This is a genomic window from Aliarcobacter vitoriensis (assembly GCF_003316695.1).
Classification (GTDB): Bacteria; Campylobacterota; Campylobacteria; order Campylobacterales; family Arcobacteraceae; genus Aliarcobacter; species Aliarcobacter vitoriensis.
Genome location: NZ_PDKB01000010.1, coordinates 1 through 57,671, shown reverse-complemented (window position 1 = coordinate 57,671; position 57,671 = coordinate 1). Strand labels below are relative to the sequence as shown.

The window sequence follows — 57,671 nt, the reverse complement described above, 5'->3', positions numbered from 1 at the left end:
AGGTGTTTAATATAATATAAATATTGCTATAATCTAGCTTTATTTAAAAAATAATAAGGATTAATGATGAAATTTTCTGGTGGCAATGTACTTATAACTGGTGCAGGTAGAGGAATTGGAGAGCAAATTGCAAAAACTTTAGCATCTTATGGTCTAAAAGTGTGGATTAATTATAGAAGTAAAATTGAGGAAGCACAAAAAGTTCAAGAAGAGATTGAAAAAAATGGTGGACAAGCTGCAATAATAAAAGCTGATGTTACAAATGAAGAAGAGTTTATAAATATGATAAAAACTATTATTGATAGTGATGGAGAATTAGCATATTTAGTAAATAATGCTGGAATTACAAAAGATAAATTAGCTTTAAGAATGAGTGTTGAAGATTTTACATCTGTAATTGATGCAAATTTAACTTCTGCATTTATTGGTTGTAGAGAAGCTTTAAAAACTATGAGTAAAAAAAGATTTGGTTCAGTAGTAAATATATCTTCAATAGTTGGAGAAATGGGAAATCCTGGTCAAACTAATTATAGTGCATCAAAAGGTGGATTAAATGCAATGACAAAATCATTTGCAAAAGAAGCAGCAAGTAGAAATATCAGATACAATTGTGTAACTCCTGGATTTATCCAAACAGATATGACTGATTTATTAAAAGCTGAAGTAAAAGCTGATTATGAAAAAAATATACCTCTTTCAAGATTTGGAAATCCAAGTGAAATAGCTGATGCAGTAGCATTTTTATTGAGTGATCATTCATCTTATATTACTGGTGAAATTTTAAAAGTAAATGGTGGATTATATGTTTAAAATATAGTTTTTAAACATATATTTTTAAATTTTAAATGAGTTTTAAAAACTTTTTTGTATAATTAGAGGACAATTTTATTAAAGGAATTAAAAATGGCATTATTAGATGATGTAAAAGCAGTTGTTGTAGAGCAATTAGATTGTGATCCAGCAGAAGTTAAAGAAGATTCAAAATTTATTGAAGATTTAGGAGCAGATTCACTAGATGTTGTTGAGCTTGTAATGGCACTAGAAGAAAAATTTGAAATCGAAATCCCAGATGAAGAAGCTGAGAAAATTTTAACTGTTGGTGATGCAATAGCATACATCGAAAATAACAAGTAATTTTATACTTTGATTAAATGAAAGATTTTTCTTTCATTTAAAATTTTTTCTATTGAGTTTTTATTGTAAAAATTGAATAAATAAAATAAGAATACTAATATATTGGAGCATAACTATATGAAAAGAGTTGTTATTACAGGTCTAGGTACTATAAATTCTACAGGACATAATGTAAGTGAATCTTTCGATGCAATTGTAAATGGTGTTTGTGGAATAGACAAGATAACACTATTTGACACAAATGATTTTACTGTACAAATTGCAGGAGAAGTTAAAAATTTTGATCCAGAAACTGTAATGGACAAAAAAGAGGTAAAAAAAGCTGATAGATTTATCCAATTAGGTATTAAAGCTGCTTTAGAAGCAATGATTGATAGTGGATTTGTAACAATTGAAAATAAAAAAGTAGATTCTACTATTGCAGATAGATTTGGAATTATTTCTGGTTCTGGAATTGGTGGATTATCAACAATTCAAAAGAACTCTACAATATGTGATACTAGAGGTTCAAGAAAAATATCTCCCTTTTTTATACCTTCATCATTAGCTAATATGTTGAGTGGTTTTATATCTATTGAACACAATTTGAAAGGACCTTCATTAGGACATGTTACAGCTTGTGCAGCTTCAACTCACGCTTTAAGTGATGCTGTTAAAACTATTATGTTAAATGGTGCAGATAGAATATTGGTTGTTGGAGCAGAAAGTGCTATTTGTGGTGCTGGAGTTGGTGGATTTGCGGCAATGAAAGCATTATCAACAAGAAATGATGACCCAAAAACTGCTTCTCGTCCTTTTGATATTGACAGAGATGGTTTTGTTATGGGAGAAGGTGCTGGAGCTTTAGTTGTTGAAACTTTAGATAGTGCATTAGAAAGAAATGCAAAAATATATTGTGAAATTATTGGTTTTGGAGAAAGCGGTGATGCAAATCATATCACTTCACCAGTTATTGATGGACCGCTAAGAGCTATGAAAGCAGCTTTTGAAATGACAAAAAATATAACAGGAGAATATCCAAAAATTGACTATATTAATACTCATGGAACTTCAACTCCAGTTGGTGACAAAAATGAAACCGCTGCAATTAAAGCACTATTTGGAGGAAAAGAGAACTGTCCACCAGTTTCTTCGACAAAAGGACAAATAGGTCATTGTTTAGGAGCAGCAGGAGCTATTGAAGCTATTATGGCTATTAAGGCTTTAAATGAAGGTATTATTCCTCCAACAATAAATGTTATAAATCAAGATCCAGAGTGTGATTTAGATGTAGTTCCAAATGTAGCAAGAAAAACTGAATTAACAACAGTTATGAGTAATAATTTTGGTTTTGGTGGAACAAACGGTTCTATAATATTCAAAAAATATACGAAATAAATATATAAAAAAGGGATGAAAAAATCCCTTTTTTATTGAGGAAAAAAATTGGCAACTTACTTAGAATTTGAAGAAAAAATCAAAAAAATTGAAGAAGAGATAATAATCGCAAAAACTAAAGCAGATGAACATGCTGTTGATATTTTAGAAAAAAAATTGGAAAAAGAGGTTGAAAAAACTTTTAAAAATTTAAATGATTATCAAAAACTTCAATTAGCAAGACATCCTGATAGACCATATGCTCTTGATTATATTTTAGGAATTCTTACAAATGCTTATGAGATTCATGGTGATAGACATTTTGTTGATGATCATGCTATTGTGTGCTACTTAGGATTTATTGGAACACAAAGAGTTCTAGTAATTGGAGAGCAAAAAGGTAGAGGAACTAAAGAAAAATTAAAAAGAAATTTTGGTATGCCAAATCCTGAAGGCTATAGAAAAGCATTAAGAGCTGCTCAAATGGCTGAAAAATTTCAAATTCCAGTGTTAATGTTAGTTGATACTCCAGGTGCATATCCAGGATTGGGTGCTGAAGAGCGAAATCAAAGTGAAGCAATTGCTAGAAACCTATTTGAATTTGCAAATCTTACAACACCAACTATTTCAGTTGTAATTGGAGAAGGTGGAAGTGGTGGTGCTTTAGCTATTTCTATTGCTGATAAACTTGCGATGATGAGATATTCGGTATATGCAGTTATATCTCCAGAAGGATGTAGTGCTATTTTGTGGAATGATCCAACAAAGGTTGAAACAGCAGCACAAGCACTGAAAATTACAGCTGAAAATTTAAAACAGTTAAATTTGGTAGATGACGTTATTAATGAACCATTGATTGGTGCACATAGAAAAAAAGATGAAGCAATAATAGCGTTAAAAGAATATTTTTTAAGTTCAATTGAAGAGTTAAAAAAACTAACACCAAAAGAAAGACAAGAAAGAAAATATCAAAAAATAATGAATCTTGGTTCATTTCAAGAGTAAAAGCTAAACATCTTAGTTTAGCCTACTCTCTTTCTCTTACTAATCTTCCAACTTTTTCTCCACCTATTAAGTGAAAATGTAAATGAGATACTTCTTGTCCACCATCATTTCCAATATTTGTAATTAGTCTATATCCACTTTTATCAATATTTAATTCAATTGCTACTTGTTGAATAAATTTTGTCATATCCCGCATAATGTCAGAATTTGTTACTTGGAATGAGTCAAAATGAATTTTAGGGATAACTAGAACATGAACCTTTCTAGTTGGATTAATATCATGAAAAGCTAAAAAATTTTCATCTTCTAATACTATATTACTAGGTATCTCTTTATTTACTATTTTACAAAATATACACATATGATTATCCTTTAATTTGTTGCATTTGCTGTAAATACCATTATAACCAAACTCTAATAAAGTATTAGATACAATCGCTACTTTGAATTAGATAAATATAATATGAATTTAGAATTAGGAAACAAAAGTGAATCTTTGGATTGAAAAAATACAAAATACAAAAACACTTGAAGATTTGGAAAGTGTAAGAGTTGAAATATTAGGTAAAAAAGGTGTTTTGACTATTGAGTTTGCAAAGATGAAAGATATACCAAATGAAGAAAAGAAATCATTTGCAGAAAATCTAAATAAGCAAAAAGAAGCTATCACAGATGCTATTGAAGAAAAGAAATTAGAACTTGAAAAAGAGAGTTTGAATAAAAAATTAGAATCTGAAAAAATAGATGTTACTAAATTCAACAAAGAACTGTCATGTGGTGCAGTTCACCCAGTTTCTGAAACGATGAATAGAATAATAACTTATTTTCAAAATCTAAATTTTGCAGTTGAAGAGGGTCCTTTAGTAGAAGATGATTTTCATAATTTTGAAGCTTTAAACCTTCCAAAGTACCACCCAGCACGTGATATGGCAGATACTTTTTACAACAAAGATTATACACTTTTAAGAACTCACACTTCACCTGTTCAAATAAGAACTATGCTTTCTCAAAAATCTCCTATTAGAATGATTGCTCCAGGAACTGTTTTTAGGAGAGATTTTGATATAACTCATACTCCAATGTTTCATCAAATAGAAGCACTTGTAGTTGATGAAGCAGACAAAATATCATTTGCAAATTTAAAACATGTTTTAGTCGAATTTTTACAACATATGTTTGGAGAGGTTGAAGTTAGATTTAGACCATCATATTTTCCATTTACAGAACCATCAGCTGAAGTTGATATTTCATGTGTATTTTGTAAAGGAAATGGTTGTCGTGTATGTTCACAAACAGGTTGGCTTGAAGTACTAGGTTGCGGTATTGTAGATCAAAATGTTTTTGATGCAGTAGGATATAAAAATAAATCAGGGTATGCTTTTGGATTAGGAATAGAGAGATTTGCAATGTTAATTCATAGTATTGGTGATTTAAGATCTTTATTTGAAAGTGATACAAGATTATTAGGACAATTTAAATGATAATTACGAAAAATTGGTTAGAACAATTCATTAATATATCTCATCTAAGTATTGAAGAGATTTGTAAAACTCTAAATTCTATTGGGCTAGAGGTAGATAGTGTAAATAATATATCAATTGCACAAAAAGTTGTAGTAGGTAAAATATTAGAAAAAGAGAAACATCCTGATGCTGATAAATTAAATATTTGTCAAGTAGACTTAGGAGACAAAATAGAACAAATTGTTTGTGGTGCAACAAATGTTGATATAGGACAGTTTGTTGTAGTTGCTACTGTTGGAGCTGCTTTAGGTGATTTAAAAATCAAAGCTGCAAAACTAAGAGGAGTAGAATCAAATGGTATGATTTGTTCTTCTACGGAAATTGGTCTTCCAAAGCTAAATGATGGAATTATGTTACTTGATAACTCTATTGGAGAACTTATTTTAGGAAAAGAACTAAAAGATTATAAAAGTTTAAATGATACCATTATCGAAATTGGACTTACTCCAAATAGAGGAGATTGTTTAAGTATTTTAGGAGTAGCAAGAGAATTAAGTGCTTATTATGAGATTCCTTTAATTGAACTTGATAAAGAAGTAAACTATAACGAACTAAGTATAGGTCAATTGTTTGATATTACTAGTAGCAATATTGACTCATTTTTGGCATACAAAGCAATAAATTTTACAAATTTTAATCTAGATTTAATCACAAATTTAAGATTAGCTACTATTGGAAAATTAAAAAACAACAGTGATATTAAAAATACTTTGAGTTATCTTACACACTCTGTAGGAGTTATTTTCAACGCCTATCCAAAAGATAAGGCTACATTGAAAAATGAACTTTATGTTTGGGATTTAAAGAAAAATGGATTAGGATTTGATAGTCTTTATTCTCAAGGTGAGATTTTGAGTACTATTGGTGTTGAGCATAAAGATTTTGAAGAAGATTGTAAAGATTTTTTAGTTGAAGCTTCATATATAAATCCAGAAGTTATATCAAGAAAGGTTTTTGATACAAAAATTAAAACTAGTGATGTTTTTTATAAATCTTCAAGAGGAAGTGAACCAAATTTAGAGTTTGGTTTAGACTACTTTGCAAATTTTACGTCAAAATTAGGTGCAACTATATACTCTGGAACAAAAGAGTTTTTAGAAGAAATAGAGAAAACTACTTTGAGTGTTAGTGTAAATAAAATAAACTCTATTATTGGAGAAGAAATCGATAAATTTGAAATTGAAAGAATATTAACAGCTTTAGATTTTGAAATAAAAGAGTCTTTAGATGATATTCTACTTATCAAAGTACCTTTATATAGACATGATGTAAAAAATATTGCAGATATAACGGAAGAAGTTATAAGAATGATAGGCATTGACAAAATACAAGCAAAGCCTTTAGCAATTGATGAAGTAAAAAGAATAAATAAAACATCAAATGATTTAATTAAGAAAAATAAAATAAGAGCAAAAGCGATAGAAAATGGCTTTTTTGAAACATTAACTTATGTATTCACTTCAAAAGAAGGTTTAGAAAAGTATGGATTTAAAACAGTTAAAAATGAACTAGATTTAATAAATCCAATAGTAAAAGAGTTAAATACATATAGAACTACTCTATTTTATAATCTAGTTGAAGCTTGTTCAAATAATTTTAAAGTGGGTGCAAGAAAAACATCTTTCTTTGAAATTGGAACAGTTTTTGATGAGAATAGAAATGAATCTAAAAAAATTAGTTTTATCTATAGTGGAGCATCTGAAATTGAAGATGTAAGCAATGCAGGAAAACCAAAGAATATCGAGTTTTTTTCATTTGCTAAAAAGGTCTTAAATAGTATTGGAGAATTTGATTTAGAGCCAATGATAGAAATAAACAATGATTTTATTCATCCATATCAAAATGCAAATATTTTAATAGATGGAAATATTGTTGGACATATATTTAAACTACATCCAAATGTAACTAATGATTTTGATTTAAGTGATACTTTTATGGCAGAAGTTGATTTTGAGAGTATAAAAAATGATTTAATAAAAGCAAATCCTTACTCGAAATTTCAAGTTTCAAGAAAAGATTTAAGTATTATTACTCCAAAATCAATACAATTTAAAGAGATAAAAAAAGCTATTGATTCATTAAATAATAATATTATTAAACAATATAATTTAATAGATATTTATAGTGATGAAAAGTTAGGAGATAATGAGAGTTTAACTATAAGATTTATTTTACAAAGTGATGAAAAAACTTTGGATGATAATGATATTAACTCTATAATGAACTCTATTTTAGATGTTTTAAAAGAAAGATTGTCAATTACTATTAGATAAAAAGGAAAAAAGTGAAAAATTTTAGCATTAATAGATTAGTAAAACCTTTTGATATTACAATATCAACTATAGCAAGTGATAAATCTATATCTCATAGATGTGCGATGTTTTCACTTTTTTCAAACCAAACTTCATATATAAAAAACTATCTAACAGCTGAAGATACTCTAAATACTCTAAGTATTGTTGAACAGTTGGGTGCAACTATAAAAAGAGTTGGAAGTAATGTTGAAATAACTCCAAAAGATATTCTAACTGAACCTTCAAACATTCTTGATTGTGGAAATTCTGGAACAGCTATGAGATTATTTTGTGGACTGCTAGCAAGTATTGAGGGAAGCTTTATATTAACTGGAGATAAATATTTAAGAAATCGTCCAATGAAAAGAGTTGCTGACCCACTAAGAAGTATTGGAGCAAATATTGATGGAAGAGAAAATGGGAATAAAGCCCCCCTTTTTATACGAGGGGTAAAAGAATTAGAACCTTTCATTTATCACTCTCCTGTTGATTCAGCACAAGTTAAATCAGCTATGATTTTGGCTGCACTTAGAGCAAATGGAGTTTCAAAATATAAAGAAAATGAATTAACAAGAGATCACACAGAAAGAATGTTAAAAGGTATGGGGGCAACTTTAGAATATGATAATGAAGGATTTATAAATATTCATCCTTTAAAAGCTCATTTAGACCCTTTAAATATAACTGTTCCAACAGATCCAAGCTCAGCTTTTTTCTTTGCAGTTGCAGCAGCAATTACTCCAAATTCAAGAGTTTTAATAAAAAATGTTACATTAAATCCTACAAGAATTGAGGCTTATGAAGTTTTAAAAAGAATGGGTGTAATCGTAAACTTTATAGAAAAAGAAAATATTTATGAACCAATTGGAGATATCGAAGTAATAAACAATGAGTTAAATGGTATTGATGTTAGTGAAAACATTTCATGGCTAATAGATGAACTTCCTGCACTATCTATTGCTATGAGTTTGGCAAAAGGAACATCAAAAGTTTCAAATGCAAAAGAACTTAGAGTAAAAGAAAGTGATAGAATATCAAGTGTTGTAAACAATTTGAAACTTTGTGGTGTTAAATTTACAGAATTTGAAGATGGATATGAAATAACTGGTGGAAGTTTACAAAAATCAACTATAAATTCATATGGTGATCATAGAATTGCTATGAGTTTTGCAATTGCTGGATTAAATTGTGATATGAATATAGAAGATATAGACTGTATAGAGACTTCTTTTCCTAATTTTAAAGAGATTTTAGACTCTTTATATATATAAGGATAAGTTTTGAAAATTGAATTAGCATCAAATTATGGTTTTTGTTTTGGAGTTAAAAGAGCTATAAATATTGCTCAAAAATATACAAATTCTGCAACAATGGGACCATTAATTCACAATCAAGACGAGATAAATCGTTTAAAAAATGATTTTAATGTTGGTCTTTATTCAAACTTAAATGATGTAAAAGAGAACGATACAGTAATTATAAGAACACATGGTATTCCAAAAAATGATTTAAAAAATTTAAAAGCTATGAATACAAAAGTGATAAACGCTACTTGTCCATTTGTTACAACACCACAAAACATTGTAAAAGATATGTCAAAAGATGGTTACTCAATACTAATTTTTGGAGATAAAGAACATCCCGAGGTAAAAGGTGTGCAATCTTATGCTTCTGATTTAGATGATGTTCATATTGTTTTAGGGATTGAAGATTTAGAAAATATAAATTTTAAGCATAAAAAGATTGCTTGTGTTGCACAAACAACAAAGAAAAAAGAGACTTATTTGGAAATAGTAAATCATCTAATTTTAAGAAATAAAGAAGTTAGAGTCTTTAATACTATTTGTGATGCAACATTTGAGAATCAAGATGCAGCAAGGGATATTTCAATAAAAGCAGATATTATGATTGTTATTGGAGGTAAAAACTCTTCAAATACAAAACAACTTCACTCTATTTGCCTTGAAAATTGCCATGATTCATATTTAATTGAAAATGAAGATGATATAGATAGCTCTTGGTTCAAAAATAAAGAGTTTTGTGGAATAACTGCAGGAGCAAGTACACCAGATTGGGTAATTCAAAAAGTCGTAGATAAAATCAAAAATTTCAAATAGGTAATTTAAGCCTTTTTTTTGTATAATCGTCCTATTTTAAATAAAACTGGTAAACAAGAAGGTACGAAAATGCATATGGATGATATAGATTTAGGCGAAGAATTTGACTTTGAGCAACTACTTAATGAATCTTTTGAACAAGCAGAGAATAACTCTGTTGTTGATGGTGTAATTGTTGAAATTACAGACGAAAAAGTTTTAGTTGATGTTGGTCAAAAAATTGAAGGATTACTATCTTTAAATGAAATTACTATAAATGGTGAAGTAAAATATAAAGTTGGTGACACAATCCCTGTAATGCTTATGGGGAATAAAGGTGAAAGACCAAATATCTCACATAAAAAAGTTCTTCAAAAAGAAAAATTTGATAATTTTGTAAAAGCGCATGGTGATAATTTTGAAGATGTAACAATAGAAGGTAAAGTTGTAGCTGTTAAACAAAGAGGTGGATTTACAATAGAAGATATAGATGGTTGTGAATATTTTATGCCACTAGCACAATCTTACATGAAAACTATTGGAGCTATTGGAAAAACAGTAAAAGCTAAAGTTATTAAAGTAAATACAAATCAAGCTTCTATAATTGTTTCAAGAAAAAAACTAATTGAAGAATCAAAATCAATTAAAGATACTAAGGTAACTGAAATTTTAGAAAACAAATCACCTATTGATGGTATTGTTAAAAAAATTACTTCTTATGGAATGTTTGTTGATTTAGGTGGAATTGATGGTTTAGTAAACTATAATGAGATATCTTACAAAGGACCAGTTAATCCTGCAAATTATTTTAGCGAAGGTGATACTGTTTCAGTTGTTGTGTTATCTTATGATAAAACAAAACAACACTTAAGCCTTTCAATTAAAGCTGCTTTATCAAATCCATGGGAAGAGATAAAAGATAAATTAGAAGTGGGAGATACAATCACTGTTACTGTTTCTAATTTTGAATCTTATGGAGCGTTTGTTGATTTAGGTAATGATATAGAAGGGTTATTACATATTTCTGAGCTATCTTGGAATAAAAATATTAAAAATCCAAAAGAGATTTTAAATATTGGTGATGAAATTAATGTTGAAGTAATTGAACTAAATTTTGACCAAAAAAGATTAAGAGTATCTTTAAAAAATCTTCAAGAAAAACCATTTACAAAATTTATAAATTCTAATAAAGTTGGTGATGTGTTAAAAGGTAAAATTGCAACTTTAACTGAATTTGGTGCATTTGTTACTTTAGGTGAAGTTGATGGATTGTTACATAATGAGGAAGCTTCTTGGGAACCAAATGTAAAATGTAAAACATTATTTAAAAAAGGTGACGAAGTAGAAGTAAAAATTATCAAAATTGATAGAGAAAAAGAAAATATATCTCTTTCAATAAAAGATATTGCAGAATCACCAGCTAAAAAATTCCAAGACAACTATAAAGTTGGTGATATTATCAAAGGTATAGTGAAAGACAAAAAAGAGTTTGGAGTATTCATAAAACTTGAAAATAATCTTGATGGATTAATCAGAAATGAAGATTTTGGACCATTAAATATTGATGATGTTAAAAATGGTGATGAAATTGAAGCTGTAATTATTAACATTGATACTAAGAAAAATAGAGTTAGATTATCTGTAAAAAGATTAGAGCAACAACAAGAAAGAGAAATGTTAAAATCAGTGAATGATGACTCTTCTATGACTCTTGGTGATATTTTAAAAGATCAAATAAAATAAGTAGGATTTCTGATGAATAAAAATACAATTGTAGTTTGTGATCATATTCATGAAGCTGGTTTAAATATTTTACAAAATACAGAAGATATAAATTATGTATATGCAGCTGATATTGATAAAACAAAACTATTAGATATTATAAAAGATGCAGATGTTGCAATTACTAGATCTTCAACAGATGTTGATGAAAAATTTTTAAATGCTGCAACAAATTTAAAAGCTATTATTAGAGCTGGTGTTGGTTATGATAATGTTGATATAGATGGTTGTAGTAAAAGAGGAATAATTGCTATGAATGTTCCAACTGCAAACACTATAGCAGCAGTTGAACTTACTATGGCTCATATGCTTTCTTGTATGAGAAAATTTCCTTATGCTCATAATCAACTTAAAAACGATAGAGTTTGGAAAAGAGAAGATTGGTATGGAAATGAACTTTATGGAAAAAAACTAGGTGTTATTGGTTTTGGTAATATTGGTCATAGAGTAGCACTAAGAGCAAAAGGTTTTGAGATGGATGTTATTGCTTATGATCCATATATTCCTTCAACAAAAGCTACAGATTTAGGTATAAAATATACTACTAATTTTGATGATATTTTAGCTTGTGATATTATTACAATTCATACTCCAAAAAACAAAGAAACTATTGATATGATAAGTTTTGATGAAATTAAAAAAATGAAAGATGGAGTTGTTTTAATAAATTGTGCAAGAGGTGGATTGTACAATGAAGAAGCTTTAGTGGAAAATCTAAAATCTGGTAAAATTGCTATGGCTGGAATTGATGTATTCAAAAAAGAACCAGCTACTTCTCATCCTCTTTTAGATTTACCAAATGTTACTGTTACTGCTCACTTAGGTGCAAATACTAAAGAATCTCAAAGAGAAATATCTGTTCAAAGTGCTAATAATGCTATAGAAAGTGCAAGAGGAATTGCATATCCAAATGCTTTAAATTTACCAATTGATGAGAGTAAAATACCATCTTTTGTAAAACCATATATTGAATTAACTCAAAAAATGGCATTTTTACTAGCACAAATAAGTAAAAGTGAAATTAGAGCTATTGAAGTAAATGCTGAAGGTGAATTAGGAGATTTTGTTGATTCACTACAAACTTTTGCAAGCGTTGGAGTACTAAACGTAAGCTCTGGTTTAAGTGTAAACTATGTAAATGCAAACTTCATAGCAAAAGAAAAAGGTATTGATTTAGTTACTAAATCTTCTTCAAATTGCAATGGATATAAAAACAAAGTTACTATAAAAATTACAACTTCAAAAGGTGTTAAAACTATATCAGGAACTGTTTTTGGAGATGAAGTTCAAAGAGTTATTGATTTTGATGGTTTTGCTATTGATATTGAACCAAAAGGTAAAATGATCATTATGAGAAATAAAGATATTCCAGGTGTTATTGGCAAAGTTGGAAATATTCTTGGAAATCACGGCATCAATATATCTGACTTTAGACTATCAAGAGGTAAGGATGGTATTGCTTTAGCAGTAATTTTAATAGATGAAAAAGCTAGTTCAAAAGTAATAGCAGAGCTTGAAAGTCTTGAGGCTTCAATAGCTATTGCTTATGCTGAAATTTAAGGAGAGAGTATGGCAATAGGAATGAGTGAATTAAAAAAAGGTTTGAAGATTGAAGTTGATGGTATTCCTTATAAAATTACAGAATACCAACACGTAAAACCAGGAAAAGGTGCAGCATTTGTTAGATGCAAAATAAAATCATTTTTAAATGGAAAAGTTATTGAAAAAACTTTCCATGCTGGTGATAAATGCGAAGTTCCAAATTTACAACAAAAACAGATGCAATTTTTATATGATGATGGTGAATTGTTACAATTTATGGATACAACAACTTATGAGCAAGAAGGTTTAACTTATGATCAAGTAGGTGAAGCATTCGATTGGATTATAGATGGTATGAGTTGTGATATGATGTACTTTAATGGTAAAGCTATCACAGTTGAACCACCGATGGTTGTTGAACTAAAAATTGTAGAGACTCCACCAAACTTTAAAGGTGATTCTCAAGGTGGAAGAAAACCAGCTACTTTAGAGTCTGGAGCAGTAGTTCAAATACCTTTTCATATTTTAGAGGGTGAGACTATTAGAGTTGATACAAGAACTGGTGAATACTTAGAAAAAGTAAAGTAGAATTAAAGTATCTTTTAAACCCAAATCATAAAGATTTGGGTTTTTTATTATATATATTTTCTTTTTAGAAAAACTATTTTTTCATCTCCCAAATAATTTTCGTGTAATATTTCAAAATCTAAATTAATATCATTTATAGCATTTATTCCACTTCTAATCTTTGGATTTACAATTAAAACAATAAAATCTATCTTATCTTTTAAAATATTAAGAAGATTATAAACTCCTTCAACCATAATAAACTTATAATCAAGTAATTTAAACAAATCATCTGAAACTATAACTTTTCTATTAGCTATATTAAAAAGTGGTATATTTTGGCTAAAAACCTTATTTTTACTATATATAAATACATCTGGATCTTTACCAAATACATATCTAGTATCTAAAGTTGGCTTATCAATTCTTACAGTGTTCCCACCAACCATAAGGAGGTCTATTTTATCTCTTATAGTATGCACATAAAGTTTTGCTCTATGTGTAGAGATTTGACCGTCTATCATTCCATTTAAAGTTTGTGCCATTTTAAAAAATATACAAGTTTTATTTTGCCAAGTTTTAAAAGGAAGAATTAAATTTTCTCCTTCTTTTTTTAAAACTCCAATTATAACTTCAATATTTACATTTTTTAGGGTTTCTATTCCACCACTTGCTTGTTTATTTGGGTCTTCAACACTAACAATCACTCTTTTAGGTTTTAAAATAGATAAAAGTTTTGCGCAAGATGGAGTTTTTCCTATATGATTGCAAGGCTCTAAAGTTACAAAAATTTCACAATCTTCAAAAAAACCATCATGGTTTTCCATTAAAAATCTATGTATTTCAGTTGAATCATTTTTTATTTTTAGAAGTGAATTTGATTCTTTTGTTAAAAATGCAGTTTTTAAAGCGTTTATTTCAGCATGTGGCATTCCAGCTTCTTTATGTGCTTCTATTGCTAAAATTCTTCCATCTTTTACAATAACACAGCCAACAGCTGGATTTGGATAAGTTAAAAGTTGATATTTCCAAGCCTCATCAATGGCTAATTTCATATAGAAATTATCATCAATTTTCATTTTATTCTTTTCTTACCACTCAAAATATGTTGATGCACTTAGGATATTATCATAAGCTAATTCTTCTTCTCCAAACTCTGTAAGAATTACTATCTTTTCTTCATCAGCTTTGAAAAGTTTACCTTTTAGGACTTCAGTTCCAAGGTTTTTAACTTTTATAAGTTCACCAACACTTGCAATAAAATGCTCTTTTTTCTTTAGTTTTCTTTCAATTCCAGGAGAACTTACTTCTAAATTATAAACTCCATTCATTGGTTCTTCAATATCTAAAATTGGAGATATCATTCTTGAAACTTCTGCACATTTATCAAGATTAATTCCTTCAGGAGAAGTTACAACAACTCTAAAAACATTTCTATCATTTTCTCTTACTGTAACAATATCATAAAGTTTTAAACCATTATTTTCAACAATTAATCTTATTTGTTCTTCTAAATTCATTCTTCATCACTTTTTTTATTTTTATCTTTTTTTATTTGAGCAAATAAATCTTCAAGATGTTTTGATTTTTCCAAAGTTGTATCTGCTTCAAATTTAAAATTTGGACACTTATACCAACTTGTACTTGCTAAAACATCACTTTTTATTCTACCATTTGCTTTATTTAAAGCTTGAATTACTGCTTTTGTTTCTTCTTTATTAAAATCGCTTCCATCAAAGTAAACAATAGCATCATATTTACCATTTTTACAATTAACACCTGTAATTGGTAATGAGTTAATTCTACTATCAGCTAGTTGAGATAAAGCTTGTGGAATTAACTCCATCAATAAAGATTCTGTTCTTTGAAGATTTATACTTTTCATTAGTTATCTATTGAAACTTTCTCTTCAATTTGAATAAATGTTTCTATATAATCTCCAACTTTAATATCATTAAATTTTTCAAACATAATACCACATTCAAATCCATTTACAACTTCTTTAACATCATCTTTAAATCGTTTTAATGATGATATTTTACCTGTGTATGTAACAACACCATCTCTAATAATTCTAGCATGACCACCTCTGATTACTTTTCCATCTGTTACTAAACATCCAGCAACTGTTCCAATTTTTGGAACAACAAATGTATCTCTAACTTCAGCTTGTCCAGTATTCTCTTCTCTAATAACTGCACTCATCATTCCAGACAATGCATCTTTTACATCATCAAGTAAATCATAAATGATTGAATACGTATTTATCTCTACTCCATCAGCTTTTGCTTTTGCTTTAACTGCTCCAGTTGGTCTTACATTAAATCCTAAAATTATACAACCTTCACTAGCACTTGCCAATACAATATCAGACTCCGTAATTCCACCAACAGCAGAATGAACAACTTTTACTTTTACTTCATCATTTGCAATTTTTTCTAATGAACCTTTAATAGCTTCTAATGACCCGCCAACATCAGCTTTTATAATAACTGGTAGTTGTTTGATTTTACCTTCTGCTATTAATCCACTCATCTCTTCAAGAGAAACTTTTGTAGATTTTGATAACTCTTTTGCACGTGCATGTTCAGCTCTAGTAGTTGCGATATCTCTTACTTCTTTTTCACTATCCATAGCAATCAGACTAGATCCAGTTGTAGGAACTTCATTAAGTCCTAAAACAGTTCCAGTTTCACTAAGTCCAAGTTCTTTTACAATTTCACCCATATCATTTGTAATAGCTTTTACTCTTCCAAAAGTTGTATCACAAACTATATTATCTCCAACTCTTAAAGTTCCATTTTGTACAATAATATTTGCAACTGGTCCTCTTCCTTTTTCTAAAGATGATTCAATAACAGTTGCTTTTGCTTTTGCAGTAGGATCAGCTTTTAGTTCTAATAATTCTGACTGTATTAAAATATTTTCTAATAAATCTTCTATTCCATCACCCGTTCTAGCTGAAACAGGAATAAACTCTATATCGCCACCCCAATCAACAGGAGTTAGGTTTTTTTCAGCCATTTGAGCTTTTACCATATCTGGATTTGCTGTTTCTTTATCCATTTTATTCATAGCCACAATTATTGGACAACCACTAGCTTTTGCATGAGAAATAACTTCTTCAGTTTGAGTTTTTACTCCATCATCAGCAGCAACAACGATAATAATAATATCCGTAACATTTGCTCCTCTTGTTCTCATAGATGAAAATGCTTCGTGACCTGGAGTATCAACAAAAGTAATTTTTTGCCCATTTTTTATAACTGTATATGATGAAATATGTTGAGTAATTCCACCAGCTTCTCCTGCAGCTACTTTAGAGCTTCTAATTTTATCTAAAAGTGATGTTTTACCATGATCAACATGCCCCATAATAGTTACAACTGGAGGTCTTATCACAAAAGAACTTGTATCAATTTCTTCATCATAATTTTCCTCATAATTTACATCTTCTAAAGCATCTTTAACTGTTACAGATATTCCAAATTCTTCTCCAAGAATTTCAAGTTCATCTTGTTTCAAAAAGTCATTTTTTGTAACCATCATACCAAGGCTAAATAAAACTTTTATAACATCCGCTGGAGATTTTCCACAAGCTTCTGCAAACTCATAAACTCTTATATCCTCAGGAATTGTTACCTCTTTTATTTCAAGTTTTTCTTGGACTCTTATAACTCTCTTCTTTCTTTTTCCTCTTTGAAGTCCAACTGGTGTATTACCAAATGCAGCTGGTTTAGAACTTCTTGAATGATTTGTAGTATTTACTGGCTTTGGCTCATCAAATATTTTATAAGTATCACTTAAATCCATATCAAGTAAAACTACTTCTTCTCCTAAAAGTGAATCTTCACTACTTGAGAATTCATCATAATTTCTAGCGACATCTAATCTTTTCCCATGATCTTGAGCTTTCACAGCAGTTTTTTTCTTTTCTTTTTTTATTCTTTGTCTATTTAATTCTTCTTGATTTTGACTTTTAAATTGTCGTTCATTTGTTGATGCAGTGTTATCATCATCTCCAAATATATCACTTAAAGATTTTAGAGGTTTTTTATTAGCCGTTTCTTCTATTTTAATTTCATTAACAACTTCTTCATTTGGTCTTTTCTTTTTAATAATCACCAAACCTTTTCTCTTTGGCATTATTTTATTTTGACTATCTTGTGTCTCTTTTTCATCTAAAACTGAGTCATTTAATTGAGTTTTTACATTTGGTTTTGCGATTACTGGTTTTTTAACTTCAACTTTTTTTACTGTTTCTTTAGGTTTTACTTCAGATGAAATTTCTTCAACTTCTACTTCTTCTATGCTTTCAATTATATTATCTTCAGCAATATTCTCTTTTTTTGCTTTCACAATCTTTGGCGTAGATACTTTTTTCAATCTTGAACTTTTACCTGTCATAATATATTGTGTAATCTCTTCAGCATCTTCAAATGTTACAGTTGCTTGTGCTGTTTTTAAATCTATCCCTAACTCTTTTGCTTTTTGCATTACTTCAGCACTAGTTGAACCAGCTTCTTCTGCAATCTCAAAAACTCTTACTTTATCTGACATCTGTTAGAATCTCCTTAAGTTGTATAACATACTCATCTTTATTTTTACACTCTTTACAAAGTGCTTTTTCAAATCTCTTACTATCTTTTATATTGTCTGTTCCTAAACTGCAAGGTTCACAAATATAAAAGCTTCTTCCAAAATTATCATAAAGTGATAATTTTTTATTTAAACATTTCAATCTTATTAGCTCTTTTTGCTCAAATTTTCCTCTACAAAAAATGCAAGTTCTTAAGATTATTTTTAAATTAGCCAAACATTATACCTAAAATTTTCTTAATCATAAAAAATTGCTAAATTTCAATTTTTACACCATAATTATCAAAATCTACTGTAAAAACTCTAAAATGTGGAAATTTTTCTTTTAAAGCTTGTTCAATTTTATTTGCATCTTCGCTATAAGCAATGGAAAATAGTGTTGAACCAGACCCTGATAATGTACTCATCAATGAACCACTTTTTAAAGATGTTTTTTGAACTTCAAAAAGCTCTGGCATATGTTTCATTCTATATTTTTGATGAATTACATCTTGTGAAGCATGTTTTAGCATATCCCAATTCTCACTCATAAATGCTGCCGTTAAAAGTGAAGAGTGAGATATATTAAATACAGCATCTTCTTTTGAATATTTAAATGGCAATGTTTTTCTTGATAATTGTGTTGAAATAGGTCTATTTGGTACAACTATTACAGCTTTTAAACTTTTTGGAATAGATTTATTTATATATTTAACTTCATTTTCTTGAACACAAGCAACATTAAAACCACCCATAACAGCTGGTGTTATATTATCTGGATGACTTTCATAAGCTAAAGATAAATTTAACAATTTATTTTTATCTACTTTAATTCCTTCAATCGCATAAGCACTAGCTATTGCTGATACAATAACAGCTGATGAACTTCCAAGCCCCCTTGAAAGTGGAATTTCATTAAAAAATTCAAATCTAAAATGTCTTTTTTTCTGTGTCAAGTTATAATAAAAATCATTAAAAATAGAGATAAACATATTGTTATCTTTTAGTGCTGGGTTATTTGAACCTTCACCTTTTAATGATACACTGTGAAATTTTGCTGGTTTTATAATTACTTGATTTTTTAAACTTACTGCTAAACCTAAACAATCGAATCCTGGTCCTAAATTTGCACTTGTAGCTGGAACGCTTACTCTCAAATATTCTCCTTTTTTATACTGCTGGAAGATTATAAATTGGTAATGTATCAACATTAAATTTATAATCTTCTATACTCTTTGGTAATTCAAAATCCGAGATTTTACACTCATTTGGCAAAAAATCTACTTTAATATTACTTTGTTCATTTATAAAATATTTTTTACCTAAGGCTTTTATTGGAGAATTTTGATTAAATAAAAATCCATCTATTGCTTCAAATTCTATATTTTTTACCATAGTTAATGTTTTTAAAAATATATATGCAATTTTTATAGACATAAAAGAACCAGGGGTATTTACATAAATAATTTTATTTATATCAAACTCTTTTAATAAATTTTCAAATAATAGTGGCAATTTATCAGAAGTTAATCCATCTAATTTATACTCTTTTAAAAGTTGTTTATTCTTATAAATACCTATTAATAAAGGATTAGAAATAGTTATAACTAAAACTTCAATCAATTAAACGCTCTCTTTTGCATAAGCCATTTCAAAAATTACAGCTTCACTATTTGCCTCTTCTAAATCTATAATTTCATAATTATCTTTATCTTCATAAAGTTTTTTTGTCAAAAGATGATTTAGATGATGACTTCCTGCAATAGCATCATATTCACCTATAAGTGTATATTCTAAAAGTGCCATATCTCCAATAGCATCTAAGATTTTATGTCTTACAAATTCATCTTCATATCTTAAACCTTCTGGATTTAAAATCTTTGTTTCATCTAAAACAATAGCATTTTCCATACTTCCACCTAAAGCTAAACCAATACTTCGCAAGTATTGAACTTCATGTAAAAATCCAAATGTTCTAGCTTTGCTTATATTTTCTTTATACTCTTCTATTGAGTAGTCAAAGTGAAATTTTTGAGTCCCAATAGCTGGATGGCTAAACTTTATTTCAAAATCATAAACTATTCTATCTGATGGTTTTAAAGAAACTTTTTTACCATCTTCTGTTTCAACAACAACTTCTTTTTTAATTTTTATTGCTTTTTTACTCGCTTCAAGTTCAGCAATTCCAGCCTCTTCTATAAGCATACAATATCCAGATGCACTTCCGTCTAAAACAGGTATTTCATCATTATCAAGTACTATTCTTAAATTATCTATTCCATAAGCATACACAGCACTTAAAAGATGCTCTATTGTAGATACAACAACTCCATCTTTTCCTAAAACAGTTGCCATTTTAGTATCTACTACATACTCTTTTTTAAGTGGAATTGTAACTCCTACATCACTCCTATATATTACTATACCACTATTTTCAGGAAGAGGTTCTAACCTCATTTTAACAGGAACTCCTTTATGTAGCCCTATTCCTACTATTTCAACACTCTTTTTTAATGTTCTTTGTTTCATTTTTTATTTCCATCTATAATTTTAATTGCATCATTTATAGTGTTTGTAAGATTTAATTTCATCCAATTGCTATCTAACCATTCATTTGGATTTGCTTCTATACCTTGAACCAAAATACCAAAATGTAAATGGTCTCCAAATACAGCTCCAGTTGCTCCTGTATTTGCTATTTTTTGCCCAGCTTTTACAAAATCTCCTACTTCAACATCTTGGCTACTTGTGTGAGCATAAAGTGAGGCCAAACCTAAACCATGATCAACAATAACACTCTCACCATAAATTCCCAAGTAATCTTTAAAAATAACTTTTCCAGGATTTGAAACTACAATATCAGCTCTTCTTACACTAGCCCAGTCCATACCTAAATGCCATGCTTCATCTATTTTTTCACCATTATAAAAATAGTGTCTTCTTTCTCCAAACATTGCAAAAGTTTTTGCATTTGACATCCTTACAAAAGTTTTTACTTCAAAAGGCATATTTTGGCTATCTTGGAAATTTTTAACAACTACATTTTTAACTGTTTTAAGATTTTGTTCTCTTAAATCTTTATTTGCTTTTACAAAAATATCAACTGGATTTGTAGGGATATCCATATTACTTAACTCTAAAACATTTTTACTAACACTATAGATAAACTCATCACTAATATTCAAGTTATCAACTTTCTCTTTAAAACTTTGAATGTAATATGGTACTTTTGTAATAGATTTATTTCCAGCCATATCAACAGCAACTACATTTACCCCTTTCCACTCTTTTATATCAATAGGCCATGTGATTATAGATATATAATAACCACTTTTATAAAATGGAAATAGTTCAAAAATAACCTCATCATTAAAAGTTACATAATAGTCTTTTAAATTATCATCTTTTATCTCTGTTATTAAAATCCCACTTCCACCTTGTTTTAACATATAAGAGTTTGATAAAACGCTTGTAATAGGACTTCTTCTATCTATTATAAGATTTGTATCAAGAATAGCCTCATTCCCACTAAAAAAGTTCCAACTACTATTATCTCTTGCTTTTACTCTTAAAATAACATTTGAAGATTTAATTTCATTAAATTTAAAAGGCTTTAATTCATAAGTTAAAATTCCACTATTTTTATCTTCAGATACAAGTTCACTATCAATAATTAACTCTTTTTGTCCATCAATTACAATAGCTTCAAAAGATTTTATCTTATTTTTATCAGAAATTTCAACTTTAATAGGTGCTTGTAAATTCCAGAAAATATCCTTTTGATTTATCTCTTTTTGAATATAAATATTTGGATTTTCTCTATCCATAGTTAAAATAACACTTAAAACAACAACGGCAACAACCATAATAGCTATACTTATGTATAATAATCCACTTTTTTTATCCATAGACTTTTAAAACTTCCTTTAATATTAAATTTTTTGCTTCAATTACATCTTTTACTTCTATTGTACAACCTGAAGCATTAAAATGACCTCCACCATCAAAAGCCATAGCAATTTTTGACACATCAATGCTACCTTTTGAACGTAAAGAGACTCTACAAAAACCTTCAATCGCTCTTACAAAATATGCTAGTTTTACAACTGCCATACTCATAATCATATCTAAAGCATCTTCACAATCACGGCTATGAGCACCTGTTTGTTTGAACCACTCTGGTAATGCATAGATAATAGCAACTTCCCCTTCTTTGTAAAGTTCCAAACTATCTAAAACTTTTGGAATAATTCTATATTTTGCCAAACTATCACTTCTTAAAAGCTTATTTGCAATATAAGAAGGACTTGCTCCACACTCAACTAAAAAATTAATTTTAGTAAATGTTTGCTCATCACATCTATTTAAAGAAAATGCCAAAGTATCATCATAGATTCCTACATAAAGTGCTATCGCACTAGCTTTTGAGATATTCAATCCATTATATTTAAAAAATTCAAAAACAAGTTCTGCTGTTGAACTTTTATATGGATCTACAATATTAACTACTCCAAAATTTTCATTTGAAGCGTGATGATCAAAATTTATAAGTGGAATATCTTTTGGTAATTCAAATCCTATTCTTTTATAAGTTCCACAATCTACACTAATTGCTAAATCATAAAATGGTGGTAGTATATGTGTCATTTTTTCAAATCTAGGTATAAATTTAAGATTTTGTGGTAAATCACTACTAACATTAAAAACTTTATGTTTTATCTTATTTTCTGAAAATAAATTTGATAGAGCCAAAGCTGATCCAATAGAATCTGGATCAGGATTTACATGAGTAATTATCAAAATATATCTACTTTTTTCTATAAGCTTCAAAGCTTTTGATAACTCATTTGTATCAACTTTATTATTTAAGATAAAATCTTTTTTCATAAATATCAATCAACTCTCATAGAAAAATCAAGCCAAGTTGCTTGATGAATAATACTTCCACTACTAATAGCATCAACACCTGTTTGTGCATATTCTCTAATAGTTTTTATATTTATATTTCCACTAGCTTCAAGCATAATATGTGGATAATTTTTATTTCTAAAATCAACAACTTCTTTTATTTGTTCTGGATTCATATTATCACACATTATAATATCTCCACCAGCACTCATTGCATCTTTTACCTGCTCAAAAGTCTCACATTCAATCTCTATTTTTGTAACCCAAGATATTCTTTTTCTAGCCTTTTTTACAAATTCTGCAAGATTATCAATAGTTCGAAGGTGAGTATCTTTTAGCATTAAACAATCATCAAGACCAAGTCTATGGTTTATAGCTCCACCAATTCTACTAGCATATTTTTCAAAATCTCTCAATTGTGGTCTTGTTTTTCTAGTATCTAAAAGTACAACATCTATTCCATCAAGCATTGTTACATATTTATTTGCCATTGTTGCAATACCTGAAGCATGTTGTAACATATTTAACATAGTTCTTTCACTAGAAAGTAGTTTGGAAGCCTTACCTTCCAATGTAGCTAAAATATCTCCAACTACTATTTTATCACCATCTTTTTTTAAAAATTCAATATCTATTTTCTCTGTTCTAGCTAAAATTTCAACATATTTAACTCCAGCTAAAATTCCATCACTCTTTGAGATTATCTTTGCTGTAAAATCACCTTTTGGAGCAATGTCAAAAAACAAATCCCCTCTTCCATTATCTTCATTAATTGCATTTTTTACGAACTTTCGTATATTTATCATACTTCAAACATCCTTTCTAGTGCTATTTTTGCCCATTTTGCTGTATCTTCATCTACAAAAATTTCACACTCTTTAGAAATGTTATCATCTTTAATAGATTTTAATGTATTGTAAACATGTTCTAAAGTTGTTTCATTCATTGTTGGACACTCTGGTTTTGTAGAGCTTAAAATATATGTATTTTTTTCTCTAAGTCTATTTACCATATTAAACTCTGTTCCAACAACAACTTTTTGATCAACTGGTAGATTCTTTATATATGTTATTAATTGCGAAGTTGAACCAACAAAATCTGCTTTATCACAAACTTTTGGGTCACACTCTGGATGAACAGCAACTAAAATATCTGGATATTTTTCTCTATAAAAATCTATATCATCAACATTAAACTGTTGATGAACACTACAAAATCCATTGTAACAAATAATATCTGCTTCATTTAAATTTGTTCCATCACCAACAACTGCTGATTTTAAATTTAGTGATTTTGCAAAATTTTGCCCCAAACAACGGTCAGGAACAAAAAATATTTTTTTACCACTTTTTAAACCTTTTTCTATTATTTTATAGGCATTTGAAGAAGTACAAACCATTCCACCCATCATTCCAACTCTTGCTTTTACCCTTGCACTTGAATTTATGTATGTAATAGGTAAAATATCTTCATTTTTAATTCCAGCTTCATTTATAATTTTTAGATTTTGTTCAAAATAGCCTTCATCAATCATTCTAGCCATTGCACAACAGGCAATACGTGGCATTAAAACTCTTTTTTGGGGACTCATTATCTTTACACTTTCACCCATAAATCCAACACCACAAAATACTACAAATTTTGTATTTGTATTCATAACTTTTTTTGCTAATTCCAAAGAATCACCAGTAATATCAGCCAATTCAAACACTTCATCTCTTTGATAAAAGTGTGCTACTAGTGTAACATCAAGCTCATTTTTTAGTTTTAAAATCTCTTCTTTTAAATTCAAAATAAAACCTTTTAATATTTTTATTAAGTGGGAATATAGCAAAATTTTAGTTATAATCTCATTTATTTTAGTCAAAAATCAAAGGTTATAAATGGAATTTTTTACAAATCAAAACATAATATTTTATCTTTTAGCTTATCTTATAGGCTCTATTCCTTTTGGATTAATTTTAGCAAAAACTTTTGCAGGAGTTGATATAAAATCACAAGGAAGTAAAAGTATAGGAGCTACAAATGTTCTAAGAGTTGTAAAAGAAAAAGACCCTAAACTAGCAAAAAAATTAGGTATCGCAACAGTTATACTTGATGCTTTAAAAGGAACTATTCTTTTAATCATTGGTTTATACTTAAACCTTAGCTATGAAACTTTATGGGCAATGGCAGTTTTAAGTGTTTTAGGACATTGTTACTCTATTTATTTAGGGCTTGAAGGTGGTAAAGGCGTTGCTACTGGACTTGGAGTTTATATAGTTCTTATTCCTTATGCTACTTTAATTGGTGCTATTGTTTGGATAGTTTGTGCAAAAGTTTTAAAAATATCTTCTTTATCTTCTCTTTTGGGACTTATTGCTGCTGTTATAAGTGCTACATTTATATATGATGGCTTAAATGTAGGTTCAAATGTACCTATGTATTTAATTGCATTTATTATTCTATACAAGCATATTCCAAATATTATTAGAATAGTAAAAGGTGAAGAGAAAAAAGTAATATGAAAATAGAGATTGAAAATCTTACTTTTAAATGTATTATTGGTATTTTAAATTTTGAAAGAGTAAAAAAACAAAAAGTTATATTAAATATATCTTTTGAATATGATTTTGTTGATAACTCTTTTATAGATTATAGTGAAGTTTCTATTTTAGTAAAAAAAACTATGAAAAAAGAAAAATTTGAACTTTTGGAAGATGCTATAAAAACTATTGAAAAACTTTTATATGATACTTATGATATAAAAAACCTAAAATTAAAAATATCTAAACCTAATATTTTAAAAGATTGTGTCGTAAGCCTATCATCTTGAAAAAGATTTAGTCAAATTATGGTAAAATCTTGCATTTTTAAAAAAAGGATTTTATCTTGAAAAAATCGATTATTTCTACATTTATACTCTTAGGAAGCTCTCTTTTAGCTGACACAACTATGTGTTTTAAAGAAAATCATCCATCTATTGCAACTATCGAAAGTACACCACTAAATGGTGGAGCATGTGCAGGAAAATACTCTATTAATGATATGAAAAAGAAAGGTTGGCTAGTTGATGATATAAAAATCAATGGTAATAGCTATATTTATATATTAAAAACTCCAGACAATGCAAAAGCTATAACTCCATCAGGAATTAGCCAAGAGCAAATGGAAGCAAATATTATGGCTAAACTAGAAGCAAAAAAAGAAGCAGAAGAGACAGCAAGAGTTGAAAAAGAATCAGAAGAATTAAGAGTTGAAGCACAAGATTTATATGTAGCTCAATGTCAAAATTGTCATGGAGAGAAAGGTGAATCAAGAAAAGGAAACTCAAGACTTAAAGATTTAACAATTGCTGATATGCAAGAAGCTTTAAGAGAGTATAAACTAGGAGTTGGAGAAAAAGCTAGTTCAGTGTATGCACCTGTTCATATCAACTTCTTAAATGACAAAAGTATAAAAGGTATAAAAGCTTATTTAGATAGTATTCAATAATTAAAAAAGGTCTTTGCCTTTTTTAATTTTCTCTTCAAAAACTAAAAATATATATAACTTAAAGGATAAAATCTAAATGGATGCCTATGAATATTCAGAACTTCTAAAACTACTAAATACAAAATTGAACAATATAAAAGGTATTCTAAAACCTGATGATTTAAATAAAAGATTACAAGAAATTATTGAGCTTGAAGCTGGTCAAGATTTTTGGAATGATGTTGAAAATGCAACTAAAATTGGTATTGAAAAAAATAGAATTTTAGGAAAATTAAATAAATTTAACAAAGCCTATGAATCACTTCAAGGAACAAACGAACTATACGAAATGGCAAATAGTGATAAAGATGAAGATACTTTAGAACTTCTTTATGAAGAAGCTCTTGATTTAGAAAATTTAATAAAATCAACTGAAATATCTGTAATGCTTTCAAATCCTGATGATTCTTTAAATGCTATTGTTACAATTCACCCAGGAGCTGGTGGAACAGAAAGCCAAGATTGGGCTTCGATTTTATATAGAATGTATTTAAGATGGGCTGAAAGAAATGATTTTAAAGTTGAACTTCTTGATTATCAAGCTGGAGATGAAGCAGGAATAAAAGATGTTTCTTTCATTATTCGTGGAGAAAATGCATATGGATATATGAAAACTGAAAATGGTATTCATAGACTTGTTCGTATATCTCCTTTTGATTCAAATGCAAAAAGACATACATCTTTTACATCTGTTATGGTAAGTCCTGAAATCGATGATAATATTGATATTGTAATTGAAGATAAAGATATAAGAATTGATACTTATAGAGCAAGTGGAGCTGGTGGACAACATGTAAATAAAACAGAAAGTGCTATAAGGATTACTCATATTGCTACAAATATTGTAGTTCAATGTCAAAATGATAGAAGCCAACATAAAAATAAAGCAAGTGCTCTAAAAATGCTAAAATCAAGGCTTTATGAATTAGAACTCGAAAAACAAAGAGCATCTAAAGATAGTGGTGATAAAAGTGAGATTGGTTGGGGACATCAAATCCGTTCTTATGTTTTACAACCATACCAACAAGTAAAAGATAGTAGAAGTAATATTGGATATTCAAATGTAGAAGCTATACTAGATGGTGATATTACAAAAATGATGGAAGATGTTTTAATAGCTACAACTTCAAATTAAAATCAGGGTCACGTAAATAGATAGATTTTATCTTTCCATTTGCACCTGTTCTCTCAGTTATTCCATTTTCTATTGTAATACATTCTTCTTGTAGGTATAAAATAATATCTTCTAATTTTTGCTCTATGATAAAACACAAATCAGCACTTCCCTCTTTTACATTTTGTGCTTTTGGTTCAAATTCATTACCCAATTTGTGAAGATTAATCTTTTGATTTGAATACTTAAGAGCTACTCTATTTTCACCAAAAATCTCTTTTTTCATTCCTAGTTTTTCATAAAATTCAACTGTATTATCTATATTTTTTACAGTTAATACAAGATGATCTAAATTTAAAATATTTATCATTTTAATCCCTATTACATATAGTTTTATAAGTACAATATTCGCAAATACTTTTATCATCAGTTTTACAAAAATCTATTGTTTCTTTACTTTGTTCTTTTAAATCATCAAAAATAGTTTTTAAAAGTTCTAGTTTTTGTTCTAATACAACTTCTTCTTTTAAAGAGTTTTCAAATAAATCAAAATAAAAAGCCTTAATATTTGAACTTTTATACAAATCTTTAATAGCTAGAAAATAAAACTCCAACTGAAAATCATAAGATTTAGGATAAGTATTTATAGTATCTACTTTCAAAGTTCTTGAAGTTTTATAATCTATGAGTTCAAAACCATCTTCAAATTTATCAACTCTATCTATAACTCCTGTTATTCTAAAATCATTAAAAGTTGTGCTAAATTTTTTCTCAATTTCTACAATATCTCTAGTTTTTAATCTATCTTTATCGAGCTTTAAAAACTCTTTTAACTTTTGTTTGTAAACTTCCAAATCGAGTATTAAAAAAGGATTATCACTTTTGTATTTTAAAAATAGTTCATCAACTTTGTTTATATCTCTTTGTGAATATTTGTAAAATTCTTCCAAAACTTTATGCACAATATCACCTAGTTCAAAAGCTTTAGGAAGTCTTGAAATAGTATGTTCATTTAATTTTAATATATATTTAAAGTACCATCTTCTTTTACACTCTAAAAAAGTCTTCAAGCCACTTGCAGACCATATTTGTTTTGTTAAATCTATATCCTTAGATATATTTTCTTCAATATATTCTAATTTCTTACTTTTATATAAGATATCTTTATAATCTTCATCATTTGTTGAAATTTTAATATTTGTAAAAAGTTCATAAGCAAATTTTGAAATTTCATCTTCATTTGAACTAACATATGAAATATAAAGATTTTTACTGTTATCTGTCAATCTTTTGTAGTAATATCTTTGTAAGTTCTCTCTATCATTTTTTGTAGGTAAATTTGCTAAATATTTTACTTTTGTGGATAAGAACTTATCTTTTATAGATATTTTTGGAATATATGAGTCATTAAAATCACAAATTATAACTGCATCAAATTTTATAGCTCTTGTTTCAAGTAGCCCCATAACTGTTATTTTACCAGAATGTGCATCATCTAGTTTTATCTCATCTAGTTTTTGTAAAAAAATTTTATAAGCATCTTTTAGACGTAAATTATTATGATTTGTAAAAAATATGATATTTAATCTATATATTAACTCATCAAATTTTTCTACTAATTCAATGTTTTCTTCATCTTTTTTTATAAATTCACAAATATTTTCAAAAGTTTCTTTTGATATATGAATATTCCAAATTGATTTTATATTTTCATCTACATATTTTTTATCTATGTCAAAATATTTTAAAGCTTCCATAGTTTCAATTTCAGGTGAATTTATATATAAAAATATACTATTTGCTCGTTGGTAAAGTTTTTTGTTTTTTATATCTCTTCCCATTGCAAAGTTAAAATACTCTTCATTGTCATTTAACTCTAAAATTTGTGCAAAATTCTCATTTGGTAATATTACAGCTATATTTTGTGGATTTATACCTTTATTTATCAAATTTACGATGGTAGATTTTATATATGCAACTTGATTAAATCTTGTAGAAAAACCTTTTATATCAAAATTTTCTAATTTTTTATTTGAAGATATTTCTTCTATAATTTCGAGTGAACTCAAATTTATAAGATATTCAAAATCTACTTTAAAATCATAGTTGAAGTCTTTAAAAAGTTCTATAGATTTTTTGTTGTATATATTTGAATAAAACTTTATAAAAACTTTTGTTTTTTGTGAAATCTTTTTAATTATTTCATACTCTTGTTTTGTAAAATATCCTTCATAAACTATTGTTATCTCATCAAATCTTTTTATAAAACTCTCATTTATAGTATAAAACTTATCTAAATTTACTTTGTCAACATATAAATTCTTTTCCAAAATCTCTAAATAATTTTTATATATTTGATTTAAAATATCTAAATGCTCACTATAAAATTCATAAGTATCAGCTCTTTGCAAATTAGAAATTTCTATTTTTTCACTACTTAACTCTAAAAAAAATCTATATATATACTCGCCTTGCTTTAAAAACTTAACAAAACTATTTGAAATACCAAGTTTTTTTATATCAATACTTTTTATAGCTTCATGTAAAAATATAACTCTTTGTTCATCTTGAGCGTATATATAAGAATTCAATGATATAGATTTTTTTAAAAATTCATCGATTGTTAGTGTTGTTGGAAGAAGAGTATTTTTTGATTTAAAATCAAAAATATACTCTTTTACTGCTCTACTTGTAGGAAATACAAAAAGAGTCTTTTTATCTAGCATTAGTCTTTATGAAAATATAGCCTATGCTATCATTAACTTTGAAACTTCCTGTAATATTCCAGTTTGTCTCTTGGCTTATTTCAAATTCTGATATAAAATCATTATTTACATTTTCAAATTTATCTTGTTTTAATACTACGTCATTGTCATTTGTCATTGTTTTTGTAATAACTAAATCAATATTAATATCTTGCTTCTCATTGCTATCTTTTGATGTAGCGACAACTTTTAAAGTATTATTACCAATCTTTAATGTATCTTTATGATTAGAGTATTTTTCAATAACTCTTTGTCCATATTTTATATCTTCCGTTGTAAGACCAAAATCTTTATCATTTAGTATAAAAGATAAATTATATTTTGATAGAAATTCTTCATTTGCTTCCATCAATTTATTATAATTTTCATCAACATCTTGGTATTTTAACAAAAAACTTCTATCTTCAATAACTGGAGCTTTAATCGCTTTAGATACTGTCCATATTATCATTGAAAAAACAAAACTAAATATACCTATAAAAAATAGTGGCCAATAATTTCTTTTCATATTACTTTCTCTTTCTTAATACTGCATAAGTATATGCTAAAAGTCCGCTGATAATTAAAAAATACATAAAAACTCTCCAAATTGTACTAGATATTTTTCCAGCACTTCCAATACTACTTTCGAGTTTTATATCTTGTTTTTCAGCTAATTTATCAGCAATAGCTGCATATCCGTTTAAAGTTGCAGCACTAACTTTTGCATAAAGTGTATTTTTATCTTTTGATGCAAGCAATGGTACTACATATCCATTTAAAATATCATTTTTATCTATAGAATCTTTTAAATTATCACTGAAATTCAAATTTACCATATTTTCTTCAACATAAATTGTAATTAGCACATAAGGGGTTTGTAAAGTTTTTAAAATTTCATTTTCATGTAATTTAACTATTTCTATTTTATCTTTTGTTGTAATATTAGCATCTAAACCTAAATTAGATTTTGCATAGATATATATATTAACACCTAATTTAGATTTAACTTCTTCACCTATTTGAGTGATTTTCACCTTTGCTCTATCATCAATTAAACTATCATCATTTAAAATATAATTTTGTGCAAAGCTATTTGTATATAAAAAAAGTAGAAGTGAAAAAATCACTCCTACTTTTATAAATTTAAAATCTTTCATTTAACCAACATATACTTTTGCTGCGTCGAAATATGCATAGTATGCAGTCATAATAGCGGCAACTAAAAGTAAAATACCAATAATTTTATCCATACTCTACTCCTTATTTTCAGAACCAACTAATTGGTACTGTTTATGGTTTTCAGGGCTATTAGCTTTTAATCCTTGTAAATCTTGATTAATGCTATATGCGTTTGTAGCTTCTCTTTGTTGAACTAAAACAGCATTTGTAACTAAAACAGCAAGAATAGTTAAAAGTAGTACAACAGCAACTAACATTCCACTAATACCATTTAATTTAAAAATACCTCTTTCGTTCTCATTCATTTGTGTATTATTTGACATTATTTATCTCCTAAACTTCTAATATATGAAGCTAAAGCTTTTTCTTGAGTTTCATTCAATCTCTCATTAAAGCTTGGCATTTGCCCTAAAAGACCTTTTTTACCTTCTTTTAATACTGCAAAAACAATTGCATCATCATAATATTTGATATTTGGACCAACAAAAGGCATACCTTCACCATTATCACCATGACAAGCTGAACAAGTTGCATAAGCTACTGGCTGCTCACCTTTAAACCCACCTGCAACATAAGTAGCAACTGCTTCAATATCAGCATCTTCTGTTAGCATCATTGGAGGCATTCCAGCTGGATAAGATTGAGTTAAATGATTTGAACCATTTTTAATTGTATAAATAATTTGATCTTTACTCATTCTTTTTGTTAAATCTTGAGCTTTTCCTGCAATTCCTTCTGCATCAACACCATGACAAGGTGCACATTGTACTAAGAATAGTGATTGCCCCATTGCATTTAAAGTTGATTCATTTGCATTTACCCATTTTTGCTCAAATTTAGCATTATACTCATTTGTTTCCTCATTCCATTGTCCAATTTGAGAGAACCCAGTAATTGGATAACCAATTGTAAAGTACCAGAACATCCATAGTATTGTTCCTATGAATGCTAATGCCCAACCTGTTGGAACAGGGTTTTTATATTCACCAATACCATCCCAATTTTCATCAGCAAGTTCACCACTTGCTGTATCATTTTTCATCTGATTAACATACTTTAGAACAACAAATGTACTAATCGTAATAATTGCTGCTGCACCTAAGAATGTTAATGCATTAATATAATCATCACTAATAAAAGCATCACCCGCAACAAAGTAAGTTCCTGCCATTAATGCGATGATAAGAATTATTCCACCTATAACCATAGATTTCATCTTATTTCTCCTTATTACCTATATCTTTTTCTCTTTTTATCTCTTCAAGAGGAGTCGAAACACTTGAATCATCATGTACAAGCTTTGAGTATTTTTCAAAATCTCTTTCTCCTTTTTTATCTCTTCTATAAATAGAAAAAGCATAAGAATAAAATAGAATGAATACAACTAAAACCAAAAAGAATTTAGCATAACCTTGTACTGTTAAAAGTGTTTCGTATTCCATAACAAACCTCTATTTTAAAGAATTTAAATATGCAATTAATGCAACTATTTCAGGAACTTCACCATTTTCAACAGCTTTTTTAACACTCTCATTTTTCATATCAGCTACAATAAGTTTAGCTTCTTCTAAAGCTGCTGCTTTTGCTTCTTCCCAAGTACCAAGTTGAGGCATACCTTCTTGATCATAAGGAGTGTTAAATACTTTTTTAACAGTTAATGCTTCTGCATAAGCTGTTTCTATATCAGCTTTATTTGAAAATTGGTGTTTGTATGCTGGCATAATACTTCCAGGTACAACTGCTTTTGGATCCCACATATGGTTTTCATGCCAGTCTGTAGTTCTATAATTTCCAACTCTTAATAAATCTGGTCCAGTTCTTTTTGATCCCCATAAGAATGGTCTATCATAAGCATACTCTCCAGATAAAGAATACATACCATATCTATCAGTTTCTGATTTAAATGGTCTAATTAATTGTGAGTGACAAGCATTACATGAATCTTTAATATAAACATGTCTTCCTGCTAACTCTAACACACTGTAAGGTTTTGTACCAACAGTAGGTCTTGATTGTTTTGCAAAATCTGGAATAACTTCTATAATCCCTGCAAATGCAACAAATATAAATACTAGCACCGCAAAGAAAAACGGTCTTTGTTCAAACCAATGAAACATTTTTTCTCCTTTTCTTAAGCAGCTACTGGAGTTGCATTTACTGGTTCTTTATCAAGAACTCTTCCACATCTAATTGTTTTGTAAATGTTATAAGTAAATATAAAGAATCCTATTAGGTATAATAACCCACCAACTGCTCTAATTGTATAGTATGGATGTAATACTGTAACTGTATCAATAAATGAATAAACTAATGATCCATACTCATCATAAGCTCTCCACATCATACCTTGAGTAATACCTGCAATCCACATAGATGTAAAGTATAAAACAATTCCAACTATTTGTAACCAGAATTGAGTTTCCATTAAAGATTTAGAATATAACTCTCTTTTAAACATTCTTGGAACTATATGGAATAGTGCTGCCATAATCATAAATACAACCCATCCTAAAACACCATCATGAACGTGTCCTGGAATCCAATCTGTAAAGTGTGCAATTGCATTAACAGATTTAATAGACTGAATTGGTCCTTCAATTGTAGATAACATATAGAATGTTGAAGCTAAAACCATAAACTTAATTAATGTATTTGTTTGTAATTGATTCCACTCACCTTTCATAGTTAAAAGCATATTAATTGCAGATCCCCATGATGGTAAAATAAGAACAACAGACATAACAGAACCCATAGTTTGCATCCAATCTGGAACAGTTGAATAAATCAAGTGGTGTCCACCAGCCCACAAATAAACAAACAATAATCCCCAGAATGCTAGGATAGATAATTTATATGAATAAACATTTTGACCAGATTCTTTTGGTAAGAAGTAGTAAATCATAGCAATAATTGGTGTAGTAAATAAGAACGCAACAGCATTGTGTCCATACCACCATTGAACTAAAGCATCATTAGTACCTGAATACATAGAAACAGAGTGAATCCATGAACCATAATCAGTGAATAAATATGTCGGAACTGCCATATTGTTAAATAAATATAACATAGCAACAGCAATAAATGTTGAAATAAAGTACCAAATAGAGATATATAAAGTTCTCTCTCTTCTAATTCCAATTATTCCAAAAATAGAAATACCCCATAAAACCCACCAAACAACAACTAAGATGTCTATTGGCCATTCTAACTCAGCATATTCTTTTGATGTTGTAATTCCCATAAATAAAGTTACAACAGCAACAAGAATAGTTATAAAATATAACCAAAAGTGTAATTTAGCAATTACCATTAAAAAAGGTGACTCTTTTAATGAAACTTTCAATACCCTTTGAGATATATAATACCATGTTGCAAAAATACCACTTAGTGTAAATCCAAATGCAACTCCATTTGTATGCAATGGTCTTAATCTACTAAATGTACCATATTCCCCTGCTAAATAATTTAGCTCTGGAAAAGCTAATTGAAAAGCAAGTACAACACCAATAGTCATACCAATGATACCAAACAATATTGTTGTAAATGTAAAACACTTAGCAACTGAGTAATCATACTCAATCTGTGCACCGTTTTGCATCAATTTCCTCCTACAAATTTATATACAAGTCACAAAATGTCACTTATTAGCTAAAATAATATCTAAGAGAAACTTAAAATAAACAAAAAAATTAACAATTAATTAACGATTATTTGCACTTTAGAGCATATTTTTTACAAAAAAATTAGGATAAAAATTATCCTACTTATAATTTTTTAAAGCTATTTGAGTATCTCTTTTCATACTCTTAATTTTTAAATCTTCTCTTTTATCATGTAACTTTTTACCTTGAGCCGTAGCGACTTCAACTTTTATCATATTTTTATCATTAAAATAGAGTTTTGTGCATATTAAAGTCATACCATCTTTAGTAACTTTTGAATACATTTTATCTATTTGTTTTGAATGCAAAAGAAGTTTTCTTGATCTTCTTTCATCTGGTCGATAAGTAGTATGAGCTGTACTAAGATGTGATATATGTGCATTTAGTAAAAACACTTCACCTTTTATTATTCGTACAAAAGAGTCTTTTAAATTAACTCTTCCCTCTCTTATTGCTTTTACTTCACTACCTTCAAGCATAATTCCAGCTTCTAAACTATCTAAAATAGTAAAATCATGAAATGCTTTTTTATTTCTAAAAACTAAATTTCTTTTTGTATCTTTTTTATTTGCCATTATTTATCCTAAAAAATGAACTTCCACTTCCACTAAAAAACCAACCTTTTTGTGCAAATTTTTCTAAATTTGAATATAAACTAAGAGCTGGTTCGTATAAATCATTTGCACTTTTTATATCAAAATTGCTTAAAATCTCTTTTGATGATAAAGAAAATAATTTTTTGCTATCTTCTTGACTGATTTCTTTATAAAATTTTTCTCTAAATATTTTAAAAATTTCTCCTGTATTACACTCAATCCTTGGAGTAAAAACTTCAATATCTAAAATATCTTCATCAAATTTCTCAACAATTTCACCTATTCCACTAACATTTGCACTATCATACTCATAAACAAAAAAAGGAACATCTGCTCCTATTTTTTCACCTATTTTTGATAACTCATCTTTACTCAAAGCTAAATTACAATAATTATTTACCATATTTAAAAAAACTGCTGCGTTTGAACTTCCACCACCAAGTCCTGCAAATTCTGGAATCTTTTTATCTATTCTTACAATGTAATTTTTAAAAAATTCTTCAACACAACTAAACTTTTTAAGTTCTAAATATACTTTATAAACTGTATTTTTTTCTAAGTTACAAGAAAAATTCCCAATCAAAGTAAAATTATCAACTTTTTCTTTTTCAAAACTTATAGTATCATACAAACTATGCACCTTTACAAATCTTGAAGCTAGTTCGTGATAATTTCCTCTCAAACCAGCAATTTTTAAAAAGATATTTACTTTAGCATAAGATTTTTCAGTCAATTCTTTCCTTTATTTTTGGTATTTTGTTTAAAAGATATTTTACCTCTTTATTCTCTATTTCTACTATAGAAAAAAAATCTTGACAAATTATGAGATATTTACCATCTTCTTTATTCTCCAAATACTCAACTGTTATTCTTTTCCCATCTTCAAGCCATTTTTGTGTACCAAAATATATATTTTGTGGTAAATTTATAAAATCAAGTGGATTTAACTCTTTTTCATTTTGATAAAAAAATTTTCCTTCTTTTATTCTTTCCAAATATGATAATGTACCTTTTACTCCTAACTTTTCAAGTAAAATTTGTGCTAATGAACGTATATATGTTCCTTCGCTAACTGTTGCTTCAAAAGTTATAAAAGGGTGATTGTATCGTAAGAGTTTTATATCAAAAATGCTCATTGTTGATTTTCCAAGTTCAAAATCCAAACCATCTCGTGCTAATTCATAAGCTTTTGAACCATTTACTCTTTTTGCTGAAAATTTTGGAGGAATATATTCAATTTCCCCTTTTAAACTATTAATTTGCTCAATTAGAAGTTTCTCATTAAGCTTTTTTTCAAAGCCTATTTTTTCAACTCTTTCAATATCAAAAGATTCAGATTGAGCACCCAACCAAATAACAGCTTTATATATTTTTGGAGCTTTTTCTATATATTTGAAAAGTTTTGCATACTGTCCAAATGCTACTATCAAACAACCTTTTGCAAAAGGATCAAGTGTACCACTAAATCCAGCTTTTTTATTTTTATACTTTCTTTTTATCTTATTTAAATAAAAATTTGAACTAATAAAAATAGGTTTATTGACAACTAAAAGTTTATTTACTTCACTCTTTTCATAAAACCTCTTTTGCAATATCAAGCCTCAAACTTTTACCACAAATGAAGATAATATATCTCTTTTTTGACCACCGAAATTTATTGTAAGTTTACAATCTTTACCTGCGTTTACAACTTTTTCAACTCTTCCTGAACCAAAAATTTTATGATTTACCATATCACCTTTTTTAAATCCAGATTGTTTTTCTATAACTAAACTACCTTTTACTAAACCACTTTCAACCAAGAATCTACTTTTGTTTAATTGTGCTCTTTTACCTTTGTAAAATCTTGAATGAACAAAAGAGAGTGTAAGATTATCCATAGCTCTTGTAAGTGCAACATAACCCAATCTTCTCTCTTCTTCTAAATCAGTTCCATCACCAATTATTGGGAAAAAACCTTCTTCAAGCCCTATGATAAAAAGATGTTTAAATTCTAAACCTTTACTAGCGTGAATACTCATCATTGATACAGCTTCACCACTATATTCATCATTTTGACTTTCTAATACTATTTCATTTAAAAAATCTTTTAAATCTAAATGTGGATTTTGTATAAAAAAATCTCTAATATATCCATAAAATTCATCTATATTTGCTTGTCTTTCAAATCCATCTGGAAGATTATCATAAGATGCTCGATAATCAAATGTTTCTTCAAAACTATCTAATAATCGCATTTTAGAAGTATTCATAATCTCTCTTAAATCTAAAATAGATGCGTCAAAAACCTTCAATGTTCTTGCATTCTTTTTACCAACAATAGAACTTAACTCTTCAGCATTTAATTCCTGAATTAAATCAAATATTGATTTATTTTGTTCAGTTGATTTTTCTTCAAGTTTTTCTATTGTTGTTGTTCCAATTCCCCTTTTTGGCTTATTTATAACTCTTTTTATAGAAAAATTATCACTTAAATTTATTAAAATCCTAAAATATGCTATTAAATCTTTTATTTCTGCTCTTTCATAGAATTTCATTCCACCAACAAGCTTATAATTAAGTCCAGATTTATTAAATCCCTCTTCTAATGAACGACTTAAAGCATTAACCCTAAATAAAATTGCTATATCTTTTGCACTTTCTCCACTTAATATTAAAGATTTTATATCTTCAACTATTTTTCTTGTTTCATCATTTTCATCATTAGACTCATAGACTTTTATAGAACTACCTTTTTGCCTTGTTCCTACAAGTTTCTTTCCTAACCTATCACGATTATGCTCTATTAAAGCATTTGCATGGTGCAATATAGTATCTGTTGAGCGATAATTGTCTTCTAGTTTTACAATCACAGCATTTTGAAAATAATCAGAAAAATTCAAAATATTTTTTATAGTTGCTCCTCGCCATCCATAAATAGATTGGTCATCGTCACCAACAACACAAAGATTATTATGATTTGTACAAAGTAGTTTTAAAAGTCTATACTGTAATTCATTCGTATCTTGATACTCATCTACCATTATATACTGGTATTTTGAACTAGTATCTTTTGCTATTTTTTCATTGTTTTTCAAAATTTTATATGGTAAAAGCAATAAATCATCAAAATCTACAAGATTATTTTTTGATAAATGCTCTTCATATAAAGCGTAAATATCTGCAATTTCAGTGTAAAGCTTTCCTTGTGCTTGAGATTTTACCTCAAGTGGAGATAAAATAGAATTCTTATATCTTGATATTTCAGAAGTCAATAAAGCTGTTGGGATATCTTTATTTATACTTTTTAAAACTCTTTTTTTATCATCACTATCTATTATAATAAAGTTATTTTTTCTATCCAATTCACTAATATAAAACTTTAAAAAAAGTAATCCAAACTTGTGAAAAGTACAAAGAAGAGGTGGAGTATTTATCATAGAATTATCAAGTAAAGAAAAAGCTCTTTCTCTCATCTCTGTAGCAGCTTTATTTGTAAAAGTAAGAGTTAAAATAGATTTTGGATCAATGCCAATAGATATTAAATATGCCAATCTAGTCGTTATAGTTTTTGTTTTACCACTTCCAGCTCCAGCTAAAATAAGTAATGGACCATCGATATGTTCTGCTGCAATTTTTTGCGATTTGTTTAATGATTGTAATAAATTATCAGACATCTTTTCTCCCAATATTTAAAGATTATAACATAAATATTATAAATAGCTTATTTCTCTTAATTATTCTATATATAAATAAATGTTATGATTTAGATAATTTATTTTTGGAGAACTTAATGCTTACTGATTTCGCTAAATTAGAAACTTTTTTAACTGTTGTAAGAGAGAAATCTTTTTCAAAAGCATCTGCAAAGTTAGGTATTTCACAACCAGCTGTAACACAACAAATGAAATATATAGAAGATTATTTAGATGTTCAAATAGTTGATAGAAAGAAAAATGGTATAAGGCTTACTAAAGAAGGACAAATTTTACATGCAATAGCTCTTAAAATAGAGAAGTGCATAAGTAATGCTGAAAAAGATTTACTAAAAATTATGAACAAAAATGTAACATTTATATTTGGAGCTTCTTTTATAATTGGAAATTATATTTTACCGCGTTTTTTAAATAATTTAAAAGAAAATATTCACAATGATGTATCTATAAATGTATCAGTTTCTCACGAAGCAATAGAAGATTTACTTGGTAAAAAAATTGATATTGCTTTAGTAGAAAATTATATTCCTAATGATGAAATAATATATAGAGAATGGATGGAAGATGAAATAGTAATATTTTCAAATCAAAAACTTCCAGCTAAAGCAAAGCCCGAAGATTTACTATCTTATAAATGGATTTGTAGAAATCCAGAATCAAACACAGGAGAAATTTTTAAAGAGAGTTTAGAAAAAGCAAATTATCCTGATTGTGATACTTTTGAAGTTACAAGCGAAGTTACAAGTGCTACAACTATTGTTCAAACAGTTTTACACTCTGATAAAAATGCAACTCCAGCTGTTTCTATTGTATCAAGAAATGCAATAGAATCACTTCTAAAATCTGGTGCTTTGTTTGAATCAAGAATTGGAAATCAAAAAATGCTCAGAAAATTGTATATCGCTTATAGAAAAGATAGAAAACATGATGCATTTATCGAAAATGTTGTAGATTATTTATTAAAAATTAAATAGCAAATTTGCTATTTAATTTCTTTAACCTAAATAAAGATTAATAATTCAAACCAACTCTTTCCAAAGCAAGTCTAATATTTTTTATTTGTTGATGTTTATCTTTACACCATAAAGGTGATAAGAGTGTATCATCATCTATTCCAGCAGTTATTCTTTGAACAGACACATTTTGTGGTAAATTTACAATAGATTTCACAACAGTATCTATGTAAACTTCTTCACTAATAGGAGTAAATCGTCCTTTTCTAAACTCATTTGTCAAAAGAGTATTTTTAACTACATAAAGTGGGTGGAATTTGATACTATCAACTTTTAATTCGATAGTTTGTTTAAAAGTTTCCAACATCATTTCTTGATTTTCATCTGGTAAACCATATATTAAATGCCCACAAACATTCAATCCTTTATCTTTTGTCCTTTGTATCCAATACTTCATATTTTCTACACTATCTGCACGATTTACTCTGTCAAGTGTTATTTGAAAAAAGCTTTGTATTCCATACTCAACCCAAATCTCTTTTTGTTTAGATAAATCAACTAAATAGTCTAAAATTTCATCTGTTACACAATCTGTTCTTGTACCTATGCTAAGCCCAATTACATTATCAAAACTGAGTGCTTTTTCATACAAAACTTTGAGAGTTGTTAAATGTGCATAAGTATTTGTAAAAGATTGAAAATAAACTATAAATTTTTGTGCTTTAAATTTATTTTGGAGTCTTTTTTTAGTAGATAAAAATTGCATTTCAAGTTGTTTTAGTTGATTTTCTAAAAATGGATTTTCTTTTATATTTGGATTTAATTTAAACTTTGGTTTTCGCTCTTGTAAATTTGGACTAAAAGAGTCATTTTCACAAAAAGAGCAACCACCTTTTGCCTTTGTTCCATCAATATTTGGGCAAGTAAACCCAGATATTGAAATAGGAACTTTATAAACTTTTTCACCAAATTTATTTTTAAAATATCTTCCGATCGTTAAAACTTCTTGTAAATCCTTATTCATTATGCTTTTACGAAGTAATCTCCATCAAAACTTTCAAGGGCATAATGTCTATCTTCACCTATTGCTCCAACTAAATCATCTATTGAAAGATACTCTAAACTATCTGCTTCAATATATTTACAAACTTCATCTTTTGTCATTTGTGTAGAGATTAACTCCTCTTTTGTAGGAGTATCTATTCCATAAAAACAAGGAAATTTTATCTCTGGACTTGCAACTCTAAAATGTACCTCTTTTGCTCCAGCTTCTTTTAACATTCTTACTATTCTTTTTGATGTCGTTCCTCTTACAATTGAATCATCAATAACAAGTAATGTTTTACCTTGAATAATTGATCCCATTGGGCTTAATTTCATTTTTACTTTTAAGTTTCTCATCTCTTGAGTAGGTTCTATAAATGTTCTTCCAATATAGTGATTTCTTATAATTCCATATTTAAAAGGAACTCCACTTTGTGCTGAATATCCTAAAGCTGCAGGAACTCCACTATCTGGAACAGGTACAACCATATCAAATTTGATTTTACTATTTACATCATTTTTTGCTAAAGCTTTACCCATATTTTCTCTAGTTGTATATACATTTTTACCATCAATCACAGAATCAGGTCTTGCAAAATATACATATTCAAATGCACATGGTCTGAATTCTGGTTCAAAAAGTTGTATTGATTCAGGTTCATCTGATTCACCAAGAATCAACATTTCTCCAGGTCTTACATCTCTTATAAACTCTGCTCCAACTAAATCAAAAGCACAAGTTTCACTAGCAACTATATATCCACCACTCTTTAGTTTTCCTAAAGACAGAGGTCTAATTCCATATCTATCTCTTATTACAAACTGTTTACTTCTACTTTGAACAATAAAACAATATGCTCCAATAGTTCTATTTAAAGCTTCAACAATTCTATCTTTTAAATGATCTTTTGTATTTTTTGCAATTAAATGTATTAAGTTTTCTGTATCCATTCCAGTTTGAAAAATAGCACCTTTATCAATCAAATCTTGTCTTACTTCATCTTTATTTATTAAATTTCCATTATGAACGATTGATATTTCACCTAATTTATATTTTGCATAAATAGGTTGGGCATCTAAAACAGAATCTCTTCCAGCAGTTGCATATCTATTATGACCTATTGCCATATCACCTTTTAAGTATGATAATGCTTCCTCATTGAAAACTTCAGAAACTAAACCTCTATCTTTTTTTGTATATATTTTCCCATCACATGATGATGAAATACCTGTTGCTTCTTGACCTCTGTGTTGCATAGCAAAAAGAGCTATTGAAGCTAATCTTGCTGCATTATCATTTCCATAAATTCCTACTATTGCACACATTGTTGATTTCCTTATAGACCTAAAGCATCATTTATTGAATATAAATGAGCATCTTTTCTTACTATCCATTTAGCAACTTTAATTGCACCTTTTGAGAATGTGTTTCTTGCTGTTGCAGTATGATTTAGTTCTAAAAACTCTCCATCATTATAAAAACCAACTGTATGACGCCCAACTATATCCCCGCCTCTTAAAGCCATAACAGAAATTTCATCTTTTGTTCTAGCTCCAATTTGTCCATCACGACCTGAAATTCTAACTTCATCAAGATTTAAATCTCTTGCATTACTAGCATATTCAGCTAAAGTTAATGCTGTTCCAGATGGTGCATCAACTTTGTGTCTATGATGTTGCTCTACAATTTCTATGTCAAAATCTCTCAATGTCTTTGAAGCAAGTGAAACAAGTTTGTTTAGAACAGCAACTCCTAAACTCATATTAGTTGCATATAAAATAGGTACAAGCTTACTAGCTTCAAGAAGTAAGTTTTGCTGGTGTTTATTTAAGCCAGTAGTAGCAATAACTAATGCTTTTCTTTTTCCTCCTTCAACAACAGCATTAAGAAGTTCTTCTGTTGCAACTGGTATAGAAAAATCAATAATTACATCACTTTCATCAAATAATACATTTATATCATTTGTAACTACTGTATTTTCTGGTAAAATTTTCTCTAATTTATTTAAAACATGGACACAAGACAATACTGCCTCTTTATCATCTTTCAAATCATCAATTAAAAGCGAACCAACTCTTCCTGTACTTCCTAATATACCTATTTTAATCATTAAAATATTCCTTATCCTAAATATTCAATTATATCAACTGCTGCTGTTGCACCATCTGCTGCTGCACAAACTACTTGTTTTGCCGCATCAATTCGTATATCTCCAGCTGCCCAAAGTCCTTTTACACTTGTTCTCATTTTTAAATCAACAACAACTTCTCCAGTTGCACTCAAATCACATAAGAAACTTCCATCAGATTGTTTTAAAGGAGCATTTAATACATTTCTTCCAACAAAAACAAAAACACCTGGTGTTGGTAAATCTCTTATTTCTCCAGTTTTATTGCATTTTACTTTAAGTCCAGTTACACCACTAGCATCTCCGAAAACTTCTTCAACACTCACATTTGTAACTTCTTCTATATTTTCAGTTTTTTTAATATGTTCAATTGTACTTGGAGCTGCTCTATAAGTATCTCGTCTATGTACTAAATATACTTTGCTACACATTTTTGATAAATAATAAGCTTCTTCTAAAGCTGAATCTCCACCACCAATTACAGCAACTTCTTTACCTCTGTAAAAAAATCCATCACAAGTAGCACAAGTAGAAACTCCCCTTCCAAAGAATTCATCTTCTCCTTTAAACCCTGCTCGTCTAGGAACTGAACCTGTAGCCATCAAAACAGATCTTGCTTCAAATTCTCTATTATCATTTGTTAAAATTTTAAAAGTACTTCCAGTTTGTATAATAGTTTCAACTTGAGCCATTTCATGTTTCAAACCAAATTTTTGGCATTGTTCTGGCCAAGATGCCATAAGATCCATACCTGTCATAACTTGACCTTGACCAGGATAATTTTCTATTTCTGAAGAGCCTGTTATTTGTCCTCCTGGCATTCCCATTTCAAACATAACAACATTTTTTAATCCACCTCTAGTAGAATATAATCCAGCAGTTAATCCAGCTGGTCCTCCACCAATAATTGCTAAATCCAACATCTTAACTCCTTATTTCGTTAATATAAATTTCATTACAATTTTATAAATGCAATGGTACTAAAATCTTTTGTAAGCTACTATAAAAGCAAACAAAATTTAAGGAAAAATTTTATCATTTAATATTTTATGTCTATCTTAAGTAAATTTACTAATTAAAAAAAGGAAGATGAAAATCACCTTCCTTTTTACTCTATATATAATTTATACAATTATAATAAAGAGTTTATTTTATCTGTTAATGCTTGCTTTGAAGTAGCACCAATTAATTGATCTACAACTTCTCCATTTTTTATAAATATAATTGTAGGAATAGATCTAATTCCATATTTTACTGCTAAATCTTGTTCTTCATCTGTATTTACTTTACAAATATTTGCTTTTCCTTCAAAATCACCAGCTAACTCGTCAATAACTGGAGCGATCATTCTACAAGGTCCACACCAAGGAGCCCAGAAATCCACTAAAGATACACCATTATTTGTTACTTCTGAAAAATTTGAAGCCGTTAATTCAATATATTTTCCCATTTTGATTTCCTTTTATTAATTTTTAATAACATAAGTTCTAATTATAATCTGTATGATTAAAACAGAAAGATTATATCTTTACATAACTTAAATTTTGTTTTTTTAGTCTGTTATTTTAAAAATTTTATAAACAAAGCTAAATGATTTTTTAGATACCATAGTCGAAAAATATTTAATATGGAAAAATTTTATGGATATTAGAAAAGAGTATTTAGAGTTTTTTAGAAGCAAAGGTCACGAAGTTATATCTTCAATGCCTTTAGTTCCAGATGACCCTACATTAATGTTTACAAATGCTGGAATGGTTCAGTTTAAAGATATTTTTACTGGAAATATCCCTGCCCCACAAAACAGAAGAGCAACATCATGCCAACTTTGTGTAAGAGCTGGTGGAAAACACAATGACTTAGAAAATGTTGGTTACACTGCACGTCATCATACACTTTTTGAAATGTTAGGAAACTTCTCTTTTGGAGATTACTTCAAAGAAGATGCAATAGCTTATGCATGGGAATTTGTAACAAAGAATCTGGCTTTACCACCTGAAAAATTGTGGGTTACGGTTCATGATAGTGATGATGAAGCCTTTGATATTTGGTCTAAATATATTAATCCTTCAAGAATTATGAGATTTGGAGATAAAGATAACTTTTGGTCTATGGGAGATACAGGAGCATGTGGACCTTGTAGCGAAATTTTTTATGACCAAGGTGAAGAACATTTTAATAGCCCTGAAGATAAAATGGGTGGAGATGGTGATAGATTCTTAGAAATTTGGAATTTAGTTTTTATGCAATATGAAAGAACTGCAAAAGGAGAATTAATTCCTCTTCCAAAACCATCTATTGACACAGGAATGGGACTTGAAAGAGTTATTGCGATAAAAGAAGGTGTTTTAAATAACTTTGATTCTTCAAACTTCAAACCAATTATAGAAAAAATTGAGAATTTAGCAAATAAAAACGCAACAAAAGAAAATATTGGTTCATATAGAGTTATTGCAGACCACTTAAGAGCAACTTCATTTATGTTATCTCAAGGTATTTTATTTGGAAATGAAGGTCGTCCTTATGTTTTAAGAAGAATTCTTAGACGAGCGATAAGACATGGTTATTTAATAGGGTTTAGAAAACCATTTATGGCAAAACTTGTAGATACTTTGATAGAAATTATGGGTGGACACTATATAGAATTAGTGGAAAATCAAAATTTTATAAAAGAACAATTAACGCTAGAAGAAGAAAGATTTTTCAAAACTATTGATTTAGGAATGAGTTTATTTAGTGAAGAGTTAGCAAATACAAAAGATACATTTAGTGGAGAAGTGGCATTTAAACTATATGATACTTATGGTTTTCCATTAGATTTAACTGAAGACATGCTAAAAGACAAAGGGTTAAAAGTAGATTTAATAAAATTTGATGAACTTATGGCAAATCAAAAATCTATGGCAAAAGCAGCTTGGAAAGGTAGTGGAGATGCTACAAATGATGGTGATTTTAAAGAGTTACTGGAAAAATATGGTTTAAATGAGTTTGTAGGATATACAAATGTTACATATAAATCTAAAGTTGTAGCTTTACTTGATGAAAATTTTAAAGAGGTTTCTTCTTTACAAAACCAAGATGGTTGGGCAATGTTAGATAAAACTCCATTTTACGCAACAAGTGGTGGGCAAAATGGAGATATTGGAGCATTGGAAGTTCAAAATGGAAATATTATAGTTGAAGATACTTCAAAATTCCATGGATTGAACCTTTCAAAAATTAGTGTAAAAGAAGCTAAAATATCTCAAAATGATATTGTTGATGCTGTTGTTATACACAGATATGAAGTTGCAAAACATCATAGTGCAACACACTTACTTCAAAGTGCTTTAAAAATGGTTTTAGGAGATAGTGTTTCTCAAGCTGGTTCATATAACGATAATCTAAAACTTAGATTTGACTTTACATATCCAAAAGCTATGACTACTGAACAGATCAATGAAGTTGAAGATTTAGTAAATTCTATGATAACAAGAGCATTATCTGGAGTTGTAGAAGAGTTACCATTAGAAGAAGCTAAAAATAAAGGTGCTATTGCTATGTTTGGAGAAAAATATGGTGATATGGTAAGAGTTGTAAGCTTTGGGAAAGATGTTTCTATCGAGTTTTGTGGAGGAACACACGTAAAAAATACAGCTGATATTGGGAGCTTTTATATAGTAAAAGAATCTGGTGTTAGTGCTGGAATAAGAAGAATTGAAGCGGTTGTTGGAGCTAGTGCTATCAAGTATGCAAAAGATATTATAAGTAAATTTGGTGAAGTTCAATCTGAACTTAAATCAAATGATATGATTGCAGGAATTAAAAAGCTTAAAAATGAGATAAAAGAGCTTAAAAAAGAGCTACAAAATGCACAAACTCAAACTTCAAGCCCTATTGAAGAAACAATGATAAATGATACAAAAGTTATAGTTTCAATAGTAGAAAATGGTGATTTGAAAAAAATAGTAGATGATTGTAAAAATGCAAATGAGAAAGTTGCTATTTTACTTCTTCAAGTAAAAGATGACAAAGTTTTATTGGCTGCTGGAAGTAAGAATACAAATATCAAAGCTGGTGATTGGGTAAAAAATATAGCTACAATTGTTGGTGGAAATGGTGGTGGAAGACCAGATTTTGCTACTGCTGGTGGAAAAGATAGTTCAAAAATACAAGAAGCTAAAGAAAAAGCTTTAGAATACGCAAAAGCAAATTTATAATCTAAGAGATAGTTTTAACTATCTCTTTTTTAATCATTCAAATAATACTCAACAGTTGATACAATCCTAACTTTTTTGATATGTTCACTATTTTTATCTCTACTATTTATCTCAAATTGACCTTGAGTTGCCTTTTTTATTTTTCCTAATTTACTTTTTGAATCTTGAGCAAATTTTTGTGCAACTTCTCTAGCATTTGCCGTTGCTTCTTCTATCATTGTTGGTTTTATATCATTTAATTTTGTATATAAATACTCAATTTTTGAATCCCAATCATCAACTCTAAATAAAATACCTTGTTGTGAAAGTTCAAAAAGTTTTCCACTTACTTCTCTTACTTTTTCAACATCTTGAGAATAAACATTGATAGTTCTATTTGCTAAGTATCTTAATGTATAATCTTTAGTTGAATATTCATTTGCCATTTTATCAACAATAGATGGAGAATTTACAGTAATATCCTCTTTTTTGATTCCATATTTATTTAAAAATTCTAATATTTTATCTGTATCATTTTCAACCTTTTTTGACAATTCATCTAAAGTTTCAGTTGTACTACTAAATCTTATAGGCCATAAAACAATATTGGCATTTACTTCTTTTTCCGATAATCCTTTTACAACAACAGTTCTTTCTAACTCTTTTGATTTGATAAAACTAGTTGATAAAAAGTAACCTAAACTTGTCAATCCAATAAATATGAAAAACCCTAAAACAAAGGCTGATTTAAAACTTATTTTTTCCATAATTTTTCCTTTTTATAATTTAAAATATTATATCAAAACAATCTTTTATTTAAAAACACTACTAAAACAACAATAAAAGATATAACTCCAAATAGATAAAGCATAATATCCCAACCAAAACTTTTATAAATAATAGATGGTATAAAAGAGCCTAAAGCACCACCTAAATAGTAAAATGTTAGATACATTCCAGAAGTTAAGGATTTTTGAGATGATTTCATAGAATTTGCTAATTGTGTACTAACTGTATGAGCAGTAAACATTCCAATACAAAGTAAAAATAGTAGTAAAAATAGGTATATTATATTTTCATTTGTTAAAACAACTGTTACAAGCGTAAAAAAGGTAACTGCTACTAAAATAGTATTTACTTCACCTTTAAAAAATTTGATGATTTTTTTTGCAGTTAAAGATACCAAAATCCCCATACCATATCCTAAATAAAGTAAAGATATCTGAAATTCAGAGAAGTTTTCTGATATATCTTTTACTCTAAATGGTAATACATTTAAAACTCCTGCAAAAACAAAAAATACACAAAACATTACAAAATAAACTACCACAAATCTTTTATCTTTTAAAATATTTAAAACATCATTTAGTTTTGGTTTTATCATAGTTGCATCACCACTATAATCCAACTTTTTTATGAGAATAATAGACAATAAAATCGCCAAAGATAATGAATAAAATACATACTGATAGGCAAAAGTTGTAGCTATAAATCCTGAGAATATCCGTCCAACAAGTCCACCAAAAACAGTAGCTGCTACATATATTGACATATTAAATTTTACATTTTCTTTGTCAATATTTGCCAAAATACTCATCAAAGAAGTCAATATTGCAGGTATTACTAAAGCTTCGCAAATTCTAAAAAATAAAAACATCTCATAGCTTGTAGATAATCCCAAACATATATTTGTTACAAGTAAAATCAAAGAAGCATTTATGAGCATTTTTTTAGCACACATTTTTTCTAAAATATATCCATATATGATTGGAGAAATTGCCATAAAAAGTAATATTACTGCTGTAAACCAAGAAGCTTGAATAACTGTAATATCAAATTCTCTTGCCAAAAGTGGTTGCAATGGTTGAGTAGCATACATAATAGACATCACAACTATAAGGCAATAAATAATAATTAAAAGATTAATTCGCAAAAGATTGGCTCTCTTTTACAAAATAATAGTTGATAAAATTCATTCTTACCAAGCTTTTAAAATAATCTGCATCTAATCTAGGCTTATCCAAATATTTATTTACATAAGAATCATCAAATTGTTTAATAATATTTGTAGAATAAATCCCTTTATAATCAATAATTAATAAATCTTCATAAACTTTATATTTACTTATAATATTCACATAAGAAGTATCATCTACCAAATATGTACTTAATTCAACATTATCAAATTCTACTCTTTCTACAAGTTTAAAAGAGTTTGATTTTATAGTATCTTTAAACAAATCTACAAAATATCCTCTTGAAAGACCATTCCATCGACACGAACTATCAAGACTTATATATTCACTAAATATCTTTCCATAATTTACATCATCACTTAAACTAATATATGAAAAATTTGTACATCTATCAAAAGTATTTTGTTTCTTGGTATTTGTAAATTCACTGTTTTGTAAGTTTAAATTTGTTGTTGAACAGGCTGTAAAAAAAAGAAAAGTTAAAAAAATTATCATATTTTTTATATTCATTTCTATCCTTTTTATCTTAATTTGGTATGATAAAGCAATTTAGTTTAAAGAGAAGTTATGACTTATAAAGAGTGGTTTTTGCAACATGCTAAAAAACATCAAAATATTTTAAAAAAGCTAGAAGATAAAACTCCAAGTGATATTTTAGAGTACTTCAAATTTGAAAATATGGTAAAAAATGAACAAGATTTTTGTCTTTTATATAAAGAGAATAAAAAATGCCATAATATAGACGATTTGAATTGTTATTTATGTGCTTGTCCATATTTTCGATTTAATGATTTGGGAATAAAAGAAGAAAATAATAAGACCCTATATTCGTTTTGTAGTATAAACTCAAAAAAAGGCTCAATTTTTGAAGTAGAAAATAATATCCATCAAGATTGTTCAAACTGTGTTATACCACATAAAAGAAATTTTATAAAAAAGAATTTTGATAGATATTGGTTAAATATTATGAAAAATGTTGAAATATAATTTCAAAAAGTTATATATCAATACATTTAAGTATGAGTTCCAAAGTAAAAAGGAAAGTATATTTTTTGTATCGAAATTTTAATCTCAAAATTAAATAAATACTTTGAAACCCAAACCTAAAAGTACAAAGAGAGTTTTTTTCTCTTTGTATTTCTTAGAATTTATATTTCAAACTCAACATTCCATTAACTGGTTCACCATAAGCATAGGCATTAACTGAATATCCAGAGTAATATGTTTTATCAAACAGATTATTGATATTTAACTGTCCAGTCAAATTTCTAGAAAAATCATATGAAGCCATCAAATCAACAGTTGCATAAGAATCTTGTGATACTTTACGTGCTCCTGAACCTACATAAGTATCGCTTTTCCAATTTACTCCTGCACCTACACTAAAATCATTCATACTATATTTTGTAAAAATATTTATATTACTTCTTGGTGCTCTTGTATTAAATTTGTTTCCATTTGCCTCTTCAGCTGAAAAATAAACATATCCTGCACTTAAATCCCAGTTATCAGTAAGCTTTCCAGATATTTCAAGTTCAACTCCTTTTGAAGTTACACCATCTTTTTTTTCAAAAATAGAATTTCCTGCTTGATTTATTAACCCCGTATCTTCAGCAACATTATCTTGTTCTATTCTAAATAAAGTTATTCCTGTATTTAGTTTTTTATCAAAATACTCTCCTTTTACTCCAACTTCATAGTTTTTTCCTAGAATTGGGTCTAGCAATTTATTATCTTTATCTCTTGCATTTTGTGGTTTAAAAATATCTGTATAACTTACATATGCTGAGTGATTTTCATCTATATCATAAACTAATCCAGCGAAAGGTGTAAATTCATTTTTAACATCATATTTTGTACGTTGATTAAATCTAGAACTAATTTCTTCAAAATCATAGCTAGTTAATCTTCCACCAAGAATAAGTTTTAAATCATCAACTATCTCAAATTTTCCATTAATATAAAAAGCTGTTTGTTTAGTTTCACCTATAAAACCTGGAACTGATGTTGAAGTTATTGGTTTAGCAAGTTCACTTCCATTTTGAGTAAATAGATTATCTATACTAAGATCTCCATCTCCTTTCCATGTTTGCTTTGAGTTTTGTTTATTATATTGAAATCCTGCGATGATTTCATGTTCTCTATTAAAAAGTTTAAAAGGAATTGAACTATAAATATCTACATTATCTTCATCAATATCTTGTGGTCCATACATCCAACTATAATCCAATCCCGAACCATCTTTATTTAATCCATTCCAAACAGTTAAATAACCATTAAATCTATCTTTAGTTTTTATATCATTATGAGTGTAAACTGCATTTATTAATATATCATTTGGTAAATACTGTTTAAAATCAACAAAGTATGAATATCTTTCTGTATCCCAAGAACTCCAATCAGGTGAATAGTTTTTTGATCTATCAAATTTTGTTTTTGTTCCATCACTATAAAAAGCTGGTAGATTATTTGAATCACCATTTAAATCTTCCAGCTCATAGCTTGCACCTGCTGAAATTGTAGTAGTATCTGTAATATCAGCGTCAATTACTGCATAAACTAAATCATTTTCATTGTGTACTCTATCTTTAAAAGTATCTGTTTCTTTATGACTTGCTACTAATCTTGCTCTTACACTTCCATCACTATTTAATGGTGTAGATATATCGGCTTTTATTTTATATGTATCCCAAGTACCTGCACTTACTTCTATATCTCCTTTAAATACTTTACTATTTGCATGTTTTCTTATCATATTTATAGCACCACCTGGATTTCCTGCACCTGATGTGAGTCCATTTGCACCTTTTACTATTTCAACTCTATCAAACTTATCCATATTGTAGTTATACATAGCAAGATCATTTTTAGCCATTGGAATACCATCCATTTGATAATAATCGAGATTAAAACCTCTTAATGAATAAGATGACCTACTATCTAAAACACCTTTTTCAACTCTTACACCTGTAACATTTTTCATTAAGGTATCAAAGTCATCTATTTTTTTATCTTCAATCATTTGTTGAGTTATTACTGATACTGATTGTGGAGTTTCTCTTAGTGATAAATCTAATTTTGTTGCTGTTCTCATACTTCCTGTTGTGTATGAGTTAGTTCCTTCTGTTGTACTTCCTAAAGCACTTTTTACTGAAACATCATCTAATATATATGTTCCATTTATTATTTTATATGTTGATACTTCTTTTATAATAATAGTATTGTTTTCAATAGTTGCACCAAGTCCACTCCCTTCCAATACTTTATCAAGAGCATTTTTTAGACCTTGTACATTATCTATATTTGGGGCTGTTTTTCCATCTACCAAACTTTCATCTACTATAAAAGAGTGATTTGATTCTTTTGAGATTTTTTCTAAAGCCTTTTTTAAACTCATATTTTTTATAGTATATGCTTCTTGTCCCAATAAAGCACTACAAAGTAAAATTGCACTAGCAGAAGTTATAAACTTTGCCTTGAACTGTTTCATCTTTCCATCCTTTTGTTTAATTGTAAGAATAATTCTTAGTACATTAAAACGAAATAGAGTTTAAAAATCGGACACTTTTTTTTGCAAATTTTGAAATTTGTTGAAATTTATCAGAAATGATAGTAAATTTTGGGATAAAAAAGTTTTATTGTATTTATTTTTAGTATAAAACTAAACACAAAGGAATAAATCCTTTGCGTAATATTTACTTTATTATTTTTCTTGCTAAATAAACTTTTTTGAAAGTATCTATAAATAATAGTAATGCTCCTAATATCATCATACTATCAGGTACAATTCTAAACCACATCCATCCAGTCATAGATTCAAGAAGTTCTCTACTTCTAGCTGCATAATAACCAAATGTATGAGCAGTAGATGTTTGTTCTACTCCTATTATCATAGTAGGAAGTACATATATTAGAACTCCAATTGTTATAAGCCAGAATGCCCACTTACTAATAGTTTCATGCCATTCTAAACCTTTTGCCAAAGAATTTGCTCTTGCAGTCATATAAATAAACGCTATAGAGATATATCCAAATGCTCCTAAAAGTGCAACGTGAGCATGAGGCATAATTAAATATGTACCATGAGAATAATAACTTATTGTTGGAGTATTTATAACCATTCCTAAAAATCCTGCTCCAAACCAGTTTAAAAATGCACTTCCCGCAAGCCACAAAAATGGTATTCCGAAATCAAAGTTTTTCCCTTCAGATTTGATATGATTTTGTTCTTTTATTGCCTCAATCATAAGTAAAGCCAATGGAAGAGGTTCAAGTGCAGAGAAAATACCACCGATTGCTATCCAATATTCATCAAGTCCTTGCCACCAATAGTGATGTCCTACTCCTAAAGTCCCACTAAACATAATAAGACCAAGTTCTAGTAACATAACTTTCTCTGCTGTTTTTTCTCTTACAAGTCCAAGTGCAACTGAAAGATATGCGATAACACCAGCGGCAAAAAGTTCAAATGTAAGCTCAACCCAAAGATGAACAACCCACCATCTATAATAATCATCTACTGTATAGTTTGGTGCAATTTTATGTATTGGATACATTCCTGCTAAATAAAGAGTTGCAATGCCAAATGCTGACCAAATAATTGTCCCAATAAGAAGTCTATTTCCTTTGGCATTTCGTATAGTGCTATAAACCATACCAAACCAAAGAACTAAACCTATTACCAAACCAATATCCCAAACTCTCGCAAGATTTAAAAGTTCTCGACCTTCATTTCCAAGCCAAAACCAAGTATCTCTCATATAACCTTGTGCACCCATATAAATTCCTACTAGTCCACCTACTCCTACAACAATTAATGCTGTCCAAAGTAAATCAACAAGTCGTGGAAATCTTAAATCTTTTCCAGCAACAATAGGAGCAATTAATAATCCACCAACAAGCCATCCAATAGCCACCCAAATAATTGCTATATTTGTATGTAAGGCTCTTGTTACATTAAATGGTAAAATATCTTGAGATATAATAAAATGATCAGTTGGATCTGCATAAATATGTGCTAAATAACCACCTAAAACCATCTGAATAAGCACAAAAAGTGCAACTATTGGAATATATTTTAGTAACTTTTCTTGTGAAGGAAAAATTTTAGTAATTTTAAGAGGTTCGGCTAATTCTCCATCTTGATGTTCTTTATTAAAAATATATTCGTAAGCTAGAAATACTATTACTATTGTCAATGCCCAAAGTAGTAAAAACTCAATAAGTGATACTAAATGACTTGTAAAAGTAAGATCTTGATCAATCAAAGGTTCAGGAGGCCAGTTATTTGACCAGCTTCTTCCATCATCTGCTGTTGGTCTGATAGTTGAAGAAACAAGTTGAGACCAGTCAAAGAATGCAGCAATAAGAGCAGCTTCATCAGCTCTAATTATATTAGCTCTCCATGCTCTTTTTTCATCTCCTTTTGTTAAGAAATTGATTAAATACTCTTTATTTGCTTTATATGCTAAAGTAGAACCTTTTGTATATGTTACTCCTTCTTCTTTTAAAGAAGTTTGCTGTTTTACATCTTGAATAACTCTTGCTTTTATAGCAGCTTTTTTCATTTCATCAAGCAATGAGAAATCCGTTCCATAAATTTCATTGGCATAATAATTATTTAAAAATTCTGCCCTTTTATGTAAAAATTCCGTAGTAAAATCTGGACCTAAATATGCTCCCATTCCAAGAAGTGAACCATAATCCATAAGGTCAAATTGTTGAAACATTGCCTTACCATTTACTATATCATCATAAGTATATAGTACTTCACCCTCTACTGAAACTACTTGTTTAGGAAGTGGTGGTACTTCTTTGGCAAGATTTGCAGTAAAATAAATCAGTATAGTTACCATAAAAATAGAAATGATCCAAAAAGAGGCATATAGACTCTTTCTACTCATAACTTTTTCCATTAAAGATGGCTTCATTTTTGCTCCTTTTCTTAATACTACTTAGGAGTAGTATTTTTGGAACTATAATATTTTATTTTTTAAATACTACTTAAAGATAGTATTTACTTAAGTTTAAATTTTAATCTGATAAAATCAAAGAAATTTCAAGGAAAAAATATGATATTTTCTACCACATCAAAATATGCAATTAAAGTTTTACTTCATATGTCAAAAAACACATCAAAACTTTATTCTGTAAAAGAGCTTTCTGAAATTCTTGAAATTCCATATAAATATCTTTCAAAAATAATGACAAATCTTTCAAAAAAAGATTTGATATTAGCTATTCAAGGTAGATATGGCGGATTTAAACTAGCAAAAAATGAAGAAGATATCAAATTAAAAGATATTCTTATTGCTTTAGAAGATGAAAGTTTTAAGCAATGTGTTTTGGGAGATGGTATTTGTGATAAAGAAAATAAATGCAAGCTTCATGATACTTGGGATGAATCAAAGCAGACAATACAAAAAAGCTTCTTAGAGCTAAATCTTATTGAATTAAAATAGTATAAATCTTTAATTTATAACTATTTTATTTTTATCTTTTAAGACTTTTATAGGATATATTTTTTGGATAGCAAAAATAAATCTATCAACTTCTAAAGTATTAAACTTTCCACTAAACAGTTTATCTTCAAATTTTTTATTTTTAAAATTAATCTCCAAATCTTGATATCTTGAAAAAGTTTTAAATGCTTCTTTTAGAGTAATTTTATTAAAAATTATTTCATCATTTTCCCAAGGAGCTATCTCTTCAATAGATGTTTTACCTATATATTCCAGAACCCCAACATCATTTATAACTACCTTATCACCTATTTTCAAAGTAGAAATTTCTTTGTTTGGTCTTATAGGACTTATGTCAAAACTCACTTTTACAATTCCATCTTTTACATTTACAGTAGTAATATTATCCAATTTTCTAACTTCAAATTTTGTTCCAACAACTTCAATTTTAGTTTTTCCAGAGTTTATAATAAATGGTTTATTTTCATCTTTGGCAACTTCAAATAAAACTTGTCCATTTTCTAACAAAACTTTTCTTCTATTGTCAAAAAAGCTTATTTCCATTTTGGAATTTGTATCTACTGATATTTTTGTACCATCTGGAAGTAAATCATTTTTAACTGTATTAAATGCTGTATGGTAACTTTGAGTATAGTTTGGTACAAAAAACTTATACCCTATAAATAAACAGGATAAAACAGCTGCAAAACCTATAAAAGGTTTTACAGTTTTTTCTATAAATTTAGTCCTTTTTGCACCTTTATGTGCTTGTTTACTTAAAATTTCAGATTGTTCTTTTGGAAGATTTTTAAATATATTATAAATAAGATTTGCATCTTCAAAAGCTTTTTTATGTAAATCACTTTTTTGTAGCCATAATTCGAGCTCTTTTTCTTGATTTTGAGATAAACCCTCTTTTTTTAAAGTTGCCCATTTTATAGCTTCATCTTTTATAATTTCTTTCAAAATTCTTCCTGAGTTGTGATTAATTTTTCTTGTAAATTTTTTATAGCTCTATTTATAAGCTTTTCAACCGCACTTTGGCTTATTCCCATTTTTTGTGCAATTTCTTTTCTTTCATAACCATCTATTGAGTGCATTAAAAACGCTTCTTTACTTCTTTTTGGTAAAGTATCTACAATTTTCATAATATTTTCATAGTGATTATCTGATAATACAACTTCTTCTGGTTGTTCATCTTTTGGACTTGTAATAATTTCTTCTATAAATTCTACATGATTATCTTTATTTCTTTTTCTAATATAATCAATTACAATATTCTTAGCAGTTTTATATAAAAAAGATCTATTTATATCTTTTTCTTGTTCGGCAGAAATAGCCCTTAAGTATGTTTCTTGTGTAACATCTTTTGCTTTTTCAGCATCTCCAGTAAGTTTTGAAACGTAGTTTAATATCTCTTTATAATATTTTGTCATATCTTTTTTTATATAGTAATTTTGAGTTATGTTATTGAATAAATACTTAATACTTTCTTATTTAAATTATAAAAGATTAAAGGGGAAGCCTAAAAGCTTTCCCACTCATCATCTTTAGTATTCTCTTTTACAACTTCTACTTTTGATTTTATATTTGATGTTGTTTTTATAGGTTTTTCTTTTGAAGTATCTTCTATTTTTCTATT

At 28.2% G+C, this 57,671-nt stretch carries 58 protein-coding genes (1 of these 58 running past the window's edge); 20 read left to right on the top strand and 38 right to left on the bottom strand.

The genetic code is table 11. The features are described 5' to 3' along the window. The 5 genes from CRU91_RS06940 to accA form a co-directional block, all read left to right on the top strand. A protein-coding gene (locus tag CRU91_RS06940; RefSeq protein ID WP_113894496.1) for a 7-carboxy-7-deazaguanine synthase QueE crosses the window boundary here: on the top strand, positions 1–10 show its 3' portion. 755 nt of this gene lie to the left of the window's left edge; only the last 10 of its 765 coding nucleotides appear in the window; its start codon lies beyond the left edge, outside the window; it ends in the stop codon at positions 8–10. A 56-nt stretch (positions 11–66) separates the two neighbouring features. Further along, positions 67–810, top strand: coding sequence for a 3-oxoacyl-ACP reductase FabG (gene fabG / locus CRU91_RS06935; RefSeq protein ID WP_113894495.1), 744 nt, complete (start codon positions 67–69; stop codon positions 808–810). Positions 811–903: 93 nt separating this feature from the next. Continuing rightward, the gene (acpP, locus tag CRU91_RS06930; RefSeq protein ID WP_026804042.1) at positions 904–1,134 is read left to right on the top strand and encodes an acyl carrier protein; all 231 of its coding nucleotides are present in this window, start codon (positions 904–906) and stop codon (positions 1,132–1,134) included. A gap of 117 nt (positions 1,135–1,251) precedes the next feature. After that, positions 1,252–2,511 (top strand): beta-ketoacyl-ACP synthase II, encoded by a 1,260-nt coding sequence (locus CRU91_RS06925; RefSeq protein ID WP_113894494.1) that lies wholly within the window; start codon positions 1,252–1,254, stop codon positions 2,509–2,511. A gap of 48 nt (positions 2,512–2,559) precedes the next feature. Beyond that, entirely contained in the window at positions 2,560–3,495 is a 936-nt protein-coding gene (accA, locus tag CRU91_RS06920) for an acetyl-CoA carboxylase carboxyl transferase subunit alpha (protein ID WP_113894493.1), read from the top strand. A gap of 22 nt (positions 3,496–3,517) precedes the next feature. Here accA and CRU91_RS06915 read toward each other — a convergent pair whose 3' ends face one another. Beyond that, positions 3,518–3,856, bottom strand: coding sequence for a histidine triad nucleotide-binding protein (locus tag CRU91_RS06915; RefSeq protein WP_113894492.1), 339 nt, complete (start codon positions 3,854–3,856; stop codon positions 3,518–3,520). A gap of 127 nt (positions 3,857–3,983) precedes the next feature. Between CRU91_RS06915 and pheS the strand changes: the two genes are divergently transcribed. From pheS to efp, 7 genes are all read left to right on the top strand, one after another. After that, the gene (gene pheS, locus CRU91_RS06910) at positions 3,984–4,976 is read left to right on the top strand and encodes a phenylalanine--tRNA ligase subunit alpha (protein WP_113894491.1); all 993 of its coding nucleotides are present in this window, start codon (positions 3,984–3,986) and stop codon (positions 4,974–4,976) included. Continuing rightward, entirely contained in the window at positions 4,973–7,291 is a 2,319-nt protein-coding gene (gene pheT, locus CRU91_RS06905) for a phenylalanine--tRNA ligase subunit beta (protein ID WP_113894490.1), read from the top strand. The genes pheS and pheT overlap by 4 nt, the downstream gene beginning before the upstream one ends. 11 nt (positions 7,292–7,302) lie before the next feature. Continuing rightward, on the top strand, positions 7,303–8,583 hold the full coding sequence (aroA, locus tag CRU91_RS06900) for a 3-phosphoshikimate 1-carboxyvinyltransferase (protein WP_113894489.1): 1,281 nt from the start codon (positions 7,303–7,305) through the stop codon (positions 8,581–8,583). A 9-nt stretch (positions 8,584–8,592) separates the two neighbouring features. Further along, positions 8,593–9,429: a 4-hydroxy-3-methylbut-2-enyl diphosphate reductase gene (locus tag CRU91_RS06895; protein ID WP_113894488.1), complete on the top strand. Its 837-nt coding sequence runs from the start codon at positions 8,593–8,595 to the stop codon at positions 9,427–9,429. A 69-nt stretch (positions 9,430–9,498) separates the two neighbouring features. Next, positions 9,499–11,151 (top strand): 30S ribosomal protein S1, encoded by a 1,653-nt coding sequence (locus CRU91_RS06890; protein WP_113894487.1) that lies wholly within the window; start codon positions 9,499–9,501, stop codon positions 11,149–11,151. Positions 11,152–11,163: 12 nt separating this feature from the next. After that, a complete protein-coding gene (gene serA, locus CRU91_RS06885) occupies positions 11,164–12,750 on the top strand; it encodes a phosphoglycerate dehydrogenase (RefSeq protein WP_113894486.1) in 1,587 nt (528 codons plus the stop codon). Between the two features lie 9 nt (positions 12,751–12,759). Beyond that, positions 12,760–13,320, top strand: a complete 561-nt coding sequence (efp, locus tag CRU91_RS06880; protein ID WP_113894485.1) for an elongation factor P — start codon at positions 12,760–12,762, stop codon at positions 13,318–13,320. Positions 13,321–13,367: 47 nt separating this feature from the next. Here the strand turns inward: efp and ribD are convergent, their stop codons facing one another. Genes ribD through nadA form a run of 12 tightly spaced genes read right to left on the bottom strand, consistent with a single transcriptional unit; the run spans position 13,368 to position 24,577 of the window. Continuing rightward, positions 13,368–14,378 (bottom strand): bifunctional diaminohydroxyphosphoribosylaminopyrimidine deaminase/5-amino-6-(5-phosphoribosylamino)uracil reductase RibD, encoded by a 1,011-nt coding sequence (gene ribD, locus CRU91_RS06875; protein WP_113894484.1) that lies wholly within the window; start codon positions 14,376–14,378, stop codon positions 13,368–13,370. A 12-nt stretch (positions 14,379–14,390) separates the two neighbouring features. Then, entirely contained in the window at positions 14,391–14,819 is a 429-nt protein-coding gene (gene rimP, locus CRU91_RS06870) for a ribosome maturation factor RimP (protein WP_113894483.1), read from the bottom strand. Next, positions 14,816–15,184, bottom strand: a complete 369-nt coding sequence (rbfA, locus tag CRU91_RS06865; RefSeq protein WP_113894482.1) for a 30S ribosome-binding factor RbfA — start codon at positions 15,182–15,184, stop codon at positions 14,816–14,818. Before rbfA ends, rimP begins: the two co-directional genes overlap by 4 nt. After that, a complete protein-coding gene (gene infB / locus CRU91_RS06860) occupies positions 15,184–17,859 on the bottom strand; it encodes a translation initiation factor IF-2 (RefSeq protein WP_113894481.1) in 2,676 nt (891 codons plus the stop codon). The genes rbfA and infB overlap by 1 nt, the downstream gene beginning before the upstream one ends. After that, a complete protein-coding gene (locus CRU91_RS06855) occupies positions 17,849–18,115 on the bottom strand; it encodes a DUF448 domain-containing protein (protein WP_113894480.1) in 267 nt (88 codons plus the stop codon). The genes infB and CRU91_RS06855 overlap by 11 nt, the downstream gene beginning before the upstream one ends. Before the next feature lie 37 nt (positions 18,116–18,152). Next, positions 18,153–19,034, bottom strand: coding sequence for a homoserine kinase (gene thrB, locus CRU91_RS06850; protein WP_113894479.1), 882 nt, complete (start codon positions 19,032–19,034; stop codon positions 18,153–18,155). Positions 19,035–19,047: 13 nt separating this feature from the next. Beyond that, positions 19,048–19,500, bottom strand: coding sequence for a hypothetical protein (locus CRU91_RS06845; protein WP_113894478.1), 453 nt, complete (start codon positions 19,498–19,500; stop codon positions 19,048–19,050). Then, positions 19,501–20,406, bottom strand: a complete 906-nt coding sequence (gene lpxC, locus CRU91_RS06840) for a UDP-3-O-acyl-N-acetylglucosamine deacetylase (RefSeq protein WP_113894477.1) — start codon at positions 20,404–20,406, stop codon at positions 19,501–19,503. Then, positions 20,403–21,785, bottom strand: coding sequence for a M23 family metallopeptidase (locus tag CRU91_RS06835; protein ID WP_113894476.1), 1,383 nt, complete (start codon positions 21,783–21,785; stop codon positions 20,403–20,405). Before CRU91_RS06835 ends, lpxC begins: the two co-directional genes overlap by 4 nt. Then, positions 21,778–22,764 carry a DHH family phosphoesterase gene (locus CRU91_RS06830; protein WP_113894541.1) on the bottom strand — a complete coding sequence of 329 codons (987 nt, stop codon included), beginning with the start codon at positions 22,762–22,764 and terminating at the stop codon, positions 21,778–21,780. Before CRU91_RS06830 ends, CRU91_RS06835 begins: the two co-directional genes overlap by 8 nt. Positions 22,765–22,769: 5 nt before the next feature. Then, positions 22,770–23,591 (bottom strand): carboxylating nicotinate-nucleotide diphosphorylase, encoded by an 822-nt coding sequence (nadC, locus tag CRU91_RS06825; RefSeq protein WP_113894475.1) that lies wholly within the window; start codon positions 23,589–23,591, stop codon positions 22,770–22,772. Then, positions 23,588–24,577, bottom strand: coding sequence for a quinolinate synthase NadA (gene nadA, locus CRU91_RS06820; protein WP_113894474.1), 990 nt, complete (start codon positions 24,575–24,577; stop codon positions 23,588–23,590). Before nadA ends, nadC begins: the two co-directional genes overlap by 4 nt. Before the next feature lie 91 nt (positions 24,578–24,668). On the opposite strand from nadA, the gene plsY reads away from it, so the two are divergent. The 4 genes from plsY to prfB all read left to right on the top strand — a co-directional run bounded on the left by plsY (position 24,669) and on the right by prfB (position 27,433). After that, positions 24,669–25,292: a glycerol-3-phosphate 1-O-acyltransferase PlsY gene (gene plsY, locus CRU91_RS06815; RefSeq protein WP_113894473.1), complete on the top strand. Its 624-nt coding sequence runs from the start codon at positions 24,669–24,671 to the stop codon at positions 25,290–25,292. Then, positions 25,289–25,600 carry a dihydroneopterin aldolase gene (locus CRU91_RS06810; RefSeq protein WP_113894472.1) on the top strand — a complete coding sequence of 104 codons (312 nt, stop codon included), beginning with the start codon at positions 25,289–25,291 and terminating at the stop codon, positions 25,598–25,600. Before plsY ends, CRU91_RS06810 begins: the two co-directional genes overlap by 4 nt. 56 nt (positions 25,601–25,656) lie before the next feature. Further along, positions 25,657–26,259 (top strand): c-type cytochrome, encoded by a 603-nt coding sequence (locus CRU91_RS06805; protein WP_113894471.1) that lies wholly within the window; start codon positions 25,657–25,659, stop codon positions 26,257–26,259. A gap of 76 nt (positions 26,260–26,335) precedes the next feature. Then, positions 26,336–27,433: a peptide chain release factor 2 gene (gene prfB, locus CRU91_RS06800; protein WP_113894470.1), complete on the top strand. Its 1,098-nt coding sequence runs from the start codon at positions 26,336–26,338 to the stop codon at positions 27,431–27,433. Here the strand turns inward: prfB and CRU91_RS06795 are convergent. From CRU91_RS06795 to CRU91_RS06735, 13 genes are all read right to left on the bottom strand, one after another. Next, entirely contained in the window at positions 27,417–27,782 is a 366-nt protein-coding gene (locus CRU91_RS06795) for a VOC family protein (RefSeq protein ID WP_113894469.1), read from the bottom strand. The genes prfB and CRU91_RS06795 overlap by 17 nt on opposite strands. Position 27,783: 1 nt before the next feature. Further along, positions 27,784–30,138: a PD-(D/E)XK nuclease family protein gene (locus CRU91_RS06790; RefSeq protein ID WP_113894468.1), complete on the bottom strand. Its 2,355-nt coding sequence runs from the start codon at positions 30,136–30,138 to the stop codon at positions 27,784–27,786. Beyond that, positions 30,128–30,685, bottom strand: a complete 558-nt coding sequence (locus tag CRU91_RS06785) for a hypothetical protein (RefSeq protein ID WP_113894467.1) — start codon at positions 30,683–30,685, stop codon at positions 30,128–30,130. The genes CRU91_RS06790 and CRU91_RS06785 overlap by 11 nt, the downstream gene beginning before the upstream one ends. Position 30,686: 1 nt before the next feature. Beyond that, entirely contained in the window at positions 30,687–31,316 is a 630-nt protein-coding gene (locus tag CRU91_RS06780; RefSeq protein ID WP_113894466.1) for a hypothetical protein, read from the bottom strand. A 96-nt stretch (positions 31,317–31,412) separates the two neighbouring features. Then, a complete protein-coding gene (locus tag CRU91_RS06775) occupies positions 31,413–31,661 on the bottom strand; it encodes a DUF4006 family protein (RefSeq protein WP_113894465.1) in 249 nt (82 codons plus the stop codon). Beyond that, positions 31,661–32,554 carry a c-type cytochrome gene (locus CRU91_RS06770; RefSeq protein WP_113894464.1) on the bottom strand — a complete coding sequence of 298 codons (894 nt, stop codon included), beginning with the start codon at positions 32,552–32,554 and terminating at the stop codon, positions 31,661–31,663. Before CRU91_RS06770 ends, CRU91_RS06775 begins: the two co-directional genes overlap by 1 nt. 1 nt (position 32,555) lies before the next feature. Continuing rightward, positions 32,556–32,780: a CcoQ/FixQ family Cbb3-type cytochrome c oxidase assembly chaperone gene (locus tag CRU91_RS06765; RefSeq protein ID WP_113894463.1), complete on the bottom strand. Its 225-nt coding sequence runs from the start codon at positions 32,778–32,780 to the stop codon at positions 32,556–32,558. A gap of 9 nt (positions 32,781–32,789) precedes the next feature. Continuing rightward, positions 32,790–33,455 (bottom strand): cytochrome-c oxidase, cbb3-type subunit II, encoded by a 666-nt coding sequence (gene ccoO, locus CRU91_RS06760; protein WP_113894462.1) that lies wholly within the window; start codon positions 33,453–33,455, stop codon positions 32,790–32,792. 14 nt (positions 33,456–33,469) lie between these two features. Further along, the gene (ccoN, locus tag CRU91_RS06755) at positions 33,470–34,936 is read right to left on the bottom strand and encodes a cytochrome-c oxidase, cbb3-type subunit I (protein WP_113894461.1); all 1,467 of its coding nucleotides are present in this window, start codon (positions 34,934–34,936) and stop codon (positions 33,470–33,472) included. 162 nt (positions 34,937–35,098) lie between these two features. Continuing rightward, positions 35,099–35,575, bottom strand: a complete 477-nt coding sequence (smpB, locus tag CRU91_RS06750) for an SsrA-binding protein SmpB (RefSeq protein WP_113894460.1) — start codon at positions 35,573–35,575, stop codon at positions 35,099–35,101. Continuing rightward, a complete protein-coding gene (locus CRU91_RS06745) occupies positions 35,565–36,329 on the bottom strand; it encodes a 4-(cytidine 5'-diphospho)-2-C-methyl-D-erythritol kinase (RefSeq protein WP_113894459.1) in 765 nt (254 codons plus the stop codon). Before CRU91_RS06745 ends, smpB begins: the two co-directional genes overlap by 11 nt. Beyond that, the gene (truB, locus tag CRU91_RS06740) at positions 36,322–37,188 is read right to left on the bottom strand and encodes a tRNA pseudouridine(55) synthase TruB (protein WP_113894458.1); all 867 of its coding nucleotides are present in this window, start codon (positions 37,186–37,188) and stop codon (positions 36,322–36,324) included. Before truB ends, CRU91_RS06745 begins: the two co-directional genes overlap by 8 nt. 9 nt (positions 37,189–37,197) lie before the next feature. Beyond that, a complete protein-coding gene (locus tag CRU91_RS06735; protein ID WP_113894457.1) occupies positions 37,198–39,252 on the bottom strand; it encodes an ATP-dependent helicase in 2,055 nt (684 codons plus the stop codon). 116 nt (positions 39,253–39,368) lie between these two features. On the opposite strand from CRU91_RS06735, the gene CRU91_RS06730 reads away from it, so the two are divergent. Next, complete coding sequence (locus tag CRU91_RS06730) at positions 39,369–40,265, top strand: LysR family transcriptional regulator (protein ID WP_113894456.1); 897 nt, start codon at positions 39,369–39,371, stop codon at positions 40,263–40,265. Positions 40,266–40,302: 37 nt separating this feature from the next. Here CRU91_RS06730 and CRU91_RS06725 read toward each other — a convergent pair whose 3' ends face one another. From CRU91_RS06725 to trxA, 5 genes are all read right to left on the bottom strand, one after another. Further along, on the bottom strand, positions 40,303–41,268 hold the full coding sequence (locus tag CRU91_RS06725) for a TIGR01212 family radical SAM protein (RefSeq protein ID WP_113894455.1): 966 nt from the start codon (positions 41,266–41,268) through the stop codon (positions 40,303–40,305). Beyond that, entirely contained in the window at positions 41,268–42,614 is a 1,347-nt protein-coding gene (gene purF / locus CRU91_RS06720; protein WP_113894454.1) for an amidophosphoribosyltransferase, read from the bottom strand. Before purF ends, CRU91_RS06725 begins: the two co-directional genes overlap by 1 nt. Before the next feature lie 11 nt (positions 42,615–42,625). Beyond that, positions 42,626–43,399, bottom strand: coding sequence for a 4-hydroxy-tetrahydrodipicolinate reductase (gene dapB, locus CRU91_RS06715; RefSeq protein WP_113894453.1), 774 nt, complete (start codon positions 43,397–43,399; stop codon positions 42,626–42,628). An 11-nt stretch (positions 43,400–43,410) separates the two neighbouring features. After that, complete coding sequence (gene trxB / locus CRU91_RS06710; protein WP_113894452.1) at positions 43,411–44,340, bottom strand: thioredoxin-disulfide reductase; 930 nt, start codon at positions 44,338–44,340, stop codon at positions 43,411–43,413. A 209-nt stretch (positions 44,341–44,549) separates the two neighbouring features. Beyond that, positions 44,550–44,867 carry a thioredoxin gene (gene trxA, locus CRU91_RS06705; RefSeq protein ID WP_113894451.1) on the bottom strand — a complete coding sequence of 106 codons (318 nt, stop codon included), beginning with the start codon at positions 44,865–44,867 and terminating at the stop codon, positions 44,550–44,552. Between the two features lie 190 nt (positions 44,868–45,057). On the opposite strand from trxA, the gene alaS reads away from it, so the two are divergent. After that, complete coding sequence (gene alaS, locus CRU91_RS06700; protein ID WP_113894450.1) at positions 45,058–47,613, top strand: alanine--tRNA ligase; 2,556 nt, start codon at positions 45,058–45,060, stop codon at positions 47,611–47,613. Positions 47,614–47,642: 29 nt separating this feature from the next. Here alaS and CRU91_RS06695 read toward each other — a convergent pair whose 3' ends face one another. From CRU91_RS06695 to CRU91_RS06685, 3 genes are read right to left on the bottom strand one after another with little or no spacing between them, the layout of a single operon-like run. Next, complete coding sequence (locus tag CRU91_RS06695) at positions 47,643–48,359, bottom strand: SIMPL domain-containing protein (protein WP_113894449.1); 717 nt, start codon at positions 48,357–48,359, stop codon at positions 47,643–47,645. A gap of 32 nt (positions 48,360–48,391) precedes the next feature. Beyond that, on the bottom strand, positions 48,392–49,483 hold the full coding sequence (locus tag CRU91_RS06690) for an MFS transporter (RefSeq protein WP_268876312.1): 1,092 nt from the start codon (positions 49,481–49,483) through the stop codon (positions 48,392–48,394). A 31-nt stretch (positions 49,484–49,514) separates the two neighbouring features. Beyond that, entirely contained in the window at positions 49,515–50,078 is a 564-nt protein-coding gene (locus CRU91_RS06685) for a hypothetical protein (RefSeq protein ID WP_222718414.1), read from the bottom strand. Between the two features lie 57 nt (positions 50,079–50,135). On the opposite strand from CRU91_RS06685, the gene CRU91_RS06680 reads away from it, so the two are divergent. Beyond that, complete coding sequence (locus CRU91_RS06680) at positions 50,136–50,555, top strand: hypothetical protein (RefSeq protein WP_113894448.1); 420 nt, start codon at positions 50,136–50,138, stop codon at positions 50,553–50,555. A gap of 154 nt (positions 50,556–50,709) precedes the next feature. Here the strand turns inward: CRU91_RS06680 and CRU91_RS06675 are convergent, their stop codons facing one another. Together CRU91_RS06675 and CRU91_RS06670 are read right to left on the bottom strand one after the other, a co-directional pair. After that, positions 50,710–53,058 carry a TonB-dependent siderophore receptor gene (locus CRU91_RS06675; RefSeq protein WP_113894447.1) on the bottom strand — a complete coding sequence of 783 codons (2,349 nt, stop codon included), beginning with the start codon at positions 53,056–53,058 and terminating at the stop codon, positions 50,710–50,712. A 205-nt stretch (positions 53,059–53,263) separates the two neighbouring features. After that, positions 53,264–55,498, bottom strand: coding sequence for a cbb3-type cytochrome c oxidase subunit I (locus tag CRU91_RS06670; RefSeq protein WP_113894446.1), 2,235 nt, complete (start codon positions 55,496–55,498; stop codon positions 53,264–53,266). Positions 55,499–55,639: 141 nt separating this feature from the next. Between CRU91_RS06670 and CRU91_RS06665 the strand changes: the two genes are divergently transcribed. After that, the gene (locus CRU91_RS06665) at positions 55,640–56,029 is read left to right on the top strand and encodes an RrF2 family transcriptional regulator (RefSeq protein WP_113894445.1); all 390 of its coding nucleotides are present in this window, start codon (positions 55,640–55,642) and stop codon (positions 56,027–56,029) included. 9 nt (positions 56,030–56,038) lie between these two features. On the opposite strand, the gene CRU91_RS06660 is transcribed toward CRU91_RS06665, so the two are convergent. Both CRU91_RS06660 and CRU91_RS06655 read right to left on the bottom strand, forming a co-directional pair. Beyond that, on the bottom strand, positions 56,039–56,995 hold the full coding sequence (locus tag CRU91_RS06660; RefSeq protein WP_113894444.1) for a FecR family protein: 957 nt from the start codon (positions 56,993–56,995) through the stop codon (positions 56,039–56,041). Beyond that, entirely contained in the window at positions 56,992–57,465 is a 474-nt protein-coding gene (locus tag CRU91_RS06655) for an RNA polymerase sigma factor (protein WP_113894443.1), read from the bottom strand. The genes CRU91_RS06660 and CRU91_RS06655 overlap by 4 nt, the downstream gene beginning before the upstream one ends. Positions 57,466–57,671: the final 206 nt, after the last annotated feature.

Bases quoted from the DNA above. Each gene is read 5' to 3' on its own strand.
- ribD (WP_113894484.1), bottom strand. From the start codon at position 14,378: ATGAAAATTGATGATAATTTCTATATGAAATTAGCCATTGATGAGGCT.
- CRU91_RS06915 (WP_113894492.1), bottom strand. From the start codon at position 3,856: ATGTGTATATTTTGTAAAATAGTAAATAAAGAGATACCTAGTAATATA.
- trxA (WP_113894451.1), bottom strand. From the start codon at position 44,867: ATGGGAAAATATATTGAATTAACGGCTTCAAATTTTTCAGAAGTAACA.
- trxB (WP_113894452.1), bottom strand. From the start codon at position 44,340: ATGTTGGATTTAGCAATTATTGGTGGAGGACCAGCTGGATTAACTGCT.
- efp (WP_113894485.1), top strand. From the start codon at position 12,760: ATGGCAATAGGAATGAGTGAATTAAAAAAAGGTTTGAAGATTGAAGTT.
- CRU91_RS06795 (WP_113894469.1), bottom strand. From the start codon at position 27,782: ATGATAAATATTTTAAATTTAGATCATCTTGTATTAACTGTAAAAAAT.
- CRU91_RS06675 (WP_113894447.1), bottom strand. From the start codon at position 53,058: ATGAAACAGTTCAAGGCAAAGTTTATAACTTCTGCTAGTGCAATTTTA.
- CRU91_RS06790 (WP_113894468.1), bottom strand. From the start codon at position 30,138: ATGCTAGATAAAAAGACTCTTTTTGTATTTCCTACAAGTAGAGCAGTA.
- CRU91_RS06770 (WP_113894464.1), bottom strand. From the start codon at position 32,554: ATGAAATCTATGGTTATAGGTGGAATAATTCTTATCATCGCATTAATG.
- CRU91_RS06835 (WP_113894476.1), bottom strand. From the start codon at position 21,785: ATGGATAAAAAAAGTGGATTATTATACATAAGTATAGCTATTATGGTT.
- dapB (WP_113894453.1), bottom strand. From the start codon at position 43,399: ATGATTAAAATAGGTATATTAGGAAGTACAGGAAGAGTTGGTTCGCTT.
- CRU91_RS06810 (WP_113894472.1), top strand. From the start codon at position 25,289: ATGAAAATAGAGATTGAAAATCTTACTTTTAAATGTATTATTGGTATT.
- plsY (WP_113894473.1), top strand. From the start codon at position 24,669: ATGGAATTTTTTACAAATCAAAACATAATATTTTATCTTTTAGCTTAT.
- CRU91_RS06665 (WP_113894445.1), top strand. From the start codon at position 55,640: ATGATATTTTCTACCACATCAAAATATGCAATTAAAGTTTTACTTCAT.
- pheT (WP_113894490.1), top strand. From the start codon at position 4,973: ATGATAATTACGAAAAATTGGTTAGAACAATTCATTAATATATCTCAT.
- serA (WP_113894486.1), top strand. From the start codon at position 11,164: ATGAATAAAAATACAATTGTAGTTTGTGATCATATTCATGAAGCTGGT.
- lpxC (WP_113894477.1), bottom strand. From the start codon at position 20,406: ATGAAACAAAGAACATTAAAAAAGAGTGTTGAAATAGTAGGAATAGGG.
- rbfA (WP_113894482.1), bottom strand. From the start codon at position 15,184: ATGAAAAGTATAAATCTTCAAAGAACAGAATCTTTATTGATGGAGTTA.
- smpB (WP_113894460.1), bottom strand. From the start codon at position 35,575: ATGGCAAATAAAAAAGATACAAAAAGAAATTTAGTTTTTAGAAATAAA.
- acpP (WP_026804042.1), top strand. From the start codon at position 904: ATGGCATTATTAGATGATGTAAAAGCAGTTGTTGTAGAGCAATTAGAT.
- ccoN (WP_113894461.1), bottom strand. From the start codon at position 34,936: ATGCAAAACGGTGCACAGATTGAGTATGATTACTCAGTTGCTAAGTGT.
- CRU91_RS06830 (WP_113894541.1), bottom strand. From the start codon at position 22,764: ATGAAAAAAGATTTTATCTTAAATAATAAAGTTGATACAAATGAGTTA.
- CRU91_RS06785 (WP_113894467.1), bottom strand. From the start codon at position 30,685: ATGAAAAGAAATTATTGGCCACTATTTTTTATAGGTATATTTAGTTTT.
- CRU91_RS06765 (WP_113894463.1), bottom strand. From the start codon at position 32,780: ATGGAATACGAAACACTTTTAACAGTACAAGGTTATGCTAAATTCTTT.
- CRU91_RS06695 (WP_113894449.1), bottom strand. From the start codon at position 48,359: ATGGAAAAAATAAGTTTTAAATCAGCCTTTGTTTTAGGGTTTTTCATA.
- CRU91_RS06780 (WP_113894466.1), bottom strand. From the start codon at position 31,316: ATGAAAGATTTTAAATTTATAAAAGTAGGAGTGATTTTTTCACTTCTA.
- CRU91_RS06925 (WP_113894494.1), top strand. From the start codon at position 1,252: ATGAAAAGAGTTGTTATTACAGGTCTAGGTACTATAAATTCTACAGGA.
- CRU91_RS06890 (WP_113894487.1), top strand. From the start codon at position 9,499: ATGCATATGGATGATATAGATTTAGGCGAAGAATTTGACTTTGAGCAA.
- prfB (WP_113894470.1), top strand. From the start codon at position 26,336: ATGGATGCCTATGAATATTCAGAACTTCTAAAACTACTAAATACAAAA.
- CRU91_RS06735 (WP_113894457.1), bottom strand. From the start codon at position 39,252: ATGTCTGATAATTTATTACAATCATTAAACAAATCGCAAAAAATTGCA.
- alaS (WP_113894450.1), top strand. From the start codon at position 45,058: ATGGATATTAGAAAAGAGTATTTAGAGTTTTTTAGAAGCAAAGGTCAC.
- fabG (WP_113894495.1), top strand. From the start codon at position 67: ATGAAATTTTCTGGTGGCAATGTACTTATAACTGGTGCAGGTAGAGGA.
- CRU91_RS06680 (WP_113894448.1), top strand. From the start codon at position 50,136: ATGACTTATAAAGAGTGGTTTTTGCAACATGCTAAAAAACATCAAAAT.
- purF (WP_113894454.1), bottom strand. From the start codon at position 42,614: ATGTGTGCAATAGTAGGAATTTATGGAAATGATAATGCAGCAAGATTA.
- CRU91_RS06775 (WP_113894465.1), bottom strand. From the start codon at position 31,661: ATGTCAAATAATACACAAATGAATGAGAACGAAAGAGGTATTTTTAAA.
- CRU91_RS06655 (WP_113894443.1), bottom strand. From the start codon at position 57,465: ATGACAAAATATTATAAAGAGATATTAAACTACGTTTCAAAACTTACT.
- ccoO (WP_113894462.1), bottom strand. From the start codon at position 33,455: ATGTTTCATTGGTTTGAACAAAGACCGTTTTTCTTTGCGGTGCTAGTA.
- CRU91_RS06670 (WP_113894446.1), bottom strand. From the start codon at position 55,498: ATGAAGCCATCTTTAATGGAAAAAGTTATGAGTAGAAAGAGTCTATAT.
- CRU91_RS06730 (WP_113894456.1), top strand. From the start codon at position 39,369: ATGCTTACTGATTTCGCTAAATTAGAAACTTTTTTAACTGTTGTAAGA.
- nadC (WP_113894475.1), bottom strand. From the start codon at position 23,591: ATGATAAATATACGAAAGTTCGTAAAAAATGCAATTAATGAAGATAAT.
- infB (WP_113894481.1), bottom strand. From the start codon at position 17,859: ATGTCAGATAAAGTAAGAGTTTTTGAGATTGCAGAAGAAGCTGGTTCA.
- CRU91_RS06685 (WP_222718414.1), bottom strand. From the start codon at position 50,078: ATGAATATAAAAAATATGATAATTTTTTTAACTTTTCTTTTTTTTACA.
- rimP (WP_113894483.1), bottom strand. From the start codon at position 14,819: ATGAATTTAGAAGAACAAATAAGATTAATTGTTGAAAATAATGGTTTA.
- CRU91_RS06725 (WP_113894455.1), bottom strand. From the start codon at position 41,268: ATGAATAAGGATTTACAAGAAGTTTTAACGATCGGAAGATATTTTAAA.